Origin of the sequence: Marinomonas profundimaris, from assembly GCF_000508165.1 — a bacterium.
Lineage (GTDB): Bacteria > Pseudomonadota > Gammaproteobacteria > Pseudomonadales > Marinomonadaceae > Marinomonas > Marinomonas profundimaris.
Genome location: NZ_AYOZ01000007.1, coordinates 57,672 through 103,558, shown reverse-complemented (window position 1 = coordinate 103,558; position 45,887 = coordinate 57,672). Strand labels below are relative to the sequence as shown.

Genomic DNA, 45,887 nt, shown 5'->3' with positions numbered 1-45,887 from the left:
CCACCCCGTAGGTCAGATTAGCCGAGGAATGAGGCGTGATCTGACGTTTAAAAGGTGAAACTGACGCACACCGGCACATCACGCTTCGCTAATGATGCCCTACGAAACCCTCGAATCAAATCACCACCCCGTAGGTCAGATTAGCCGAGGAATGAGGCGTGATCTGACGTTTAAAGATGAAACTGACGCACACTGGTACATCACGCTTCGCAAATGCCCTACGGCACCACTACGTCACATTCTGGGTGATCTATTTCAATCATCTTTTTTAACGTCCGTTTGGCGCCATCATCCCCATGCACTAAATGCACTCTTTCGGGCTTCACTCGCATGCGCTTAATAAAATTCAATAAATCTCGTTGCCCTGCGTGGGCGGAATACCCACTGATCTGCTGTACTTTTGCGTTAATGTCGAAACGCTCCCCGTCAAACATCACAAAACCGTTGGGTTTATCGTGGTATCGTAAAATATCACGCCCTGGCGTTCCTGCGGCTTGATACCCTACAAACAAGATGTCATTGCGCTCGTCACCCAACAGTGCTTTCAAATAATTCACAATGCGTCCGCCAGCACACATACCAGACGCGGCAATGACAATCGCGGGGCGAGTTTGTCGCTGCAAATAAGACACTGTTTGCAAGTGCGTTTTATGAGAATCAATCGTGGTCACTTGCTCAAAGCTCAGCGGGTGTCGCCCCGAGCTCACACGGCGCTTTGCTTCGCTGTCCCAAAAATTCGCTAAAGAGTGATACACCTTAGTAAATCGGCTTGCCAACGGTGAATCGATAATAATATCGATGTCTTCCCAATGTAACGAAACCCCAGAGCGAGTCCGACTCACAGCTTTTTGCTTATTCTGATGAATAATATGTTCCAGCTCATACAGCAGTTCTTGAGTGCGGCCAATACTAAAAGCAGGAATTAACACCGTGCCAGAATCGCTCAAGGCGTGTTCTAAACTTTGCTGCAAATGCTCGCGCCTTGTTGCACGGTTTTCATGATTTCGATTGCCGTACGTGCTTTCTAAAACGAGTTGATCCGCCCGATAAGGCGACTGAGGCGCGGACAAAAGCGGAGAGTAGGGCGCCCCCAAGTCTCCAGAAAACACCACATCCCAATATTTCTTGTAAGGCGTGCCTTTGGGCCGACAAAAATCACCACCCTCAACCCGAAAAATCACATACGCCGAACCCAAAATATGCCCAGCTCGACAAAGTCGCACCTGTACTTTGGTGGCATTGTTTGAAGTTAAAGGAATATTCGCCCATTCTTTATAATCCAACGGGACTAACTGAGACGCCAATCTATCTAGACAGGCTTTAATAATACTGGCATTGCGAGTGACACCGACTTTAAGCGCGTCCTCAATAACCAGAGGCAACAGCGCTGCGCTCGGCTTCGAGCAATAAATCGGCCCCGTAAACCCAGCGGCCAACAAATAAGGCAAACGACCGACATGGTCGATATGAACGTGAGTAATCACCAATGCCTGAACAGCAGAAAGATCAAAGTCTATTTCCAATCGATTTGAATCTGCCCCAGATCCGGACGTCTCCGCTCCTTGAAACAACCCGCAATCCACCAACACAGACTGATCAGAATCAACAAACAACTCATGACAAGATCCAGTTACACCCTGCACCGCACCGTGATGCTTAATAGACAACATACAAATCCCTATGTATCGTTTTAAAGAAGAGCCAAGATTAAACTACAAACCTAACCAGCATCAACCTAACGGTTCCTTCCCCTTTTCAAGGGGAATACTAGGATGGGGTTTTGCACTTGTACTGTTCCTTCCCCTTTTCAAGGGGAAGGCTAGGATGGGGTAAATGTCTGTATTTTCCTTTCTTCCAAGGTCGCAGCCAAACTAAACATATCCTTATACTCCCAAGCGTTTTAAAAAACGCCCACCTTACAAACTCTTTTCAGACACATTCTTTGCATAATTACACATCATGAATTATCATCGTTCACTAATTGAACGCAGCATATATTTGTCCCTTCCCCCTTTTTTTGCATCAAGGGAAGGTGAATGACCGGACAGCTCTCGCACTGTTCCTTCCCTTTTCTTCAAGGGGAAGGCTAGGATGGGGTTAATAGTTCTTTTGTAAAAAAACGGATAGCATCAAACGAGGTAAATGCATGGAAAGCTTACTCACACCGTCATACACCACACCTTTCCACGCCGATTTTTTATCATTTTTACACACAACACTTAGTCATACATCTAAGGTGCCTAAATGTTAACCGACGAATACCGCTACAAAATATTAAAAGAACTACAACAAGACCCAAACATCAGCCAGCGCCAGTTAGCAAAGCGTCTAGGTATTAGCTTAGGCAAAGCCAACTTTTGCTTAAAAGCGCTAATAGAAAAAGGTTCCGTAAAAGCCGAAAACTTTAAAAACAGCACCAACAAAGTGGGTTATTTATACCTATTAACCCCAAAAGGCATAGAAGAAAAAGTAATCCTGACACAGTGTTTCTTACAACGAAAACTGAAAGAACACGAAGAACTAGAAAAAGAAATAGAGCAACTGCGCCAAGAAGTGAAATCATAACTTGTTGTAGGTCGCGCCTTATAGGCCGACAGAAGTTGTTCCACGGTAAAACACGGATTATGTAGGTCGCGCCTTTAGGCCGACAATGTAATTTGTTGGTCAGATGAGACGAGGAGCGAAGTCGTGATCTGACGTTTAATTGAATTGAAATATCAAATTAAAATGGAAATGAAAAAATGAAGAAAAAAGCCCTTATCACCGGTGTAACAGGCCAAGACGGCTCTTATCTAGCGGAATTCTTATTAGAAAAAGACTATGAAGTCCATGGTATTAAGCGTCGCGCTTCTTCTTTTAACACACAGCGAGTAGATCATATTTATCAAGACCCTCATGTAGATAACGCCAATTTTATTCTTCATTATGGTGATTTGACCGACTCTTCAAATTTGACTCGCATACTGCAAGAAGTGAAGCCAGATGAAGTATACAACTTAGGTGCTCAATCTCACGTGGCTGTGTCGTTTGAATCCCCTGAGTACACAGCCGATGTGGACGCGATGGGCACATTGCGTTTGCTGGAAGCTATTCGTCTACTAGGTTTGGAAAAAACCACTAAGTTTTATCAAGCGTCTACGTCTGAGCTTTATGGCCTTGTACAAGAAACGCCGCAAAAAGAAACCACGCCTTTTTACCCGCGCTCCCCATACGCTGTGGCGAAAATGTACGCTTACTGGATCGTGGTGAACTACCGCGAATCGTACGGCATGTATGCGTGTAACGGAATTTTATTTAACCATGAATCACCACGTCGTGGTGAAACCTTCGTTACTCGTAAGATTACCCGAGGTTTGGCAAACATTGCACAAGGTTTAGAGAAGTGCTTGCACATGGGCAACATGGACGCATTACGTGATTGGGGTCATGCCAAAGACTATGTGCGCATGCAGTGGATGATGTTACAACAAGATCAGCCAGAAGACTTTGTTATCGCAACAGGTGTGCAATATTCCGTACGCCAGTTCATCGAATGGTCTGCGAAAGAGCTAGGCATTAGTTTGACATTTGAAGGCCAAGGTGTAGATGAAAAAGCCATTGTAACGGCTATCGAAGGCGATAAAGCACCAGCCTTGAAAGTAGGTGATGTGGTGGTACAGATTGACCCACGTTATTTCCGCCCTGCGGAAGTGGAAACCTTGTTGGGTGATCCTAGTAAAGCGAAACAGAAGCTTGGCTGGACACCGGAGATCACAGTACAAGAAATGTGTGCTGAGATGGTATCGGAAGACTTAAAAGTAGCGCAACGACATGCCTTCTTGAAGTCGCACGGTCATGATGTCTCTGTATCGTTAGAGGAAGCGCGTTAATGGCTAAGCAACGTATTTTTGTTGCGGGTCACAATGGGATGGTAGGCAGCGCCTTAGTGCGCCAACTGTCTCAAGACCCTAATAACGAAATTATTACCGCCGCCCGCAATGAATTGGATTTGATAAATCAGCAAGCTGTGCAAGCCTTTTTTGCAGAGCAGTCGATTGATCAGGTGTATTTGGCGGCCGCTAAGGTGGGGGGGATTCATGCGAACAATACTTACCCAGCGGACTTTATTTATCAGAACCTGATGATTGAAGCGAACATTATACACGCCGCGCATTTGCATGATGTACAAAAACTGCTCTTTTTAGGGTCTTCCTGTATTTACCCTAAATTAGCTGAACAACCTATGCGTGAAGACGCTCTGTTAACGGCAACGTTAGAGCCCACCAATGAACCGTATGCCATTGCGAAGGTCGCGGGAATCAAGCTGTGTGAAAGTTATAACCGTCAATATGGTCGTGACTATCGTAGTGTGATGCCGACAAACCTTTATGGTCCTGGTGATAATTTTCATCCAGAAAACAGTCATGTGATTCCAGCCTTGATTCGTCGCTTTCATGAAGCAAAAGAAGCTAATGCACCTGTGGTAAATGCATGGGGTACAGGGTCACCTATGCGTGAGTTTTTGTATGTGGATGACATGGCTGCTGCATCTATTTTCGTGATGAATTTAGACGATGCCACTTATCAGAAAGAAACACAGCCGATGTTATCTCATATTAACGTGGGCAGTGGCATTGATTGCACGATCAAAGAACTGACCGAAACGGTTGCGACAGTAGTCGGCTACCAAGGGAAAATCGAATGGGACACCAGTAAGCCAGACGGTGCGCCTAGAAAGCTCATGGATGTATCTCGTTTGGAAAGGTTAGGTTGGAAATCGACGATTGGCTTGGAGCAAGGCTTAACCAAAAGCTATGCGTGGTTTTTGGCAAATCAAATGGGCTTTAGACACTAATGTTATCGACAGAAGACTTTAAACATCTGGTCAGATCGGCGCCACTGTTTTCAATGGATTTAGTGGTGCTGAACGAGCAGAAACAAATCTTGGTCGGAAAACGAAAAAATGCGCCTGCCAAGGGGTATTGGTTTGTGCCAGGTGGTAGAGTGTTCAAAGATGAATCTCTCGTAGAGGCTTTTTCACGTATTACACGTACTGAATTGGGGTTTGAGTTTGATTATTTATATGCCACGCAGCTAGGTTTATATGATCATTTTTACAGCGACAGTGTGTTTGGGGAAGATATTTCCACACATTACATTAATGCGTCATATTTAATTCAATTACCTGAAGAGACGGTTTTAGATTTACCTACTGCTCAGTACCAAGAGTATCGTTGGATTTCATTAGACGAACTGAATCAAGATGTGACTGTGCATGAATACAGTAAAGTGTTTGTTGATTGTATTCATAGTCAACTGTTAAATGATAGGTATCTAAGAAACAAAAATTTGGTAGATATAAAATGCTAATTCTCACAACTGAAGGCAAACAATTTGATGGGCTCGAAGAGCAGTCAATATTAGATGCTGCATTAAAATCCGATTTGGTGTTTGAATACAGCTGTAAAAATGGTCAATGTGGTGTGTGTAAGACAACTCTATTAACAGGTAAGGTTGTTGAATTGCAAGCGCAATTAGCACTTACTGATCAGGAACGAAGAGAGGATAAAATTCTTACCTGCTGTTGTGCTGCTGCTACCGATCTTGAGATAGACTCTGTTGATTTGAGTGCTCTGCACGGTATCGAAATAAAAACATTGCCGGCTCGTGTGAGTCATGTTGCTTATTTGAGTGATAACATCGTGGAAGTCAGACTTCGTTTGCCTCCAACGGCCAATTTTCAATTTATTGAAGGCCAGTATGCGGATGTTATTTGGAACTCGATTCGTCGCAGTTATTCTATTGCGAGCATAAGTTCAGAAAAAGAAATTACTTTGCTGATTAAGCGCTTTGAAAACGGTCAGATGAGTGACTATTGGTTTAATAAAATACAAGCCAATGACTTGCTAAGAATTGAAGGGCCAAAAGGCACTTTCTTTTTACGTGATGCTCATCAGCCCTTGGTTTTTTTGGCGACAGGTACAGGAATTGCACCGATAAAATCAATATTACAAAGTCTAGAGCAGGATGCGAATTATCAACAGGGCAATCCTATTACGGTTTACTGGGGCAATCGATTCCCAGAAGAGTTTGTTTGGCAAGCGGACTTTCATAAGTTAAAAGTGGATTTTTGTAACGTGTTGTCTCGACCTGTGGCTGATTGGGCAGGTGAAACGGGCTATGTGCAAGATATCGCGTTGACGAGACTCTCTAGTCTTGGAAATACCGTTGTGTACGCTTGTGGCTCAAATGCCATGATCCAATCAGCGAAACAACAATTTATAGCCTCAGGCTTGCCTGAAAATAGATTTCACTCTGATGCCTTTGTGCAAAGTTTTTAGACTAAAGGAAATTGTAAATGAAAGCAGTTATTTTAGCCGGTGGATTGGGTACTCGACTCAGTGAAGAAACCAGCACTCGTCCAAAGCCTATGGTGGAGATCGGTGGTAAGCCGATACTGTGGCACATCATGAAAATGTATTCTGCACATGGCATTAACGACTTCATCATATGTTGCGGGTATAAGGGGTATGTAATCAAAGAATATTTTGCTAACTATTTTCTTCATATGTCTGACGTGACTTTTAATATGAAAGACAACCGTATGGAAGTACATGAAAAACGTGCTGAACCATGGACTGTAACGCTTGTGGATACGGGCGATGAGTCGATGACAGGCGGTCGTCTAGGCCGAGTGGCAGAATATGTAAAAGACGAAGATGCCTTTTGTTTTACCTATGGCGATGGCGTGGGGGATATCGACATATCAGCGTCAATTGCTTTTCACAAACACCATGGAAAGCAAGCAACGTTAACGGCGACTTATCCACCGGGCCGTTTTGGCGCATTAGACATCAAACGGGGGCAAGTAAAAAGTTTTAAAGAAAAACCCAAGGGCGATGGGGCCATGATTAATGGGGGGTTCTTTGTATTGTCTCCTAAAGTGCTAGAACGCATTACTGGAGACGGTAGTGTCTGGGAGCAAGAGCCCTTGATTGGATTGGCCCAAGATGGACAATTGATGGCGTTTGAGCACGAAGGTTTTTGGCAACCAATGGATACGCTACGAGATAAAGTGCATCTTGAAGAATTATGGCAATCCGGAAAGGCCCCTTGGAAAAGTTGGGAATAACCATGGTGAATTCAGCGTTTTGGCAAGGTAAAAGAGTCTACCTTACTGGGCATACGGGATTTAAAGGCAGTTGGCTGTCTCTTTGGTTGGTCGATATGGGAGCGATTGTAAAGGGCTACGCTTTAGCCCCGCCAACCCAGCCCAGCTTATTTAATGTGGCGAATGTGGCTGATCTGATCGAATCAGAAATCGGTGATATTCGAGACCTTGCGCAAATGTCTGCTAGCATGATTGGTTTCAATCCAGACATTGTCATTCATATGGCTGCACAGCCCCTTGTGAGATTGTCTTATCATGAGCCGCTTGAGACTTATGACATTAACGTGATGGGGACCGCTAAGGTTTTAGAAGCGGCCAGAGCATGTGCCAATGTAAAAGCCATTGTCAGTGTGACAACCGACAAATGCTATGAGAATAAAGAATGGGTATGGGGTTATCGCGAAGATGAAGCCATGGGCGGTTATGACCCATACAGCAGTTCAAAAGGCTGTGCTGAGCTTGTGGCATCGGCTTATCGCCGTTCTTTTATGCAAGAAAAAGGTGTTGGGCTGGCGTCTGCTCGTGCGGGTAACGTGATTGGTGGAGGGGATTGGGCCGCAGATCGTCTGATTCCAGATATACTAAGAGCTTTTGAAAAAGAGATTCCTGTGGTTATCCGCAATCCAGCCTCTACTCGTCCTTGGCAGCACGTGCTTGAGCCATTGGCTGGGTATTTAGTGTTAGCAGAACACCTTTACAACAAGCCTGATGCATACGCCGAAGGATGGAATTTTGGGCCAGCCGAAGATGACGCCAAACCCGTGGATTGGATACTCAATCAGATGGTATCAAAATGGCCCAATGCTTCGTGGCAATTGGATAGCAACGCACATCCCCATGAAGCAGGTTACCTTAAACTGGATATTTCCAAAGCTAAATCTAGATTGCATTGGCAGCCAACATGGCACTTGGAACAAACCCTAAGCAAGATCATTACTTGGCACAAAGCTTGGTTAAATAACGACAATATGCAACAAGCTTGTCTGAACGAAATAAACGATTATATGAGAGATATGCACCATGCAAACCACTGAAACATTACGTACTGAAATCGCCTCACTAGTTGAGCAATATGCCAAGTTGCAATACCAAGAAAAACTCTTCGTGGCTGGCGAAACCGTCGTACCACCTTCCGGTAAGGTGATTGGTGCAACAGAATTGCAGTACATGGTTGAAGCCTCTTTAGATGGCTGGCTAACGACTGGCCGCTTTAATGAACAGTTTGAAAAAGAATTGGCTGAGTTCATTGGCATTAAACACCTTATTACAGTCAACTCTGGATCGTCTGCGAATCTTGTGGCTTTTAGTGCGCTGACATCGTCTAAGTTAGGCGAGCGCGCGATTAAAAAAGGCGATGAAGTCATCGGAGTCGCGGCGGGTTTTCCCACCACGGTTAACCCTATCGTACAGTTTGGTGCAGTGCCTGTTTTTGTTGATGTGGATTTAACCACTCACAACATCAATGCTGACTTGATTGAAGCCGCGATCACTCCAAAAACAAAAGCCATTATGCTGGCTCACACATTAGGCAACCCTTTTAATCTTGGTAAAGTCAAAGCCTTATGCGCAAAATACAATCTTTGGCTAGTGGAAGACTGCTGTGATGCATTAGGAGCTAAATTTGACGGCAAGATGGTAGGCACGTGGGGCGATATTGCGACACTTAGCTTTTATCCTGCGCATCACATGACGATGGGTGAAGGCGGTGCCGTTTTCACCAATAATAGCCAGCTTATCTCTATTGCTGAGTCGTTTCGAGATTGGGGGCGCGATTGTTACTGTAAGCCTGGGTGCGACAATACTTGTGGCACACGTTTCAACATGCAGTTAGGTTCTTTGCCACAAGGTTATGATCATAAATACACATATTCACACCTAGGCTACAACCTTAAAATTACTGACATGCAAGCCGCGTGTGGTTTAGCACAATTGAAACGTTTGCCTGAGTTTATTGAGAAACGTAACTCGAATTTTGATTACTTAAAAAATCGTCTTGCGTCGGTGACTGACTTCATTGAGCTAACAGAACCCACTGAAAACTCTACCCCTTCTTGGTTTGGTTTTCCGGTTACGCTTAAAGCGACAGCCGGCGTTAATCGCGTTGATCTGACTAAATACTTGGATCAATGTAAAATCGGTACACGCTTGTTGTTTGCTGGAAACCTGATTCGTCAGCCTTATTTTGAAGGCATGGATTATAGAATTGTGGGTGAACTGACCAACACTGATATCACGATGAATCAAACCCTTTGGTTGGGCATATACCCAGGATTAGGTGAAGAGCATTTGAACTATATCGCGGAAAAGCTAGAAGAATTTTTTGGTGTGAATTTCTAATGAAAGTGTCTGATGCCGTAGCAAAAATTTTAGCTGCTAATAATGTGACTTATGGTTTTGAACTCATTGGTGGCATGATTACTCATTTGGTCGATAGTATTAATCAATACGGTAAGACTAAGCTGATCTCTATGCACCATGAGCAAGGAGCTGCTTTTGCTGCTGGTGCGATAGCGAGAGCAAGTAATCATAAGCAGCTGGGTGTAGCGTTGGGAACGAGCGGCCCTGGTGCGACAAACTTAATTACAGGCATCGCTGATTGCTGGTTAGACAGTCATCCGTGTATTTTTTTGACTGGTCAGGTGAATACTCATGAATTGAAAGGTGAGCTAGGTATTCGTCAACAAGGCTTTCAAGAATTAGACAGTGTTGCACTCGTCGATAGCATTACAAAATACGCAGTACAAACACTAGATCCAAATCTTTTGCCTAAGCAGTTGCAGTTTGCAATTGATGTCGCTCTAGAGGGCAGGCCTGGCCCAGTATTGTTAGATATCCCCATGGATGTTCAGCGTGCTGAAATTGATGATTATCTTGTAGAAGAAGTGTTAAGTGCTATTGAGCAGAACAAGAAAAGTGCGATAGCCACACATCAACTTCAAAGATACGATAATTTAATTGAATACGTGAATCAGGCGAAAAAACCACTCTTTTTATTGGGGGGAGGTGCAGCTAATTCGAAGTTTCTTGAGGGTTTTCTTGATGATTTATCAAATGCCAACATCCCATATGTTTCAAGTCTAAAAGGATCTGAGAAAGTTATTGTTACGGATTCATATTTTGGGATGATTGGGGCTTACGGAACAAGAACAGCTAATTATGCACTGCAAAATTGTGATTTGCTTGTTGTCTTAGGCAGTCGTTTAGATGTCCGACAAACGGGCGCTAAAGTTGAAAAATTTGCTAAAAATGCCAAAATTATACAAGTAGACTTGGACAAATCTCAATTGAGTAATAGAGTAAAGTGCGAGTCGATACACGCAAATATTGATGATGTTTTAAGCTTCTTAAGTACTCAAGAACTCGCCCAAAAAACCGGCGCTTGGAACCTTGAGTTGAAAGAGAAAGAATCCTTCTTGGGTATCGACGAGTACAGTGATTGGTCCATAAGCCCATTTCAGTTGTTTAGCTGTCTAAACGAAAAGTTTAGAGATAAGTCTGTTCAGTATGTTGCCGATGTAGGTAATAACCAGATGTGGGCTGCGCATACGCTTAGAATTCATAAAAATCAAGCTTGTCACCATTCCGGTGGGTTAGGTGCAATGGGGTTTGCTCTACCAACTGGCATAGGCTTGCATTACGCCACTAATGACGCTGTTGTTGTGATAACAGGTGACGGTGGGATTCAGTTGAACATTCAAGAGCTTGACATCATAGCGCGCGAAGACTTGCCTGTCATGATCGTGCTCATGAATAACTACTCATTGGGTATGGTTCGCGGGTTTCAAGAACTGTACTTTGATGGCCGTAATTCTTCCACTTATTGGGGGGGATATGGCTGTGATTTTCAGAAAATATCGCAAGGTTATCAAACCCAGTCAGTCAGAGTCGCTTCGTTCCAAGAGTTTGAAGTCGCTGTGAGTCAATTTATAAAGAATCCTACGCCATTACTGGTTGAAGTTATCATGCAGGATGCGAGAGAGTGTCGGCCAAGATTGGAATATGGGAATACGTTAGATCAGCAGTCTCCCCAAATAGTTGAAAAAAAATGAACATTGGTATTCTCGGCGCTAGCAGCCAAATTGCGAAGGATTTGATTTTATCTTTTAACGAGGAAGATAATGATCATAATATCGTTATGTTTTCACGGTCTCCTGAAAAAGTAGCTAATCAATTTAAAAACCTAAATGTAAGTATTGGTTACCCCAATTTAGAGTATGCTGATTTTCCTTCTGCATACGACTTTGACGTTCTTATCAACTTTGTTGGTGTTGGCGACCCTGCTCAAGCTAAAGAGATGGGGGCTAAAATTTTCGAAGTTACGGAGCAGTACGATGACCTCGCGATGTGCTATTTACAAGCTCACTCTTTCTGTAAGTATATATTTATGAGTAGCGGTGCTGTTTATGGAGGTGACTTTGAAGAGGCGGTTGATAAAGACACGGTTGCTAAGGTTAATGTTAATAACCTTAAATCAACAGACTGGTATACCATTGCAAAACTGTATGCTGAAGCAAAACATCGCGCAATGAGTGATCGCTCTATTATAGATGTTCGAGTTTTTAATTATTTTAGTTGTACACAAGATATTAATGCACGTTTTTTAGTTACAGATATTGTTCGTGCTATAAAAAACAAAGGGGTTTTAAAAACAAGCGCAGTGAATATAGTGAGAGACTATATAACTCCGCCTGATTTTTATCGACTTATATTATCTATAATTTATTCATCAAAAAAAAATTATCCTATTGATTGTTATACGAAATCTCCTGTTGATAAGTTTTCTCTTTTGAGTTTCTTTCAAAAGGAACTTGGATTGACCTATGAAATAGTAGAGTGCGCAGGGATAAATAGCACGGGTTTTAAAGAAAACTATTTTTCTAATTTTCGAGTTCCTAACATAGACTTTAATCCTAGGTTTGAATCTTTATCTGGTTTGGTTAATGAAATTAGAAAAATAGAAGTTAATTGAGTTTTATAATGTTTTAAACTCTTGGCTTTACTTTTTTTATGAGAGCAGGGCAAGTAATTAAAATAATCTAATTAATTTTCACATGCAGGATGTAGTATGGAATTTAGTATAATGATTCCGGTATATAATGAAGAAAATAGAATTCGAATGATTTTAGATTCTATCGTAGGGCACTGCGATGATATTGTTATTATTGATAAATCATCAACTGACAATACTAGAAATATAATATTTGAATTTTATCCTTCAGCTAGGGTTATATCTTTCCCTTATTCTAATAAAGGAGAAGATGATTTTTTACTATATAATGAGTTTGCAAAGTATGATTGGGTTTTTGTATGTGTTGCTTCTGAAGTGGTTCCAGATAAGTTTTGGTTTAAGTTTGTAGAATTGATTGAATCTGGAAAAATGAATACCATAGATATTGTAATGGTGCCAAGGAAATATCATTGTTTCGGATCCAATGTGAAAAACTCACCGTGGGATGTGGCGTATTTCCCATTCTTTTTCAATAAAAATAGGATTGTTTATACAGGTGAACTACATGTTCCTTTCTCTATAAAAGATGAACGGAAAAGGTTATATTTACATTTAGAACGGAGTGAAATGATTATACACAATACTCATGCTACCTATGATTCTTTCATAAGAAGTAGTATTAATTATGGTGGTATTGAAGCTGGATTTTTAACTAGAGATAATGCATGTAATAAAATGCAGGAGTGTGTTGAGAAAATTTATGAAGGTAATAGAAAATTTAAGGATGTAGATTTTTGCATCGATGCAGTTTCACAATATGCAGCTTGGAACTTATATTGGTCAATGCATATGTTAATGTTTTCAGAGAGGTATAAAGAGTTAGGAGGAAGACCCAAAAAAAATTTTTTAACCTTGTCTTTTAGTAGAAGATTTAAGATTTACCTAAGGATTAAGTTAAGAAGATTTTTTTTGCGCTATGCACTCTTTCGTATTTTATATAACAAAATAAAAAATGAATGATTCTTACTTTTTTTACATAAATTCGGTTTACATATGAAGATTCAATTTTTTTTCAATTTTTTTGATAGGATTTTGAAACTAGGTGTCCCTTTTTTTCTGTCTGTGCTTGCAGCAAAGAGTATGGATAAAGACGTGTTTGGTGTTTATGCATATATAAGCATGCTTATAACTTCATCTATTGTTCTTATTGGTGGTGGTGTCGATACGGTTTTCGGAAAGAAAATAGCTGAAAATGGTAAGGTTATACTTCATGATTTTATATGCTATCTTTTTATACGCCTTTTTTTATCTATGATTCTTGCCTCAATCATACTCTATCATTTAATTAATAAGTTCTCTATTGGTAATGAACTGTTTTTTATTGTATTGGTATTGGTATTGATGTTGGTTTTTAATTTTTCTGAAGTTGTTTTTGCTTCTTTGATGGAAAATAAAAAACTATTTGTTATAACTTTCATGTCTGCGTTGCTTTTTTTTCCAATGAAAATTTATATTTTTTCTGTGATTGGTGAATATAAATATAAGTTTCTTATAGATGTGTTCGAGTATGTATTTATTCTTATTATCTCATGTTTTTTTGTTTTTAAATATGTTGATTTTTCTTTCGATTATGGTGGGATGATAAAAAGTATTAAAGATTTAGCGACTAAATCATTTCCATTATGGTTGAATTGTCTCTTGCTAATGATCTATTCAAGAGTGGACTTTATTTTTGTCGGGAATGTAGCTGATTCTGAAGGTATTGCAGATTATAGTATTGCACTTAATTTGAACTCTGTGGCTTTGATTTTACCAACTGTATTGCTTACAGTGTTTTTTCCTAAAATGGTGCGTTGGTATAATACAAACAAAATAGACTATGATCAGCGCATGGTTGTTCTAATTAGAGTTTTTATTTTTTACGGTGTGTTGTGGTGTTTTTTTTGTAATTTTTTAGGTTCTTATGTGGTTGGTTTTATTTATGGTGAAGAATATAAAACAAGCTCATACTATTTAAATGTGTTGTCGCTTTGTATTCCTTTTGTGATGTTGGGGCAGTTGCTTGGTCAGCATATGATAATCACATTGAGATATTGGGTTTCTATTAGAAGAAGTGTTTGTGGAATATGTTTTACTTTCTTATCTTATTTTTTATTTTATGATGGGATATCGATTAAGGTCATTGCTTTTATATCTGTTGCTAATGTTTTTTTTGTTAACTTTCTTCTGTATTTGTTAATGAAGGATACAAAAGATATAAGGTGTTTGATGTATAGGGTTTTTTTTAAAGGCTATTCTAATGAGTAAACGTATTGTTAATATATCTTCTGATTCTAGATATTTTTCTCGGCTATTAAACTTAATTGGTTCGATTAGGAAAACAAACGATAAGTTAATTTTTGTTGAAGTATGGGATTTGGGGTTAAGCAAAATCCAGAAAGAAATTTTAAATAAAATGGATGTTACAGTTAATCGAATAGATGACTTTTATGAAAAATGGTCTGATTGCTACGCTTGGAAAATATATGTATATAAACATTCAGCTGGTGATGTTTTTTTTCATTTAGATGCTGGAAATATTGTATTTTCAGATGTTCATCATATTTTTGATTTGATAGAAAAAGATGGATTTTTTCTTGTTGATCAAGGGCAGCGATTAGAAGACATTACACCAAAGGCTTATATGAATAAATATGGCGGTTCTAACCTAGATCCAGATTATGAAGTTTTTGCTGCAGGTAATATAGGCCTAAATAAAAAATGTCCAGAAATAAAAGCTGCAATTGATGATGCCTACTTAGCTGCAAGTAATGGTGCTTGCATGGGGTATTCTTTCAGTGAGAGAAATAGAGATAAAAAAGGAAGTAATATAATTCATGATTGTAAGTTATTTAGACATGATCAGACATTGTTTAACGTTATTCTTAGGAAACACTGTTCAAATTTATATATCCACCGGCATGAGAACTATGCGGCGTTAAAGCTTTCACCTGAGTCTTGTATTGTTAATAAAAGGACTTATGCATATAGGAATTTAATCGATGTGGATTTAGGGTTTTTACTTTTTCCTGTTATTTTTTATTGTTTTTTTTCTGATATAAAAATCCGGGCTGTAAATTATATCTCTAGGAGATTTAAATGAGGCCTGTTTCTTTATTTTATTCTATAATATTTTTTTTTCTACCAATACTGAATTCTTTTTTTGCTACAAGAATTATTGAGACCAATAAAACTGCAGATCTTGCTAAATATATATTAGGGTCTACTGAGTATGGTGTCTCCTACTATGAACCTTTGTCGTATATTTATTTCTATCTAGTAGAGATGTTGTATGGTTTTACAGGTTTTGTGTGGTTGTTAACTTTTTTTTCCACCTTAATTGTTCTCTCTTATATATTTTTTTCAGTTAGAAAAAAATTCTTGTTGAATGTTTTTTTTATTGTTACATTGGGGTTTGTTATTCCTCTTATTAATGTCAGATACGCACCAGCTTTGCTTATATTTTCCTTGGTTTCTCCAGCATTATCTAAATATATGGCACCATTCTGTCATTGGAATTTCTTAATTTTGATCTTTGTTCAACTCAGTAAAAGGTCAATCGTATTATATCCTTTAATTTCGTTGGTTTTTTTTGCTCTTTTTTTTGGGGGGGCGTTAGATTTTGTTTTATTAAAAATCTTTTATTATATAGAATATAGTGATTACGAATTTGGGTTTGGTCTTTTATTTGAATTGGTTTTGTTGTCCATGATTTATTATAGGTTGTGCCAATCAAATGGGGTTTCTTTTAAGTTTTTTTTTATATTGATTTTCTTTACATTTATTTTTATCATTTTAGGGAATCCTATTATTGCGACAAGAGTTTTGATTTTTAGCTTTATATATTTTTCAATGAAGTTTAGGGATGTTGAAGTTAAAGTTATAGATTTTAGTGTCTCTATTTGTATGGTTTTGGTTTGTTTATATGAAATTTATAGACTCTACTCTATGCTTTAAGAAAATTTATTTTAATGTGGGAGATTTTATGTCTATCTTGATTAGTATTGTTACAGTGGTGAGGAATGGTGAATCTCATATTGAAAAATGTATGCGAAATATATCTTTTTTGAAAGATAAAATTAATTATCAACATATAGTCGTTGATGGTAATTCAGTTGATGGAACTGTTGAGATTTGTAGGAATTTTGAGTGTGAGATTATATTTCAAGAAGGTGAGGGTATCTATAATGCAATGAATCTAGGTATAGAGAAAGCTAAAGGTGATTTTGTTTTGTTTTCAAATTCTGATGATTATATTGATGTAGATGGTGTAATTAATGCTTATGAAATTATAAAAAAAGATTGTAATAAAAATCATCTTTTTTCAGTTCGAGTGATTAAATCCGATGGTGGTTTTTTTATTTGGAATCCAAAAAACACTATAGATCGTGATTATTCTATGCCTTGTCCACATCCTGGAATGTTTGTCAAAAGAGAGTATTTGATGGGGGCGCTTGCTTTTAACGAGTCTTTCTCATCAAGTTCTGACTATTTGATGTGCTTATTGATGAAAGCGAAATTTGATTTTACATGCCATGATTTTATAGTGTCTAATTTTAATTTAGGGGGGGAGTCTTCTTCGTTTAAAGTTATTCTTCAGAATTCAAAAATTCGTAATATCTCTGGGCTTTCTGTCATCGTAAAAACAAAAGGTTTTATTTATGATTTATTTCAGTATATTCGCTCTCGATTGTAGTCGTTTTTATAATGGTTAGGTGTTCATTATGTTTGAAGTATGCTCTGTTTCGGTTATTATCCCTTTTTTTAATGCCTCTGATACTATAGCTTTATCATTAAGGTCTGTTTTAAAACAGTCCCTTATGCCACTAGAAATAATTATTGTGAATGATTCAAGTGAGCATGAAGAGTATATGAAGTTAAATGCTATTGTAGATGGACTTGATGGTTCATTTTTACCTATTTCTGTATATTCTATTCCTGAAAATAAAGGTGCAGCATATTGTCGAAATTTAGCTATCAAACATGCGAAAGGGAAATATTTAGCTTTTTTAGATTCTGATGATGTTTGGCATTGTTCAAAAATAAAGCTGCAATATAATTTTATGGAGAAAAATAACTGCTTTCTTTCTGGGCATGGTTATATCCACAACTTGAAAAATAAAAGCTTTGTCGAATTTGATGATGTTCCTGTTAGGCTTGTTAAAAAGTATGTTTTTTCTTATCGAAATCCTTTTTTTACACCTACGGTTATGGTTGTTAAAAATGGTTTTAAGGGATTTGATGAGTCATTCAGGAGAGTTGATGATTACAAATGTTGGCTGGAAAATTTTAAAGAAAAAAGATTTTTTTACTTAAATGAGAAGTTAGCAGGCGGATTCAAATCACCGATAGGTGAAAGTGGATTGACTGGGTCAATTGTTGAAATGCATAAATCATACATGTTGGTACTTTTTTCGCTTTATAAGGAAGGCTATATTTCAAGAAGGTTTATTTTTTTATCGGTTTCCTTAGAATATATTAAATATCCGTTGCGTTTATTGTTGAATATTAAGCAATAAAATTATTTAATAAATGATTTTATTATTTACGGTTTGTTAATTTATTTTATATAAGGTTTTTGAGGTGTATGGTGAAGTTTCTAATAACCGGTGGTGCAGGTTTTATAGGTAGTGCTGTAGTGCGGCGGCTGCTATCTAGTGCTAAGGATTTTGTAATAAACGTCGATAAACTGACTTATGCAGGAAATTTAGAATCAATCCCTACATTTTTACAAAATGAAAGTTATGCTTTTGAGCAGGTGGATATTTGTGATGCGTCTGAGTTAGATCGAGTGTTTGATATTTATCAACCGGATGTTGTGATGCATTTAGCTGCTGAAAGCCATGTAGATCGATCCATTGATGGACCTGGTGAATTTATTCAGACCAATATAGTGGGTACTTATACTTTGCTAGAAGCGAGTCGTAAGTATTGGATGGGGTTAGGTGCCGAAAAAAAAGCGGCATTTCGTTTTCATCATATTTCGACCGATGAGGTTTATGGTGATTTACCTCATCCAGATGAAGTTGATGGTGAGTTACCTCTATTTACCGAAGCCACGCCTTATGCGCCTAGTTCGCCTTATTCTGCAAGCAAAGCCAGTTCAGACCATTTAGTCCGTACTTGGTTGCGTACTTATGGTTTACCGACGGTTGTGACCAATTGTTCGAATAATTATGGCCCTTATCACTTTCCCGAGAAGCTTATCCCTCATGTGATTTTGAATGCCTTGTCCGGTAAAGCCTTGCCTGTGTATGGTGATGGTTCGCAAATTCGTGATTGGTTGTATGTGGAAGATCACGCACGTGCCTTGGTGAAAGTGGCGATCGAGGGCAAAGTTGGTGAAACCTACAATATTGGTGGTCATAACGAAAAACGTAATATTGATGTGGTGAAAACGATCTGTGCTTTGTTGGAAGAGCTTGTTCCAACTAAACCAAATGGCGTTGCTGCTTACCAAGATTTGATCACTTACGTAAAAGATCGTCCTGGTCATGATGTTCGGTATGCCATTGATGCTAGCAAAATGGCCAATGATCTTGGGTGGCAGCCAGAGGAAACTTTTGAGACCGGGATGCGCAAGACGGTACAATGGTATTTAGACAATCAAGATTGGTGGCAGCGTGTATTAAGTGGTGACTATCAATTACATCGTATCGGTGGCAACGGGTAAAGGTTTGGCTATGACAAAACGTAAAGGCATTATTCTTGCTGGCGGTAGTGGTACTCGTTTGCATCCGTTAACTTTGGCAACGTCGAAGCAGCTGATGCCGATCTATGATAAGCCGATGATTTATTATCCTTTGTCTGTTTTGATGTTGGCAGGGATCAATGAGGTGTTGATTATAACGACACTGGAAGATCAAGCAAGTTTTCAGCATTTGCTTGGTGATGGTAGTCAGTTTGGTGTTGAGTTGACTTATGCAGTGCAGCCAACTCCTGATGGTTTGGCACAAGCGTTTCTAATAGGTGAAGACTTTATTGGCGATGACAATGTCGCGCTGGTGTTGGGGGATAATATTTTCTTCGGACAACATTTTTCTGAAAAATTAAAGCAAGCATCGTCTCTTGAAAAAGGGGCGACAGTTTTTGGTTATCATGTTTCTGACCCTGAACGTTTTGGTGTCGTTGCATTTGATGATGTTGGTAAAGCCATTAGTATTGAAGAGAAGCCTGCTAATCCAAAATCTTCTTATGCTGTGACTGGCTTGTATTTTTATGATAATGATGTGATTGAAATTGCTAAGCAAATTAAGCCTTCAGTGCGTGACGAGCTAGAGATTACCGATGTGAACTTAGCGTATCTTAACCGTGGAGATTTGCATGTTTCCTTGCTCGGGCGTGGCTTTGCTTGGCTAGATACGGGGACACATGATTCCTTGTTAGAAGCTGGGCAGTTTGTGCAAACCGTTGAGCACCGCCAAGGTTTGAAGGTCGCTTGTTTAGAAGAGATTGCTTATCGTCAGCAATGGATTGGCTCTGATCAATTGCGAGCTTCTGGTGAAGCATTGAAAAAAACAGGTTATGGTCAATATTTGCTTAAAGTCGCTGATGGTTATCAATAAAAAAACTATCTGTAAAAGGTAAGTGTGATGAATGTGATTAAAACCAATATTGATGATGTGGTTATTATTGAGCCTAAAGTATTTGGCGATGAGCGCGGCTTTTTCTTAGAAACGTTTCAGGCCGAACGCTATAAAGAGCTAGCCGGTATTGATTTGCCATTTGTGCAGGATAATCACTCTCGTTCAGGAAAAAACGTATTACGTGGTTTGCATTTCCAAAAGACCAAACTTCAGGGCAAGCTAGTGCGTGTGGTGCGCGGTGAAGTCTTTGATGTAGCGGTTGATATCCGTAAAGACTCGCCCACATATGGTTTGTGGGCTGGGGTTATTTTATCGGAAGAAAACAAACGTCAGTTTTGGGTGCCACCTGGACTGGCACATGGTTTTGTTGTGTTGTCTGACACAGCTGATTTTGAGTACAAATGTACTGATTATTATGATCCCACTGATGAGGGCTGTCTGATGTGGAATGATCCAGCCGTCGATATAGAATGGCCTGAAGGCATTGAGCCGATTTTGTCGGCAAAGGACCAAGACGGTCTAGCATTGGGTGATCTGAATTAAATGCGTATTTTACTCACGGGTAAGAATGGTCAGCTTGGTCGCTGTTTTCAAGATGCATTAAAGGGTACGAATCATGAGTTATTTGCTTATGGCTCAGATGCCTTAGATATTGCAGATGAAAAGCGGGTTGTTGATGTCGTTCAAAGTGTGAAGCCTGACATTATTGTTAATGCGGCTGCTTATACAGCAGTAGATCAGGCCGAAGTAGATTCAGAAAACGCCTATTTAGTAAATGCAACTGGACCTGAATTATTAGCAAAGCAAGCCACAAAGTTAAACATTCCCTTGATTCATATTTCCACCGATTACGTTTTTGATGGTGCGGCGGTTGAGCCTTATTTACCTTCTGACAAGACGAATCCACAAGGTGTTTATGGCTCTTCCAAATTAGCGGGTGAGCGTGTTGTTGCTGAGGTGTGCGAAAAATTTATTATTTTGCGTACGGCTTGGGTGTTTAGCGAGTACGGCAATAATTTTGTCAAAACTATGGTGCGTTTTGCGAAAGAGCGAAGTGAGCTGAGTATAGTGGCTGATCAATACGGTTGCCCAACTTACGCGGGTGATCTTGCTAAAGCTATTCTAGAAATTTGCGAACAACATGATCAGGGGAAAATGCAGGCTTGGGGGCTTTATCATTACTGTGGTGATACACCGACCAGCTGGCATGGTTTTGCTCGGGCTATTTTTACCAAAGCCGAGGCGTTAGGTGTGATTGAAAAGCGTCCGCAGCTGAAAGCGATAAGCTCGGATCAGTACCCGACTCCGGCGAAGCGCCCTGAGTATTCGGTGATGTCGACTAAGTCGCTTAGTGCCATTGGTGTCTCACCTTCAGACTGGTCAGCAGCTTTAAATAAAAGCCTCATTAATAGTAAAGGACTTGTTTGAATGGAAGGAAAAAATAAACCCAAAATTGCCGTGCTATTGGCTGCATATAATGGGATGGAATGGATTGAAGAACAGATAATCAGTATTTTTGCTCAAAAAAATGTGGATATTACTTTATTTGTTAGTGTTGATTTGTCTACTGATGGTACGGAATTATGGGTTGAAAATTTAGCGAAAACGACAACGAATGTTGTGTTTCTTCCCTACGGTGAGCGATTTGGTGGTGCTGGTGCTAATTTTTATCGTCTTATCCGAGACGTTGATTTTACTAAATTTGACTGTATTGCTTTTTCAGATCAGGATGATATTTGGCTAAATGGGAAACTTGATAGGGCTTGTTCTTTAATATCGTCTCAAAAGTGTGATGTTTACTCTTCTGATGTTATTGCTTTTTGGTCGGATGGAAAGCGGCAATTAATTAAAAAATCTTACCCTCAAAAAAAATACGATTATTTCTTTGAGGCAGCTGGTCCAGGTTGCACTTATGTATTTAATATCCACTCAGCTTTAGCGTTTCAAAAATTTGTTAAGAAAGTAGCGAATTTAGCTGAAAGTGTTAGCTTACATGACTGGCTTGCTTATGCTTTTTGTCGACAAAATGGTTTTAATTGGGTGATTGATGATCAGCCTTTGATGTTATACAGACAGCATGACAATAATCAAGTTGGCATTAATGATGGCATTAAAGCCTATAAGAAAAGGCTTGATTTAATTAAGCGGCACTGGTATAGGGATCAAGTTAACACTATTTCTGGGTTGGTTTTTCCTTCTTTTTCATTAAAACTGAATAGTTATTTTTTTAGAATGGCTAACTCATTTCTTTTTCGTCGACGCCTAAGGGACAGGGTGATCCTTATGATCCTTATTTTTATTGCTTTTTATTAAGCTTCTTTATGTTTATTTAGCTGTAATTTTATACTTTTTGATAATGATATTTTGATACAGCCGCGTAGATGCTAAGATCTTATCTACAGCGTTATCGTTTCATTTAATGGATTTAAAGTGGGTTCCTTGTGACAGAAAAAGACATTCCTCGTTACCAGTCTATGCGTGTATTGTGGACATATCGCTTCATTGATTTATGCACTCCGTTCTTGATGCTAATGTTTGTACATTTTTTACTAAGCAATCAATCTTGGAAAGAGCCTTATACGTGGTTGGGTGGTATGGCTGGATTGCTATTTTTTGTGTTTACTCAGCTATTAGGGGGCTATAGTCGCTTTGTAGAGCGTTCCATCGCAAAAAAAATTGAAATCGTGTTTAAAACATGGGCATTTAATGTGTTGTTGTTGATGTTCATTGCCTATCTCAATTCCGCCGTGCTTGGTCTCGCTCGTTCCGTTATATTGGTTTGGGTTGTTTCAACGCCTTTCGCTATTTTGTTCATTAAAGTGCTTATCAATTACAAAAGTCGTTCTACCCGTAAGGGCCGGACTGAAATTTTAGTGTTAGGTGATGGCTATTCCTTTAATGAGTTTGAGCTTGCACAGTTGAGTCGCCATAACATCCAATTGCACGCTATCGAAGACTATGATGAAACGGTATTACGTGACAAAGTTGACTTATTATCTCCTGATTTTTTAGTTATTAATTTGGATAAGACAGCCGAGCCTAAGTTGGTAAAGCAACTTACGCATCTTGATTTAAAAGGTATGCAATTACTGGCCTTGCACCATTTTATGGAAAGCTTTTTGCGCAAGTGTTACATACCTTACGATTCTACAGAGTTAAGCTATTTAGAGCGGATACGTTCTTATGATCGTATTAGTTACTTAATTAAACGTATCGTTGATATTTTAGTTTGCGTGAGTCTGACGCTGTTTACTTGGCCTGTGATGTTTTATGCAGTCTACAAAATAAAACAGCAATCGCCTGGGGCTATTTTTTTCAAACAGTCCCGGGTTGGCTTGAGTGGTAAAAATTTTCAGGCGATTAAATTCCGCAGTATGCACGAAAATTCTGTTTTTAACCCTTATACGCAAGAAGAAGACCCTCGTATTTTTCCATTTGGCAATATAATGCGCCGCACTAGGATTGATGAGCTTCCGCAATTGTGGAATGTATTTGTTGGTGATATGCATTTGTTCGGCCCACGTACAGAATGGGATATATTGGTAGAAGGTTATGAGAAAGAAATACCCTATTATCATGAGCGTCACTTAGTTCGTCCTGGTATTTCTGGTTGGGCACAAGTGCTTTATCCGTATGGTGCTAATACCGAAGATGCCCGCCAGAAGCTGATGTATGACTTGTACTACATTAAGCATTGGAGTATCTGGCTGGAAATTGAAACGCTTATTCGTACTGTTTTGGTTGTGTTGGGACGGAAGGGATTGTAGCGCAAATATTAATACCAGAGAAAATTCTAACCCCATCCTAGCCTTCCCCTTGGAAGTAATAAGGGGAAGGGAAAGAGCATTCAAGATAATATCTCGTGCTTCGGTTCATCTGGTGTGTTGTAGGGAGTCATTAGCGTAGCGTGATGTTCCGATGTTGCAGTCCATCGAGTCCATCGTTAATTGTCAGATCACGCCTCGTGCCTCGACTAATCTGACTTACGGATGATTGAGTGTTCATTCTGCCAAAGGGTAGCGGGTGTTGGGCAGTGCGCTATTGGGAAGTAGCCGATGTTGCTGTGGATTCGCTGTGTGACGATATGGTGCCAGTGGGGTGATAGTGTATGGTTGGGTTGGTCGTGTTCTAAGACACAGCAGTGTCTTGGTGCGAGGGTTAGGTGGCGCCACGCGTTTAAACCCCGTTTCTGATAGTGTATTTTTCCTAGGTGTTTTGGTTCGATGGTAAGCAGTGGTTGCCAATGGGGAGGCTGAATGACGGTTTGTCTTGCTACGCGATAGCAGGGTTGTTTGGTTTGTCGTTCGATCCAGTGTGTTAATGTTCGCAATGCAATGTCTCCTATGCCATCTCTGCGGTAGCCACCGCCAATATCCGAATGCACTCCAGATAGCCAGATTTCAAGCGCTCGACCATCATGGTTGATTAATGTTGGCCGAAAGGCGAGGCGTTGCTCATCTAATGCGACTAGGTGCAAGGCTCGATGAACGCCTTCAGGCAGGGTATTTCCATGTTCAAATACGACGTCGGTTTGCGGGCGTTTTGCGATATCTAGGTTTGGCAAACCAATGGACGCCACGGTATCGATGACCGCTTCAATAATAATGGGGCGATCAATGAGCGGGGTGATTAACGCGGCAAAACGCCTTGCTAAAGCGGCGCCTCGACTGAAGCCTATCAAGACAATGTATCGAATCGATGGGTTGTAGTGGTGTTTAAAGTCGTTTACTGCGCGATGTAAAATGTTGGCAATGTGACCGGATTCGATGGCAAAAGCCGCGTTGACTTTTTGTTCTAGCCAGCTGCCATAGGTACCAATGCCTGCGTAGTAAAAACTGCGATGAGGTAAATTTGTCGGCATGGTGTCTGTGCGGTTTATAATACGTCCACCTAATAAGAGGTGGGATTTTAATACATTGGTGATACTGGACGTGTTGTGTTCTGGTGCGTAAGCGTCGTTTGGGCTATTGTCGGTCCCATCGAAATGAAAAAATAACATCGACATATCGTGTCTCCTTGTTGTTTTAAAAGCCCTCTTCCTGGGGGCTGCAGTTAGAATAGCACGGTTTTTGTTTTTGTAGGTCGAGCTTTAGTTTTGTGCCATTCGTTTATTGACGGCCTAAAGGCCGACCTACAGGTGATTTGGTTTAATGGATTTTTGTTTTTTTATTTTTAGGGGGAAGGATGTTTGTCTTGGTAACAGGCGGTGCGGGTTATATTGGTTCACATACTTGTGTCGAGTTGATTAAGGCGGGTTTTGAGCCGGTTATTATTGATAATCTCTCGAACAGTAAAGAAGTGGTTTTAGACCGTATTGAGACGATTTCAGGGAAGCGCCCGGTATTCATTGAGGGCGATGTATTGGATTCCGCCTTTCTGAATGCTGTGTTTGAGAAATATACCTTTGCGGCGGTGATGCACTTTGCGGGTCTGAAAGCAGTGGGTGAGTCGGTTCAAAAGCCTTTTTTGTATTACGAAAACAATGTTGCTGGGACTTTGAACCTTATCAAGGCCATGGAGTTAGCGGGTCTACGAAATTTGATTTTTAGTTCGTCTGCGACGGTTTATGGTATGCCTGAATCTGTGCCGATTCGTGAAGATTTTCCCACGTCAACACACAACCCTTATGGTGCCAGTAAGCTGATGGTTGAAGGTATGTTGAGTGATCTTGCCAAGGCCAATAGTGAATGGAACATTGCGACGTTACGCTACTTTAATCCGATTGGTGCCCATGAGTCGGGTTTGATTGGGGAAGACCCGAAAGGCATTCCAAACAATCTATTGCCTTTTATCAGTCAAGTTGCTGTGGGGAAATTGGCTTGTCTGAGCGTGTTTGGTGACAATTACGATACGCCAGATGGTACGGGTGTTCGTGATTATATTCATGTGGTGGATTTGGCTCGTGGCCATGTTTGCGCTTTGGAAAAAGTACTTGGTCAGTCCGGTCATTTTGTTGTTAATTTAGGCACTGGTAACGGCTACTCTGTGCTGGAAATGGTCAAAGCCTTTGAAGTGGTTTCTAATAAACCTATTAACTATAAGATTGTGGATCGTCGTCCTGGTGATATCGCGACTTGTTATGCCGACCCTGAATTTGCTAAGGCTTTTCTTGGTTGGCAAGCAGAGTTTGATCTTGCTCGTATGTGCGAAGATTCTTGGCGCTGGCAGTCGAATAATCCAAATGGGTTTGATTTGTAGGAATAGGGTAGAAGTGTTAGATCCGTTTAGGTTGGTTTTTTTATAGGTCGTGCTTTAGCGCGTCAAGGAAGTTTTGTAAAGTTAGGATGGTTGTTGACGGCCTGAAGGCCGACCTACAGATGATTTTGCGTGTACTGGTTCTTCTCCTTCATTTCTGCGTTTTTATATTTCTTATTCCTGAGTTTTGATAGACTAGCCGGATTATTTTTTGTCATATACGAAGGACCCGGTGTGAAAATTATTCCTGTTATTTTATCTGGTGGTGTTGGTAGTCGTCTTTGGCCGTTGTCTCGTGAACATTTTCCTAAACAATGTTTGCCGCTAACAGATAAAGAATACAGTCTTCTTCAGCAGACCATGCAACGCACTGTGTCTTTGGAAGTGGCAGACCCTATTGTAGTTTGTAATGAAGACCACCGTTTTTTAATTGCGCAACAGTTGCAGTCTATCGGTGTTAAAAAATCCAGTATTGTTCTAGAGCCTAAAGGCCGTAACACGGCGCCTGCCATCGCTTTGGCAGCGTTGGAAGCGATACGAAGCCAGTCAAATGATGCACTAATATTGGTGTTGCCAGCAGATCATGTCATTCGTGACATTGCGGCATTTGAAGCAACGATCAAACAAGCGGTTGAATTAGCCAAACAAGATGCGTTAGTGACTTTTGGAGTGCAGCCAACGCGACCAGAAACGGGTTATGGATATATTCGCTCCGGTGAAAATTTCTCTGTCGTCGAGTTTGTTGAAAAGCCTAATCTTGAAAAAGCGCAAGGTTATTTAGACTCTGGCGAATACCTGTGGAACAGCGGTATGTTTTTGTTCCGTGCAAAGGCGTTCTTGGATGAATTAGCGGTTCACCGTGAGGATATTTTTCAAGCAGTTAGTAAAGCCTTTGAGCAGCGTAACGAAGATTTGGATTTTGTGCGTATAGATGCTGAGCTGTTTTCACAATGTCCTGAAGAGTCGATTGATTTTGCGGTGATGGAGCCAACTAAGAAAGCGAAAGTGGTTCCTTATGCCGGAGACTGGAGCGACATTGGTGCTTGGGATGCCTTGTATGACTACGCAGATAAAGACGTAGATAATAATGTGTTACTTGGTGATGTAATGGCAGAAGGCACTAGTAACTGCTTTGTTCGTTCAGAATCTCGTTTAGTGGCTGTCGTGGGCGTAAGTGATCTCGTTATTGTTGAAACAGCGGATGCGGTGTTGGTGATGGACAAAAACAATGCGCAGGATGTGAAGAAAATCGTGAAGCGCATTCAAGCCGAAGGCCGTGAAGAGCATATGTATCACACTACGGTGCATCGTCCTTGGGGTACTTACCAGACGGTAGACCTTGGTGGTCGCCATCAAGTGAAACGCATTATGGTGAAACCTGGCGAGAAGTTAAGCGTACAAATGCATCATCACCGTGCTGAACATTGGGTGGTCGTGTCTGGTACTGCGAAGGTGCAAAACGGTGATCGTGAAATCCTGCTAACCGAAAACGAGTCTACTTACATTCCTGTCGGTGTTGTTCATGCATTGGAAAATCCAGGCAAAATTCCTTTAGAGCTAGTGGAAGTGCAGTCCGGTAGTTATTTGGGCGAAGACGATATCGTGCGTTTTAGTGATCGCTATGGTCGTTAAGTTGAGATGGATAGAATGAGTAGTAATGTTGTACAGGTAAAGCAACTTAGCGGTGAATTGGGTGTGGCGTTTGGTACGAGCGGAGTGCGCGGTTTGGTCAAGGATCTAACCCCAGCTCTTTGCTTTGCTTTTGTTCGCTCCTTCCTTCAGACGGTTTGTCCTTCTGCGTCTAGCGTCGCTATTGGTATCGACCTACGCCCGAGTAGCCCCAATATTGCCAAAGCCTGTTTGCTGGCGGCTGAATCTGTTGGTACGAAAGTCGTATTTTGTGGTGCTTTGCCAACTCCTGCGTTGGCGTTTTATTCTATGCAAAATACCATGCCAGCTGTGATGATAACAGGCAGTCATATTCCGTTTGACCGTAATGGCATTAAGTTTTATCGCCCAGACGGTGAGATTAGCAAAGCGGATGAAACCTCTATTATGAATGGTTTGGTTGAAGTGCCTAAGTCCATTGCTGATCAAACAGCACAGTTGGTTTTACCTGTCATTGATTATTCCGCCATTGAGTGCTTCAAACAAAGATATACCTCTCTTTTTGCATCGCAAATGCTGCAAGGCAAACGTATCGGCGTGTATGAACACTCCAGTGTGGCACGTGATGTGATTAAAGAGTTATTAGCGCATTTTGGCGCCGACGTTATTTCGTTAGAGCGTACCGAAACCTTTGTTCCGATAGATACAGAAGCGGTATCAGAAGAAGATGTTCAGAAAGGTTTGAATTGGTCGAAAGAATATAAGCTGGATGCCATTATATCCACTGACGGTGATGGCGACCGTCCGCTTATTGCTAATGAAAAAGGCGAGTGGCTACGGGGCGATATTTTAGGTGTGTTGTGTGCTGATTATTTAGCTGCAACCCATGTGGCGGCACCTGTAAATGTGAATACGGTTCTTGAGTTGAGAGGTACATTGCAAAACCCGGAACGGATCTCGCTGAGAACTAGAATTGGCTCGCCTTATGTCATCGCCGGTATGGAAGGTCTACTGCAACAATCACCAAATGCCAGAATCGTTGGTTATGAAGCCAATGGTGGTTTTTTGGTGGGAGCCGACTTTGTTGTTAATAATCAAGTATTACACGCTTTACCAACACGAGACTCTGTCTTGCCAGCCTTGATTGTATTGGCCATGTCGTTTGAGCAAGATCGCACAATTAGCCAACTGACGGCCGAGTTTCCCGCACGATTTACTGCCAGTGATCGGATTAAAGACATTCCAACAGACGCCAGTAAGCAGCTTATTGAACATATTAAAGCTAGCAAGGCCAAACAAACCGAGCTTTTATCTGCAATGGCGCAAGACATGGAAGTACTAGAAGTTGTTTCTATCGATGAAACAGATGGGCTTCGTTTGACACTCAATAGTGGTGATATTATCCACTTAAGGCCGTCTGGTAATGCACCGGAACTGAGGTGTTATGTGGAATGTGGAAACTATAATCGCTCTAAAAATATGATTGAACTATTTTTAACCTTGCCTATAAAACCCTAGTCAGACTTTTAGGTAAGTGTTCAGGTAGCGGATTTTAGGGTTAAGTAACATACTCCTTTTTTCAAACTAAGCCTCAATTTTGAGGCTTAGTTCTATTGTCACTGTTTAGCCTTCCTCTCCAGATTTTTGCTAAAATCCCCGTCATGAACACAATAAAATAAAATACACCCGTCCAGAAGTTTTGGTAGGATTCGAAGCAATTCATCACACTCCAAAAGCAGAAAATAGTCATAAATAGATAGCCAATCTCTTTCTCTATTTTTCCAGATCGTATTTCTTTAAACAGCATTTTACCGATGATAATCCAAATGGAAAAATAGAAAAATAAGCCAACAACACCGTAATTCACTAGAGTTTCAATATAAAAATTATGAAGGTGCCCAAATTCTATTTTTATATTTTCTGGTAACCATTCGGTATGATCCATGACTAAAGATTTTCCATTACTTCCCCAACCGAAAATAGGTTTTTCTTTTATAAATTTGGTCGCGGCCACCCAGCTATGCAGCCGAATCCCAAAGCTCGAATAAGGAACATTATCAAAATTTAGCGACGTCACAGCGGAAATGGCTTCTTTCTCGACCATTACGCGACTGGTGATTTTTTCATTTGTTAATATGAAACTGCTGAATAAGGCCAAACCAATCAAAAAGCTTCCTACGATAATAATTTTTTTATTTCTGGAGGATTTTTTAATCTGCTTGATTACTAAATACATTGAAGTGAGCAGTAAGGTGACAATAAGGCCTAGCCAAGCTTGTCGTGATTCATTGACATAAATAACCAATAAGCAGTAGGCAATAAGTAGCGAAACAGGAATGAGTGATATTGTATATTTTTGGTAGAGTGGTTTGGCGAAGCAACACAGGCCGATTAGCACGCTGCCAAAATACAGCGCGGTGTGTTGTGCGTTACGGATACCGAAATCAATGCGATGTCCATTGATGCCCGCTATTATTTCACTAAAGCCTTCTCCAGTTACCCAAGGTGATACAAGAATGCCTGCTGCTGCACTCCCCCAAACTAACCAAATGGCATTTTTACGTTGAGCAACCCACCAAGCTAATGGAATAAATACAAACCAACGGGTTACTTTGTCTAATTTTGGTATGCTTTCTGCCCATTCTGGAGTGACATACTGCGACAGCCCCCAGGAAATAAATTGAAAAATGATAGCGACCCACACAAAGCGAAATAATATGTGGCTGTTAACCTTGCTGCCATATTTATAAAGCCCCCAGAACCCCGTTAATACCGCTATGGTCGATGCAATGCTTGCGGCTTCAGGAAATCCGGTACGTGAAAACGCATAGATAGTTATGCAGATAATTCCTAGGTAAGCAAGCCAAATAGGCTGTTCTTCTGGCGTTCGACGTTTAAAGTATTCAGTAATGTGTGAGGAAGGGAAAGTCATTTTATGCCCAAGGTTATAGGTGGAAACTTTAAAAGGAAAAACTGTGATTATTTCCTAGTATACAAAGACTTAGTCGGTTAGGTATATAAGATATGCAAGATATGAATGGTTTTCTTGAAATATTAAAAAAGGCCATTACTGGAATGGCCTTTTTATTCAGTACGCTGATTTACTTATCTGTACTGGTATCAGGCGCATCCGCTTGTTTGATGCTGTGTAATTCCACAACAAATTTAAGCGCTGCGTTCGCTGGAATAGGACCTGTTCCACCTGGGCCGTAGGCTAGGTCGGATGGGATGTACAGTTCGTATTTAGAGCCAACCGGCATAAGCTGTAGACCTTCGGTCCAACCTGGGATGACGCCGTTAAGTGGGAAGGTAATGGCTTCGCCGCGTTTGTAGGAGCTGTCGAATACGGTGCCGTCGGTTAGGCTGCCTTCGTAGTCAACTTCCACTGTGTCTGTTGCGCTTGGTTTTTCACCTTCGCCCAATGTGATGACTTTATACAGTAAACCAGACTCTGTTTTTTTCACGCCATCTTCGGCTTCTTTTTCCTTTAACCAGGTTGCCGCTGCAGCTTTCGCTTCTTCGGATGCTTTTTCTTCTTCAAGCTGAGCCGCTTTCATTTGTTCTTGTTGGTATGCTTGGATGGTTTGAGTTACTTCATCCATGGTCATTTTGCCTTCTTTTCCAGCAAATGAATCCTGAAAGCCTGCCATGAAGGTGGTCATGTCCAGTTCAGAGAAGTCTTGTGACATACGCGAACCAAACATGGTGCCAATGCTGTAACCAAGGCGTTGTTCTTTAGAGTCCAGTTTAATTGCACTGTCATCTGCGTACGCAAAAGAAACGGAAGATATAACCAGCGCCGCAATAAGCGTTTTTTTCATAACTATTTTTTTCATAAGGAAAGATGTTCCATTATTTGTGGGTTTATCACTGAGTGATCTAAAGCGTTAAGACGGAGTTCGATTCGCATCGTATTTTGATCAGCATTTCATGGGGCGAAAACAAAGCAGGAACAATGATATACGCCTTGTGCTTTGCAAAATCAGATCCGTTGTACCTTTGTAACATAAGTGTTCTAACATAAGGTAGGCTGTTTATGCCAATTTATATGTTTACACGTTACCAAAGCGACCCCTTCACCTGCACACTTTGTTTGAGTTCCAAAAAATAGATTGGTTCCACAAAGCACAAGACGTAGAGCGAGATTAATCTGCGGTGCTCGCGTCAGACAATCGATTTTACAAAAGCATGACAGTGTTTGCTAAAGCGAGTTTTATTGTCTGGCAGTCTTGACGGTTTATTGACTGTCGGCTTATAAGGCCGACCTACAGGTAATTTGTTTTGTGTAGGTCGTGCTTTAGCGCGTCAAGGTTTTTGGTTTGGTGTCATCGGCTTTTTGACGGCCTAAAGGCCGACCTACAAACGCGAAAAGGACGTGTTTTTTTAACTTATTCCCATAAACAACGGAATCAGAATGGGCACCAGTATGCTCATAATAAAACCGCTGGCGATGCAAACAGGAATGATCTGCGCGCCATGGAATTTCCCCAGTATGGGTAAGGTGAAGTCCATCGCCGTGGCGCCAGAATAACCAACGGACATATGGCTGTTCAACCTTGCAAGAAAGGGGATAAGAATAAGGGCGAGAATTTCACGCGCTAGGTCGAGTAAGAACGCGGTGGTGCCCAGTACCGGATCGCCCAAGCCAGTAATCAGAATGCCGGACAAACTGTACCAACCGAAGCCAGAGACAACGGCAAGCCCTTGGTTCCAGTTGAGGCCAAGTATAAGGCTGCCAAGCCAACCGGCGAATAACGTGGTGAAAATCGTCACCAGAGCAATGATAACGCCTTGGGTATTCAAAAAAAGTTTGCGTAGACGATGGTTGCCTTGACGAAGCTGGCAGCCGATTAAAAAGAGCAAAACATACAGCAACCCTGTGACGAGCTCGTCGACGCCAGTGAGCCAATCTTTTGCAAAAAAACCAACGACCACACCACCAATCACCCAAGCCATCGTTTTCACCGCATCCATCAAAGCGTGGTATTTATTGCTGGTGCGGGTTGTTGCTAATGGCTCTGAATGAGTACCACCAAAGCGCAAACCGCTGAAATACAATCCGGCCAGGCTGAGTACACTGATCAATACAAAGAAGACGATGGCTTGATACCCTGCGATTAACATTTTTTCGGCTAAATTATCCAACGCACCCAGGCTGAAACCAATTAAACCTAGAATAAGGTAAACCAATTGTTCTAAGCCTTTCGCAACGCGTGTTGGTGTGAATAATTTGATATTGACCCAGTAACCAAAGAGTAAAGCGATTAATAGTGGGCCGAGAGTCGATAAAATCGTCATGTGTGAATCGTCTTCCTAGACTGTGGATCAATAGTGGTGCGGCATTTTCTCGGTATTTTCCTTTAAATACAAGGTTGGTTTTTTTTAGGTCGCGCCTTTAGGCCGACAAGACGTGATTTGTTGTGAGGAGGTTTGTTGTCGGCATAAATACCGACCTACAGGTGATGGAGTGCAATGTTTTATGATCGGTGGTAAATTGCTCGGCTGTTTCTGAGTGTTTTCTATGGATAGTCGGCGGTGATGCGTGGTTAAGCGTTTTGTAGTATTAAAAGAAGTTCTGCATTTGTTATTTCCTATGGTGTTGACGATGACGTTGGAGTTATCCATTAGCGTGGTCGATACCATTATGCTGGGTCATTACAGTGCGCTGCATCTTGCGGCGGTGGGTTTGGCATCGAGTTTATGGCTGCCCGTTGGTTGCTTTCTGATTGGTGTCACGTTTGGCATTACCCCTTTGGTGACTCGCCATCTACATGGTCGACAACCGAAGTTGGTCAATCTTTATATGTCTCAAGCGATTGGTTTGTCCGTCGTGCTCGGTTTATTGGCGAGCTTGCTGGTGGTTTTCTTATTGCCTTACTTTGCGGGTTTGATGGCCACAGAAGAGGAAACCAGACGCGTTTCTATTTCCTATTTGTACATCTTCGCTCCCGCGCTGCCTATGCTCGCATTGATGACGGCGTACAAAAATTTGTTTGAAGCCGCTGGCCGTCCGGGCTTTCCGTTGTTTGTAGCGAGCTTTGGTTTGGTGCTGAATATCTTGTTTAACTATGTGCTGATTTTCGGCAAGTTTGGCTTTCCGGAAATGGGCGCAAAAGGCGCGGCGTTGGCGTCGTCCTTGTCCTTGTATTTGGCGGTTTCGTTATTTTTCATTTACGATCGATTTTTTAATAAAGCGCCGCTGTTCACGCGCTTGGTCTGGCGTTATACCCGTAAATTTTCGATTCTATTGAATGTCGGCGCGCCAGCCGGGTTTGCCTTCGCGTTTGAGGTGGGGTTGTTTTCCTCCATGACGTGGCTTATTTCGTCGTTTGGCGATTTAGCGCTAGGCGGTGGTCAAATCGTCATGTCTTACACTTCTTTCTTGTTCACGCCAATGATGGCGATGAGTGCCGTGACGGCCATTGTGGTCGCCAAAGCCATGTCGAAAGAAGGGGTAGAAGGCGTTCGAAAACGCATACGCGTCATCGTCATGTTAGGGCTGGGTTATGTGTGTGTATGTTTTACCCTTACTCAACTGTTTCATGATCAAATTCCTTACATTTACAGCAGTAACGAGCAAGTCGTGGCGTTGGCGGCGAGTATCTTATTAATCTCCTCCTGTTACCAGTTGCCCGATATGCTGCAAACCGTGTTTACCGGTGCATTACGAGGCTTTCGTGATACGCGCTCTTCGATGATCGCCTTTGGCGTGTCTTTGTTTGGCCTCAGTATTCCACTCGGTTTCTGGTTGTCCCATTACAGCCCGTGGTCTGAAAGCTTGTCTTTGCGCGGTTTTTACATCGGCTTGGGAGCAGGGTTAAGTTTGCTGGCGCTGATTCTAATACTGCGTTTCCGCGCCGTCGTGCGTCGATACGAAGGCAAGCGAATTGCCTCGCCAAGGGAAGTGGCGTAGGTTTAATGGTTCTAGAGCGTTTTAACTGTCGAGCATTTTCTCGCCAGTAAAAAAGCTCTTTAAACCTACTGCCTAAACTGCCATTGTGGTAAGCCGAGCTCTGGATGAGGTAAGCGGATCAAATCCGCTCGATAAGTGGTTTCAATGCGTTCGCTTTGCTCAAGCGCTTCTGGTTTACCATTAAAGACCACTTTACCTTGCTCTAAAAGAACCAAGTTATCGCCGTAAAGCGAGGCGAGGTTGATGTCGTGCAAGATACAGAAAACCCCCAGCCCTTGTTCAGCCAGTTTTTTCAGTAACCTCAAGACTCGCTGTTGCTGATGCAAGTCTAAGGCTGATATTGGTTCATCCAATAATAAATATTTCCCCTCTTTTGATGCTTTGTCCGCGAACAGTTGTACCAAGACTCTGGCCAATTGAATGCGTTGTTGTTCGCCACCGGAAAGGCTCGCGTAATGGCGTTCTTGAGTATTCCCCATTCCGACATCGTCCAATGTGTCAGAAATCAACTTCATGGCTTCTGCTTCTCTGAGCTTCCACGGAGCAAGACCGAGAGAGACTACTTCGCTGACGGTTAAGGCAAAAGGCATGTGAATTTGTTGAGTCAGCACCGCGCGCTTTTTAGCGAGATCGGCCAGCGACCAATCTGCCAATGGTTTTTGATCCAGTTCAATGTGACCTGAGTTGGGCTGAAGCGCCCCCGAACAGCATTTTAATAAGGTGGATTTCCCCGCGCCATTCGGGCCCAGAATAATCGTTAATTCTCCTGGCTTTATGTTCAAAGAGACCTTGTCTAGTAAGTGTTTTCCAGACCGGATAAGCGTAACTTCACAGACATTTAACATTAGCTGGTTTCTCGAATATTTTTCAGAAGTAGCCACAAAAAGAATGGCCCGCCAAGCAAGCTTGTGACTAAGCCGACCGGCAATTCAGCGGGTATGACCAAGAGTCGAGCGAAGGTATCGGCGCCGGTTAATAAACTCGCACCAAGTAACGCAGAGCACGGAATGACGATTCGATTGTCTGCACCAAAGAGCATTCGAACCAAATGAGGCACCATAAGCCCAATAAAGCCAATCAGTCCTGTAAACGCCACCGTCACGCCAACACATAACGCGACAACGGCGATCAATTTCACCTTAAACTTTTCCACATCCAAGCCAAGGTAGCGCGCTTCTTCTTCGCCTAATAAAAGCAAGTTGAGGTTTTTCGATTGTCGCCAAGCATAACAAAGTAAAGGCAATAAAATGCTGGCGACAACCGCGACTTGCTCCCATCTTGCACCACCCAAATTGCCCATGGCCCAAAAGGTTAAAGCTCTGAGTTGTTCGTCATTGCTCACATACGTCAGCAATCCCGTTGCGGAGCCTGATAACGCATTGATCGCAATCCCAGCCAGCAGCAAATGCAATACCGACACTTGGCCTTTGTGCTTTGATAATTGGAAAATCAACCAGCAGGTTAATACGGCGCCGAAAAAGGCCGCCGCGCTTTGCATATAGGATTGAGCCCAAAGTGGCAGATTCCCCGCTATGGGATTAAGAACAATCAAGATGCCAACAAAAACGGACGCGCCAGAAGACACCCCAAGCAAGCCAGGGTCCGCCAAAGGATTTCGAAATAACGCCTGCATCAAGGCACCAGACACCGCCAACGCGGCGCCAACCAAGATCGCCATGAGCAATCTTGGCAGACGAACCGTCATGAGTATTTGTCGGTCAATATCGTTGATGGAAGACAGCAGTACCTTTTGCCACGAAATCGAATACGCACCTTGGGTCAAAGCAAACAGAGCGATGATCAATAAAAAAACGGTGAGAATCGGATACGGAATACGAGCGTAAAAGGTGTGTTTCATGGCGCCCAGCTTTCCAGTTTTTTATGCAGAGTCTGGATGGCTTGAGGTGTTCTTGGTCCTAACCCCAATGCCAACAACGCATCCAATGGCACAAGGCGATGGTTTTTCCCTGCTGGTGTCGTGGCGATGCCAGGTAAACTCCAAATCGACTTGTCTCCCGCACGATCCAGTCCTTGCTGCGTGACGACAATTGCATCGGGCTGCGCCAGTAACAGCGCTTCTGGCGTGAGGGCCTTGTAGCCATTAATGGCTTCAACGGCATTGACGGCGCCAGCCATTTTGAACAGCGCATCGGGCGCTGTGCCTTTGCCCGCTACCATAGGCGCGCCGCCCATTTGCAAGACAAAAAGTAAGCGTGGTGGGCGTTGAGCCCAAGTACTCGGCGTTTTCAGTTGGCGAAAGGCTTGCTCAATGTCCTGAGTAATTTGGCGACCTTTTTCCTCTTGATGTAAGGCGCTGGCCACTTGAGTCACCTTGTCCAAAATACCTTGTTTGGAATCCGGAGCCGCAATGGTCACCAGTTCTATTCCCGCATCTTTCAATTGTTGCAACACTTTGGCTGGTCCAGCCGCTGGTGTAATCAGTAGCGTTTCTGGGTGAACACTTAGAACGCCTTCTGACGACAATGTGCGTTGATAACCCACTTTAGGCGTATTCAGTGCCGCGTCTGGGTAAATACTACTGGTATCGCTGGCAACGATTTGTTGTTCTGCACCCAATAAATACACAATTTCTGTGACGGTGCCGCCAATGCTCACAACGCGTTGAGCCAGACTTTGTCCACTTATTGTCAGACTAAGCGCGATCAGCGTTGATACTGCAAGAGAATGATATCGCATGTTATTTCTGCTCCTTCGACGCGTTTGAATTCAAAGCTGATTGAGTCTCTGGTATTTGCTTGTTGATGACTCGTTCTACAATATCGGACCATAGTGGCAGTTCCGGATTGCCCGGCTTACGCTTACCAAATAAAGTCAGAATGGATTCGCCTTTGCTGTTAAACGCTTCAATCGAGGTAATAATGCCATCGTTGCTCGGGCGTTTAATGGCCCAAACGTCTGCAATCAAATCCACGCGTAAATGCAAATTGAACGCAGGGTCGAGCACATTAAACCAAGGCCCTTTTATCAAGAGACGATTGACTTCGCCGCTGAATATTTGAATACAACCTTTGTTGCCAACAAACACCATGATGTTGCAATGGCACTCTTTCGCAAAAGTAATGGCGTTGGCCACACTGTCTTTATCCAGCTTTGTGGCCCATTGTTCACCAATTTGAGTCAAGGCTTGCGTACGAGAAAGTCCGTGTCTTTTTAGCATGCCGTGATATTGATGAACGTCTTTTAAATCGGCCCATTCTTGAGAAAAAAGCGCATGATCAAAGCCTTCAGGCGTGGTGTCTGCAGAGGGGGACTGTTCGTCTAGTGGTAAAAAATTAGGAATGGCGGGCGTCGTGTCCCGAAACGTAGAAATTAACGCGTCCCATTTTTCAGCGGTTGTGTTTTCTGTGCGATACACCTTGTGGACGGCTAATCCATTCGCGTTGAAAAATTGGATACTGTGGCGACCATTTTCAATCACATGGTACGCACTGTGCCATTGCGCAATAAAAAGGCGTAGGTCAATGTCGTCGGACAACACAAGTCCGGTGCCGCTTTTTTCCATGAAACTGAATGTTTGGTATGTGCCCGTGGTTTCGTGAACGGCTTCATCGTTGCGGGTAATGGTCATGACTTCCCCAACGGTTTCTAGCTGAGCCAACACGTCTTGAAAAGGCGGCTTGATCGCCCACGTATCGACGCCTTGTCGGCAAGCGACTAAATCGCCTTCGGTTATATTAAGTTGCTTGGCGAGCTCGCGGGCTCTTGGAATTTCGCCCGATGACAGCGCGTCTAGGTAACGAGAATAATCGGCATGCGGCGTTGGGTAGGTAATAGTTGAAAATTGAGTCATGTGGGTTCTCCATAAGCAAAGCAAGAAAAGACAATGTGCTTTTCTTGCTTTGTGGTTAGTATTCTTAAAAAATTAAAATCGATTAAAAGGCAAGCGTGACATCCACACCATAATTGCGACCTGTGCGTGTGTAACGATTCAGGTTTGTGCTGGTGTTGGTGATGTTTCGAATATCATTCCAATTCGAGTACTTTTCATCGGTTAGATTAAAGAGACCTGCATTGATCGTGAGGTTGTCTGTTGGCTTGTAGTACGCCGTTAAGTCGACAAGGTTGTAGTCTGACGTTGAAAGCCAATGGTTGCTGCTTGTTATGTCTTTTTCGTCTTTTCCTGCCGCCCAAATAAAGTTGAGCTTTCCGCCCCATTGCATGGATGGCGCATCATAGCCAAGTCCGACAACGGCGCTCAGCGGAGAAATACTGTCTAATGGCTCGTCATCTTCTAAATTGTCTCCTTCCGTGTAGGCGACCGCGCCATTTAATACCCAACCATCACCAAGCGCATGAATGCTTTTAGATAAATCGATATTTCCTTTAAATTCCACCCCTTTAATAACGACATGGTTTAAGTTCTCATTGGTAAATTCACCAGAGTTATAGGTCGCGGAAGCCCCCAGTGAAACTTGTTCTATAAAGTTTTTATAGTCGTTATAAAACGCAACTAATTCGGCCGAGCCATAGGCATTTTGCGTTCGTATTCCTGTTTCAATAAATTTACTGGTTTCTGGATCTAGGTCTGGGTTTGGTTTGATTCTATAAGCGTAACCTGTGCCTGAGTTCTCAAAGTAGTAATACAGTTCATCTAGATTGGGTGCTCTAAAGCCAGTCCCGAATTTACCGAACAGTGTGTAGTTTGCTGATAAATCAAAATCAAATCCAAGCTGTGCCGTTATAGCTTCGTTTTGGTTATTCCCCCACGATTCGATGTATTCATCGCCCTTTGTTGTGTATTTATAATTGTCGTAACGTATCGCCGGAACGAGGGTTAGGTCATCGCTAACGGCCCAGTTGTCTTCGACATACAGGCCGAGAATATTGGCGTCTGCCACCGGTGAAAAACGAGATGCGCTGGTCACGCCTGCGACCGTATTCTTATTTAAGTTTTCTAATGATTTCTCGTCGTAATTGAAGCCGTAGCGAATTTGATGCGCGTTAACTTGTTTGACTAAGTCTGCTTTTAAGCTGGTGGCTTCTTCGTCATAGAATCGATCAACGATACGGTTAGTGGCTGAGCGATATGTTTTATTGGTGGTTTTAGTGTCTTGGTAATCAAGCTGCCATTTTAGGCGGTCATATAGCGCATTCGCTTGGGTGTTTTCATGGAAAAAGCCGATACGACGACGGACACTTTCGTCATCGGAGCTGTGTTCGTCAGTGGAGGAGCTTTCTGAGAATAAAACGGATTCAGACGTGCTGTGGAAGTATTCACCAACCAATCCAATTTTGTTGGTGTCGTTTACTTGCACCTGAACTTTGGCCAGTACATTGTTTGAACCGTTATCTGAAGGATCAACGGATCCTCTTGTTGCCCCAACGGTGGTATCGGAACCGGCATCGCCGCTGTGGTTTTCTGTTTCGTGACTGTCGCGGTTTGTGAGCACCAATAAGGATTCGACTTTATCGGTACGGTTAGCCGCCGTTATTGTTTCACTGTATTCGTCTGATGCACTTTTATAACCTGCTTTTAGAGAGACATATGTGTCGTTGCCAGTTGGTTCTAAAAATGAACTGGGTTCTTTGGTTTTGTATTTGACAACGCCACCGAGCGCGCCGCTTCCTTCAATGACATCGCCACCTTTTATAATATCGACAGATTCTAGAGAGTCCATGTCGACGGCGTTGCGGCCTGTTCTTAAGTAGGTAGACGTTGGGCCATAAGCATCTGCTTGGGTGACGCCGTCGACCGTAATTCTGACTCTGTCTCCGTCTAGTCCTCGTATATTAATACTACTGATGCCAAAGCGTGAATCCTGACTTGCTTCAACACCGGGTTCATAGCGTAATAAATCATCTAAATTCTTCGTTAAATTCTTTTCTATGTCCTCATTATTAATGCGTGAAGAGACACTGCCAATTTTTTGTATGTCTGTTACGACTGCATTGGCTTCAATTGTCACCGTATCGAGTTGGTGTTCTTCTTCAGTCGTTTCTTCTGCGAAGACTGGAGCGGCCGCCATTAGAATTGAGGCAGCAATGAAAGTGAGAGGGACATTTAGAGATGCTTTCTTCATGATTGGTTCTCATCGAGTTATTAAGTAAATCCTGACTTTTAAAAGCCATCCTTGATGAGAACGATTATCACAATTACTTATATATTAACGCAAATGAGATTCATTAACATTTGTTAATGTTACTTCATCTTTCTTAAGGTTTCCGTTAAATCAAACTATTGCCACTTATATGGAATATTAATGTCTGGGAAGTCCAGTCGCCGGTGAGGAAGTTTGTTTTGCGTTTTTCGAGGTGTTCGATAGCAGAAAGGTTGAGCGCTGAGTGAAGAGGGCGTTGGCACCCAGCGGGGGATTTTTTATTTGCTCCGAAATCGTTCGCATTGCTCAATTAAAGCGTCGATGTTCATGTGCTGTTCTGTGCTGTCGGCGAGCCGGTCTATCTCACGGTTGCGGTGTTGGTCGTAATCGAAGTGGTCACCTTGTGTTACGCCCGCCCAGTTTAGTAAGGTGTTTAGTGCTTCTGGGTGATCAAATACGCCGTGCAGATACGTGCCAATGATGTTGTTGTCTGGTGAGATGAAGCCTTCTTTTTCACCGTTTTCTAACGTGGCGAAATGGCTTTCAGGCGAGAAGAACCTAGAAACGCCGGAGTGGATTTCGTAGCCTGTTAGTTTGGCTGTTTCTCCGTTAAAGTCCAGTTGGCCTTGGCGCTGTTTGAGCTGTTTGTCTTTTTCTAATACGGTTTCCATCGGAATAAAGCCAAAGCCAGACGATTGCGTGTTGGCGTGCTGGTTTTCCAATCCTAATGGATCGAGTAATTGCTCACCCAACATTTGAAAGCCACCGCAAATTCCGATGATTTTCCCGCCGTATCGCAAGTGTTTGTTTAAGTAGTCTTCCCAGCCTTCTTGACGCAAAAACGCGAGGTCACTTTGCACACTTTTGCTGCCTGGTAAAATCACCAAGTCGGCGGGTGGAATGGTTTCGTTCGCGCCAACCAACGTGACTTGTACATTTGGGTGAAGGCGTAAAGCGTCCCAATCGGTGTGATTACTGGTGCGCGGCATGATGGGAATGACAACATTGAGTTGCGTGTCGGCGCTGTTTTTCTGTGGACTTTTTGCCACGGCGTCTTCGGATTCAAGGTGAAAGCCTTTTAGATAAGGCAACACCCCAAGAACGGGTTTTCCTGTGCGCTCTTCTAGCCAATCTAAGCCAGATTGCAGCAAGCTAATCTCGCCACGAAAGCGATTAATTACAAAGCCAATCACGCGATCTTGTTCGCTCTGACTGAGCAAATCCAACGTACCGACAAGGTGAGCGAACACACCGCCTTTGTCGATGTCAGCGATGATAATAACAGGGCAATCGATGCTTTCGGCAAACCCCATATTGGCAATGTCACGAGCACGTAAATTGATTTCGGCTGGGCTGCCAGCGCCTTCAATAAGAACGGCGTTGTATTGTTCGGCAAGGCGATGATACGAATCCAACGCGGCCAGTTTGGCGACACTTTTGTATTCGTGATAACCGACAGCGTTCATGTTGCCAATGGCTTTGCCTTGAATAATGACTTGCGCGCCCGTGTCCGTATTCGGCTTCAATAAAATCGGGTTCATGTCGACATGCGGTTCCAACCCTGCGGCATAGGCTTGAACGGCTTGCGCGCGACCGATCTCGTTGCCGTCGTTTGTGACGGCGCTGTTTAAGGCCATGTTTTGTGGCTTAAAAGGCGCGACCTGAATGCCTCGTCGGACAAATAAACGGCACAAAGCCGTGACTAAGGTACTTTTTCCTGCGTCCGAGGTAGTGCCTTGGACCATTAAACTAAAAGCTGGCATTCAGGTTCATCACGCTTTAAATCAATAAGATGCTAGAATTCTACCTCATTGCCCACTTAGTGAAAAACGACCTATATTCATGATCACTTCAATTTTTGACTTTTTATCGTCGACGAGTCTTATGTTATTCGCGGCGTTACTGTTGGACCGCGTATTGGGCGAGCCGAAAAGCTGGCATCCGCTGATTTGGTTTGGCCGCTGGGTGGATCTTTGTCGCCACTATATTCAGTTGCCTGTGACGGCAGATCCATCACGTCAGCGTTTTGTTGGCCTGCTGGCGTGGCTGGTGGCTGTCGTGCCTTGGTTGCTGACTCTATTGGCGTTGTTATGGTTGTTGCCAAATTGGCTTGGGACAGTCGTGTCTGTCATCGTGCTGTATTTTGCGATTGGTTGGCAGAGTTTACGAGAGCATGCTTTGGCGATTTATACGCCTTTATCGGAGGCGCCACTCACGCCAGAAAAACTCGACGAAGCGCGTCTCGCGGTGAGTTATATCGTCAGTCGTGATACGCAAAATCTAGACGAATCGGCGGTGGCAAAAGCGGGCATTGAGTCCGTGTTAGAAAACGGCAGTGACGCGATTTTTGCGCCGATTTTTTGGTTCCTCATTCTTGGTGCGCCGGGTGCGCTTTTGTATCGATTGGCGAATACTTTGGACGCCATGTGGGGCTACAAAACCGAGTCGTTGTTGCATTTTGGCTGGTTTGCTGCGCGGTTTGACGATGCGCTGAATTACCTTCCTGCGCGATTGGTGGTCTATACGTATGCGATTTGTGGACGCTGGCACGCGGCCATTCGCAGCGCTCGACACCCTTCTGCGCGCTGGAAAAGCCCAAATGCCGGCCCTGTGATGGCGGCTGGTGCTGGCGCATTAGGGGTGAAATTAGGTGGCGAAGCACCGTATTTTGGAAAAATAGAAACCAGACCCATTCTTGGTGAAGAAGAGGGCGAAACGCCGCTGCCTCATCATTTGAAAAAGGCGATCGTGCTGGTGGATAAAAGTGTGTATTTATGGGGATTGGTCATATGTCTGTTGGTTTAATACCTTCCGAACGAACGTCTAGATTAGTGTTAGAACCGCCCAAGCACGGTGGTGATTTGGCGTACTGGCAACGCAAAGTGGGTAACGATGCATTGAGTTGGTTGGATTTATCCTCCGCGTGCAATCGTGAACCTTGGCCGGTTCCTACTATGGCAGCGTCTTTGTGGATGGACTTGCCGGATCAAGTCGCGTTACTTGATATGGCAGAACAGTATTATGCCTGCCGTCCTAGTGTGATTGGTGCGGGTTCACAGCATATTATTGAGTCGTTACCCATTCTGCTTCGTGAGTTGAAGACACTAAGCGATTCTCGTGTTTTTGTGCCTCGCATTGGTTATCAAGAACACGCGTTTGCTTGGCAGAAGTGGGGTTTTGAGCTGTTTTTTTATGACGCCGTGGAAGAACTGCTTGAGCAGAATTTTGCGGTCGCCGTGGTCATTCACCCTAATAATCCAACGGGAGAGTGGGCGTCAGCGTCTACCTTGTCGGCGTTGATTGACCACGCGGAAAAACAAGGCGCGAGCTTGGTGATTGACGAAGCCTTTATTGATCCTTGCCCTGAGCGAAGTGTATTAACGGGCGTAACGCCATCTCATTGGCCTGAGTCTCTGTTTGTCCTTCGGTCGGTAGGGAAATTTTTTGGTTTGGCGGGCGCGCGTGTTGGTTTCGCTTTTTGTGCGGCGAAATGGCAACACGCATTAAGCAATTTATTAGGGCCTTGGCCTGTGGCAACGCCAAGTTTGCATCTTGTGAGTTTGGCCTTTGCGGATAAAGCATGGCAAGTGCAAGCCATGCAGTCTTTACAGCAGCGACAAGCTGCGTTTGTCGAGCGCGTGATGCCAAAATTCAACACCATTTTTGATTCCCAAGACAGCGTGCTGAATCCTTTGTTTGTGACTTGGACGCTAGACAGTGACGAATACGCTGCGCAAGTGTTTGAAATGTTGCATCAAGTGGGCATTCATACTCGCTTGGGCGAAGGGTGGATTCGAGTCGCGCTACCCGCGATGGCGGAAATGGATGCGCTAAACAGCGCGCTGATTCGCTTGTTGAAAAGCGCAGGCGGCCAAACTCAAGGTGGTTATTCACGAGGAGAGCTCGCATGAAGCATCTCGTATTAGGCGGCGTTCGCAGTGGTAAAAGTGCCTTTGCCCAAGAGCAAGTCGCCGCCTCTGGCAAACCGGTTTGTTATATCGCGACATCTCAAGTGTGGGATGACGAGATGGAAAAACGCGTGCAACAGCACAAAGACAATCGCCCTCAAGAATGGCAACTAATAGAAGAACCCTTGGCGTTGGCGGCTGTGCTAAATGGTGTAAACTCGCCTAATCAAGCCGTGATCGTAGAGTGTTTTACCTTGTGGCTAACCAACCTGCTTTGCCTAGAAGATGAAGCGCGATTGCAGCAGGAAAAAGCCGCATTATTGCTGGCGGTTGAGCAGTTTCAAGGCGACTTGGTCTTGGTTTCCAGCGAAGTTGGGTTGGGTATTATGCCGATGAACGCGCTGGCTCGACGCTTTGGCGACGAAGCTGGGGCAATGAATCAAGCGCTGGCTAAATTGACCGATCGGGTAACTTTTGTTGCGGCGGGACTGCCTATGCCGTTAAAATCCTAACCCTTCTAGTGTCATTCACTGTATTTGATAATAATCTGCTTCTGATTAAAGGCAGAATGGTCTTAAATTGAAACAGAATTGAAATACGAAAACGAACCGCTTATAGAAAAGCGTAGGAGCCTTGATGATCCCTTATTCAAAAGATTTTCCAGTGTCATGGGAAGAGTTGCATAGAAATGCGCGTGTTTTGTCTTGGCGATTGCTTGAGCAAGGTCCTTGGAAAGGCATTATTGCGATTACTCGTGGTGGTTTGGTTCCAGCGGCGATTCTGTGTCGTGAAATGGACATTCGATTGATCGACACCATTTGTATTGTGAGCTACGGCGCCGATGAAAAAGGCGATGCTGCGATGAAACAAGGTGAGCTGAGTGTGCTGAAAGGTGTGGAAGGCGACGGCGAAGGTTTTATTTTGGTCGATGATCTTGTGGATACAGGTCGAACTGCGGCAAAAGTGCGTGAAATGCTGCCAAAGGCACACTTCGCGACGATTTATGCAAAGCCAGCCGGTAAACCACTCGTGGATACTTTTATCACGGAAGTGAGCCAAGATACGTGGATTCGCTTCCCTTGGGACATGGAATACACTTTCTCGACACCACTTGCGGATCGTCAGGGAAAATAAGTTTTACTGTCAGCGTATCTCAAGTCACACCCTTACAGAAAAAAACGAGAGGAATTGCAAATTTTCACAAAACTCTCGTTTTTTTTACGCCTTTTTAAGCTAACTTTATCCTCATATTCGTCATAACAAAAACGTTAATAAAAGCGTTACCTTATGATCCACCGTGTCAAAGAAAATAGGATGTTACTATGTGGCAAACGCTAACCCGAATCGCGCTAGTTGGTCTAATGTCGTTTTCAACGATATTACCCGCTTGGGCTGAAAGCACCGTTGCTCGAGCTCAGTTTTCGACCGACGTTATTGATCGGGAACCCATTGATAATATTGGCCCGGTCGTCAAAGTAGAA

42 protein-coding genes (1 of these 42 only partly in view) are annotated in these 45,887 nt (G+C 42.7%); 31 read left to right on the top strand and 11 right to left on the bottom strand.

Annotated features, from left to right (window positions below):
- Positions 1 to 218: 218 nt before the first annotated feature.
- Entirely contained in the window at positions 219 to 1,670 is a 1,452-nt protein-coding gene (locus tag D104_RS24710; RefSeq protein ID WP_024023329.1) for an MBL fold metallo-hydrolase RNA specificity domain-containing protein, read from the bottom strand.
- A 574-nt stretch (positions 1,671 to 2,244) separates the two neighbouring features.
- Here D104_RS24710 and D104_RS24705 point away from each other — a divergent pair.
- The 22 genes from D104_RS24705 (at position 2,245) to D104_RS0118700 (ending at position 23,490) form a co-directional block, all read left to right on the top strand.
- Positions 2,245 to 2,565: a MarR family EPS-associated transcriptional regulator gene (locus D104_RS24705; protein ID WP_024023328.1), complete on the top strand. Its 321-nt coding sequence runs from the start codon at positions 2,245 to 2,247 to the stop codon at positions 2,563 to 2,565.
- A gap of 176 nt (positions 2,566 to 2,741) precedes the next feature.
- The gene (gene gmd, locus D104_RS24700) at positions 2,742 to 3,869 is read left to right on the top strand and encodes a GDP-mannose 4,6-dehydratase (protein WP_024023327.1); all 1,128 of its coding nucleotides are present in this window, start codon (positions 2,742 to 2,744) and stop codon (positions 3,867 to 3,869) included.
- Positions 3,869 to 4,834, top strand: a complete 966-nt coding sequence (gene fcl, locus D104_RS24695; RefSeq protein ID WP_024023326.1) for a GDP-L-fucose synthase — start codon at positions 3,869 to 3,871, stop codon at positions 4,832 to 4,834. The genes gmd and fcl overlap by 1 nt, the downstream gene beginning before the upstream one ends.
- Positions 4,834 to 5,349, top strand: a complete 516-nt coding sequence (locus tag D104_RS24690) for a GDP-mannose mannosyl hydrolase (protein WP_024023325.1) — start codon at positions 4,834 to 4,836, stop codon at positions 5,347 to 5,349. The genes fcl and D104_RS24690 overlap by 1 nt, the downstream gene beginning before the upstream one ends.
- The gene (locus tag D104_RS24685; protein ID WP_024023324.1) at positions 5,343 to 6,320 is read left to right on the top strand and encodes an FAD-binding oxidoreductase; all 978 of its coding nucleotides are present in this window, start codon (positions 5,343 to 5,345) and stop codon (positions 6,318 to 6,320) included. The genes D104_RS24690 and D104_RS24685 overlap by 7 nt, the downstream gene beginning before the upstream one ends.
- 17 nt (positions 6,321 to 6,337) lie before the next feature.
- Positions 6,338 to 7,111 carry a glucose-1-phosphate cytidylyltransferase gene (gene rfbF / locus D104_RS24680; protein ID WP_024023323.1) on the top strand — a complete coding sequence of 258 codons (774 nt, stop codon included), beginning with the start codon at positions 6,338 to 6,340 and terminating at the stop codon, positions 7,109 to 7,111.
- 2 nt (positions 7,112 to 7,113) lie between these two features.
- The gene (rfbG, locus tag D104_RS24675; protein WP_024023322.1) at positions 7,114 to 8,184 is read left to right on the top strand and encodes a CDP-glucose 4,6-dehydratase; all 1,071 of its coding nucleotides are present in this window, start codon (positions 7,114 to 7,116) and stop codon (positions 8,182 to 8,184) included.
- Positions 8,171 to 9,487 carry a lipopolysaccharide biosynthesis protein RfbH gene (rfbH, locus tag D104_RS24670; RefSeq protein ID WP_024023321.1) on the top strand — a complete coding sequence of 439 codons (1,317 nt, stop codon included), beginning with the start codon at positions 8,171 to 8,173 and terminating at the stop codon, positions 9,485 to 9,487. The genes rfbG and rfbH overlap by 14 nt, the downstream gene beginning before the upstream one ends.
- Positions 9,487 to 11,199: a thiamine pyrophosphate-binding protein gene (locus D104_RS24665; protein WP_024023320.1), complete on the top strand. Its 1,713-nt coding sequence runs from the start codon at positions 9,487 to 9,489 to the stop codon at positions 11,197 to 11,199. Before rfbH ends, D104_RS24665 begins: the two co-directional genes overlap by 1 nt.
- Positions 11,196 to 12,119 carry an NAD-dependent epimerase/dehydratase family protein gene (locus tag D104_RS24660; RefSeq protein ID WP_024023319.1) on the top strand — a complete coding sequence of 308 codons (924 nt, stop codon included), beginning with the start codon at positions 11,196 to 11,198 and terminating at the stop codon, positions 12,117 to 12,119. The genes D104_RS24665 and D104_RS24660 overlap by 4 nt, the downstream gene beginning before the upstream one ends.
- Before the next feature lie 96 nt (positions 12,120 to 12,215).
- A complete protein-coding gene (locus D104_RS24655; RefSeq protein WP_024023318.1) occupies positions 12,216 to 13,118 on the top strand; it encodes a glycosyltransferase in 903 nt (300 codons plus the stop codon).
- 33 nt (positions 13,119 to 13,151) lie between these two features.
- Positions 13,152 to 14,405: an oligosaccharide flippase family protein gene (locus D104_RS24650; RefSeq protein ID WP_024023317.1), complete on the top strand. Its 1,254-nt coding sequence runs from the start codon at positions 13,152 to 13,154 to the stop codon at positions 14,403 to 14,405.
- On the top strand, positions 14,398 to 15,240 hold the full coding sequence (locus D104_RS24645) for a hypothetical protein (RefSeq protein WP_024023316.1): 843 nt from the start codon (positions 14,398 to 14,400) through the stop codon (positions 15,238 to 15,240). Before D104_RS24650 ends, D104_RS24645 begins: the two co-directional genes overlap by 8 nt.
- Positions 15,237 to 16,094, top strand: a complete 858-nt coding sequence (locus tag D104_RS24640) for a hypothetical protein (protein ID WP_024023315.1) — start codon at positions 15,237 to 15,239, stop codon at positions 16,092 to 16,094. Before D104_RS24645 ends, D104_RS24640 begins: the two co-directional genes overlap by 4 nt.
- 28 nt (positions 16,095 to 16,122) lie before the next feature.
- Complete coding sequence (locus D104_RS24635; RefSeq protein WP_024023314.1) at positions 16,123 to 16,833, top strand: glycosyltransferase; 711 nt, start codon at positions 16,123 to 16,125, stop codon at positions 16,831 to 16,833.
- Positions 16,834 to 16,861: 28 nt separating this feature from the next.
- Positions 16,862 to 17,656 carry a glycosyltransferase family 2 protein gene (locus tag D104_RS24630; protein ID WP_024023313.1) on the top strand — a complete coding sequence of 265 codons (795 nt, stop codon included), beginning with the start codon at positions 16,862 to 16,864 and terminating at the stop codon, positions 17,654 to 17,656.
- Positions 17,657 to 17,727: 71 nt separating this feature from the next.
- Positions 17,728 to 18,810: a dTDP-glucose 4,6-dehydratase gene (rfbB, locus tag D104_RS24625; RefSeq protein WP_036200678.1), complete on the top strand. Its 1,083-nt coding sequence runs from the start codon at positions 17,728 to 17,730 to the stop codon at positions 18,808 to 18,810.
- A gap of 10 nt (positions 18,811 to 18,820) precedes the next feature.
- A complete protein-coding gene (gene rfbA / locus D104_RS24620; protein WP_024023311.1) occupies positions 18,821 to 19,702 on the top strand; it encodes a glucose-1-phosphate thymidylyltransferase RfbA in 882 nt (293 codons plus the stop codon).
- 27 nt (positions 19,703 to 19,729) lie between these two features.
- Positions 19,730 to 20,266, top strand: coding sequence for a dTDP-4-dehydrorhamnose 3,5-epimerase (gene rfbC / locus D104_RS24615; RefSeq protein ID WP_024023310.1), 537 nt, complete (start codon positions 19,730 to 19,732; stop codon positions 20,264 to 20,266).
- A complete protein-coding gene (gene rfbD / locus D104_RS24610) occupies positions 20,267 to 21,151 on the top strand; it encodes a dTDP-4-dehydrorhamnose reductase (protein WP_024023309.1) in 885 nt (294 codons plus the stop codon). It abuts the gene before it with no gap.
- Positions 21,152 to 22,036 (top strand): glycosyltransferase, encoded by an 885-nt coding sequence (locus D104_RS24605; RefSeq protein WP_024023308.1) that lies wholly within the window; start codon positions 21,152 to 21,154, stop codon positions 22,034 to 22,036.
- A gap of 128 nt (positions 22,037 to 22,164) precedes the next feature.
- On the top strand, positions 22,165 to 23,490 hold the full coding sequence (locus tag D104_RS0118700) for an exopolysaccharide biosynthesis polyprenyl glycosylphosphotransferase (protein ID WP_024023307.1): 1,326 nt from the start codon (positions 22,165 to 22,167) through the stop codon (positions 23,488 to 23,490).
- Between the two features lie 206 nt (positions 23,491 to 23,696).
- Here the strand turns inward: D104_RS0118700 and D104_RS24600 are convergent, their stop codons facing one another.
- Entirely contained in the window at positions 23,697 to 24,728 is a 1,032-nt protein-coding gene (locus D104_RS24600; RefSeq protein WP_024023306.1) for a T6SS phospholipase effector Tle1-like catalytic domain-containing protein, read from the bottom strand.
- Positions 24,729 to 24,907: 179 nt separating this feature from the next.
- Between D104_RS24600 and galE the strand changes: the two genes are divergently transcribed.
- The 3 genes from galE to D104_RS24585 all read left to right on the top strand — a co-directional run bounded on the left by galE (position 24,908) and on the right by D104_RS24585 (position 29,044).
- A complete protein-coding gene (galE, locus tag D104_RS24595) occupies positions 24,908 to 25,921 on the top strand; it encodes a UDP-glucose 4-epimerase GalE (RefSeq protein ID WP_024023305.1) in 1,014 nt (337 codons plus the stop codon).
- 231 nt (positions 25,922 to 26,152) lie between these two features.
- Positions 26,153 to 27,550 carry a mannose-1-phosphate guanylyltransferase/mannose-6-phosphate isomerase gene (locus tag D104_RS24590; RefSeq protein WP_024023304.1) on the top strand — a complete coding sequence of 466 codons (1,398 nt, stop codon included), beginning with the start codon at positions 26,153 to 26,155 and terminating at the stop codon, positions 27,548 to 27,550.
- Positions 27,551 to 27,565: 15 nt separating this feature from the next.
- A complete protein-coding gene (locus D104_RS24585) occupies positions 27,566 to 29,044 on the top strand; it encodes a phosphomannomutase (protein WP_024023303.1) in 1,479 nt (492 codons plus the stop codon).
- Positions 29,045 to 29,117: 73 nt separating this feature from the next.
- On the opposite strand, the gene D104_RS24580 is transcribed toward D104_RS24585, so the two are convergent.
- The 3 genes from D104_RS24580 to D104_RS24570 all read right to left on the bottom strand — a co-directional run bounded on the left by D104_RS24580 (position 29,118) and on the right by D104_RS24570 (position 32,824).
- Positions 29,118 to 30,458: an O-antigen ligase family protein gene (locus D104_RS24580; protein WP_024023302.1), complete on the bottom strand. Its 1,341-nt coding sequence runs from the start codon at positions 30,456 to 30,458 to the stop codon at positions 29,118 to 29,120.
- 169 nt (positions 30,459 to 30,627) lie between these two features.
- A complete protein-coding gene (locus tag D104_RS24575) occupies positions 30,628 to 31,362 on the bottom strand; it encodes an FKBP-type peptidyl-prolyl cis-trans isomerase (protein ID WP_024023301.1) in 735 nt (244 codons plus the stop codon).
- 547 nt (positions 31,363 to 31,909) lie between these two features.
- Positions 31,910 to 32,824, bottom strand: a complete 915-nt coding sequence (locus D104_RS24570; RefSeq protein WP_024023300.1) for a lysine exporter LysO family protein — start codon at positions 32,822 to 32,824, stop codon at positions 31,910 to 31,912.
- 244 nt (positions 32,825 to 33,068) lie between these two features.
- On the opposite strand from D104_RS24570, the gene D104_RS24565 reads away from it, so the two are divergent.
- Positions 33,069 to 34,439, top strand: coding sequence for an MATE family efflux transporter (locus tag D104_RS24565; RefSeq protein WP_024023299.1), 1,371 nt, complete (start codon positions 33,069 to 33,071; stop codon positions 34,437 to 34,439).
- A gap of 65 nt (positions 34,440 to 34,504) precedes the next feature.
- Here the strand turns inward: D104_RS24565 and D104_RS24560 are convergent, their stop codons facing one another.
- The 6 genes from D104_RS24560 to D104_RS24535 form a co-directional block, all read right to left on the bottom strand.
- On the bottom strand, positions 34,505 to 35,284 hold the full coding sequence (locus tag D104_RS24560; protein WP_024023298.1) for a heme ABC transporter ATP-binding protein: 780 nt from the start codon (positions 35,282 to 35,284) through the stop codon (positions 34,505 to 34,507).
- Entirely contained in the window at positions 35,284 to 36,297 is a 1,014-nt protein-coding gene (locus D104_RS24555; protein ID WP_024023297.1) for a FecCD family ABC transporter permease, read from the bottom strand. Before D104_RS24555 ends, D104_RS24560 begins: the two co-directional genes overlap by 1 nt.
- On the bottom strand, positions 36,294 to 37,136 hold the full coding sequence (locus D104_RS24550) for a heme/hemin ABC transporter substrate-binding protein (protein ID WP_024023296.1): 843 nt from the start codon (positions 37,134 to 37,136) through the stop codon (positions 36,294 to 36,296). Before D104_RS24550 ends, D104_RS24555 begins: the two co-directional genes overlap by 4 nt.
- Before the next feature lies 1 nt (position 37,137).
- Complete coding sequence (locus tag D104_RS24545) at positions 37,138 to 38,250, bottom strand: hemin-degrading factor (protein WP_024023295.1); 1,113 nt, start codon at positions 38,248 to 38,250, stop codon at positions 37,138 to 37,140.
- Between the two features lie 82 nt (positions 38,251 to 38,332).
- Entirely contained in the window at positions 38,333 to 40,480 is a 2,148-nt protein-coding gene (locus tag D104_RS24540) for a TonB-dependent hemoglobin/transferrin/lactoferrin family receptor (protein WP_024023294.1), read from the bottom strand.
- Positions 40,481 to 40,776: 296 nt separating this feature from the next.
- Positions 40,777 to 42,261 (bottom strand): cobyric acid synthase, encoded by a 1,485-nt coding sequence (locus D104_RS24535; RefSeq protein WP_024023293.1) that lies wholly within the window; start codon positions 42,259 to 42,261, stop codon positions 40,777 to 40,779.
- A gap of 79 nt (positions 42,262 to 42,340) precedes the next feature.
- Here D104_RS24535 and cbiB point away from each other — a divergent pair, with 79 nt between their 5' ends.
- The 5 genes from cbiB to D104_RS24510 all read left to right on the top strand — a co-directional run.
- Positions 42,341 to 43,303: an adenosylcobinamide-phosphate synthase CbiB gene (cbiB, locus tag D104_RS24530; protein WP_024023292.1), complete on the top strand. Its 963-nt coding sequence runs from the start codon at positions 42,341 to 42,343 to the stop codon at positions 43,301 to 43,303.
- Positions 43,288 to 44,409: an aminotransferase class I/II-fold pyridoxal phosphate-dependent enzyme gene (locus D104_RS24525; protein WP_024023291.1), complete on the top strand. Its 1,122-nt coding sequence runs from the start codon at positions 43,288 to 43,290 to the stop codon at positions 44,407 to 44,409. Before cbiB ends, D104_RS24525 begins: the two co-directional genes overlap by 16 nt.
- Positions 44,406 to 44,918: a bifunctional adenosylcobinamide kinase/adenosylcobinamide-phosphate guanylyltransferase gene (gene cobU / locus D104_RS24520; protein WP_024023290.1), complete on the top strand. Its 513-nt coding sequence runs from the start codon at positions 44,406 to 44,408 to the stop codon at positions 44,916 to 44,918. The genes D104_RS24525 and cobU overlap by 4 nt, the downstream gene beginning before the upstream one ends.
- 124 nt (positions 44,919 to 45,042) lie before the next feature.
- A complete protein-coding gene (gene gpt, locus D104_RS24515) occupies positions 45,043 to 45,540 on the top strand; it encodes a xanthine phosphoribosyltransferase (RefSeq protein ID WP_024023289.1) in 498 nt (165 codons plus the stop codon).
- A gap of 188 nt (positions 45,541 to 45,728) precedes the next feature.
- On the top strand, positions 45,729 to 45,887 hold the beginning of the coding sequence (locus tag D104_RS24510) for a DUF2914 domain-containing protein (protein WP_024023288.1). Its footprint extends 249 nt past the window's final position; 159 of the gene's 408 nt are visible here — the first part of the coding sequence; the start codon lies at positions 45,729 to 45,731; the stop codon falls past the right edge of the window.

Coding starts and splice junctions, on each gene's coding strand:
- D104_RS24570 (WP_024023300.1), bottom strand. CDS start 32,824: ATGACGATTTTATCGACTCTCGGCCCACTATTAATCGCTTTACTCTTT.
- D104_RS24685 (WP_024023324.1), top strand. CDS start 5,343: ATGCTAATTCTCACAACTGAAGGCAAACAATTTGATGGGCTCGAAGAG.
- rfbC (WP_024023310.1), top strand. CDS start 19,730: ATGAATGTGATTAAAACCAATATTGATGATGTGGTTATTATTGAGCCT.
- D104_RS24705 (WP_024023328.1), top strand. CDS start 2,245: ATGTTAACCGACGAATACCGCTACAAAATATTAAAAGAACTACAACAA.
- rfbF (WP_024023323.1), top strand. CDS start 6,338: ATGAAAGCAGTTATTTTAGCCGGTGGATTGGGTACTCGACTCAGTGAA.
- galE (WP_024023305.1), top strand. CDS start 24,908: ATGTTTGTCTTGGTAACAGGCGGTGCGGGTTATATTGGTTCACATACT.
- D104_RS24580 (WP_024023302.1), bottom strand. CDS start 30,458: ATGACTTTCCCTTCCTCACACATTACTGAATACTTTAAACGTCGAACG.
- D104_RS24635 (WP_024023314.1), top strand. CDS start 16,123: ATGTCTATCTTGATTAGTATTGTTACAGTGGTGAGGAATGGTGAATCT.
- D104_RS24525 (WP_024023291.1), top strand. CDS start 43,288: ATGTCTGTTGGTTTAATACCTTCCGAACGAACGTCTAGATTAGTGTTA.
- D104_RS24655 (WP_024023318.1), top strand. CDS start 12,216: ATGGAATTTAGTATAATGATTCCGGTATATAATGAAGAAAATAGAATT.
- rfbD (WP_024023309.1), top strand. CDS start 20,267: ATGCGTATTTTACTCACGGGTAAGAATGGTCAGCTTGGTCGCTGTTTT.
- D104_RS24540 (WP_024023294.1), bottom strand. CDS start 40,480: ATGAAGAAAGCATCTCTAAATGTCCCTCTCACTTTCATTGCTGCCTCA.
- D104_RS24600 (WP_024023306.1), bottom strand. CDS start 24,728: ATGTCGATGTTATTTTTTCATTTCGATGGGACCGACAATAGCCCAAAC.
- D104_RS24710 (WP_024023329.1), bottom strand. CDS start 1,670: ATGTTGTCTATTAAGCATCACGGTGCGGTGCAGGGTGTAACTGGATCT.
- D104_RS24690 (WP_024023325.1), top strand. CDS start 4,834: ATGTTATCGACAGAAGACTTTAAACATCTGGTCAGATCGGCGCCACTG.
- D104_RS24560 (WP_024023298.1), bottom strand. CDS start 35,284: ATGTTAAATGTCTGTGAAGTTACGCTTATCCGGTCTGGAAAACACTTA.
- D104_RS24660 (WP_024023319.1), top strand. CDS start 11,196: ATGAACATTGGTATTCTCGGCGCTAGCAGCCAAATTGCGAAGGATTTG.
- fcl (WP_024023326.1), top strand. CDS start 3,869: ATGGCTAAGCAACGTATTTTTGTTGCGGGTCACAATGGGATGGTAGGC.
- D104_RS24555 (WP_024023297.1), bottom strand. CDS start 36,297: ATGAAACACACCTTTTACGCTCGTATTCCGTATCCGATTCTCACCGTT.
- D104_RS24650 (WP_024023317.1), top strand. CDS start 13,152: ATGAAGATTCAATTTTTTTTCAATTTTTTTGATAGGATTTTGAAACTA.
- gpt (WP_024023289.1), top strand. CDS start 45,043: ATGATCCCTTATTCAAAAGATTTTCCAGTGTCATGGGAAGAGTTGCAT.
- cbiB (WP_024023292.1), top strand. CDS start 42,341: ATGATCACTTCAATTTTTGACTTTTTATCGTCGACGAGTCTTATGTTA.
- D104_RS24535 (WP_024023293.1), bottom strand. CDS start 42,261: ATGCCAGCTTTTAGTTTAATGGTCCAAGGCACTACCTCGGACGCAGGA.
- gmd (WP_024023327.1), top strand. CDS start 2,742: ATGAAGAAAAAAGCCCTTATCACCGGTGTAACAGGCCAAGACGGCTCT.
- D104_RS24605 (WP_024023308.1), top strand. CDS start 21,152: ATGGAAGGAAAAAATAAACCCAAAATTGCCGTGCTATTGGCTGCATAT.
- D104_RS24640 (WP_024023315.1), top strand. CDS start 15,237: ATGAGGCCTGTTTCTTTATTTTATTCTATAATATTTTTTTTTCTACCA.
- D104_RS24645 (WP_024023316.1), top strand. CDS start 14,398: ATGAGTAAACGTATTGTTAATATATCTTCTGATTCTAGATATTTTTCT.
- D104_RS24585 (WP_024023303.1), top strand. CDS start 27,566: ATGAGTAGTAATGTTGTACAGGTAAAGCAACTTAGCGGTGAATTGGGT.
- D104_RS24575 (WP_024023301.1), bottom strand. CDS start 31,362: ATGAAAAAAATAGTTATGAAAAAAACGCTTATTGCGGCGCTGGTTATA.
- rfbA (WP_024023311.1), top strand. CDS start 18,821: ATGACAAAACGTAAAGGCATTATTCTTGCTGGCGGTAGTGGTACTCGT.
- cobU (WP_024023290.1), top strand. CDS start 44,406: ATGAAGCATCTCGTATTAGGCGGCGTTCGCAGTGGTAAAAGTGCCTTT.
- rfbG (WP_024023322.1), top strand. CDS start 7,114: ATGGTGAATTCAGCGTTTTGGCAAGGTAAAAGAGTCTACCTTACTGGG.
- D104_RS24665 (WP_024023320.1), top strand. CDS start 9,487: ATGAAAGTGTCTGATGCCGTAGCAAAAATTTTAGCTGCTAATAATGTG.
- D104_RS24630 (WP_024023313.1), top strand. CDS start 16,862: ATGTTTGAAGTATGCTCTGTTTCGGTTATTATCCCTTTTTTTAATGCC.
- rfbH (WP_024023321.1), top strand. CDS start 8,171: ATGCAAACCACTGAAACATTACGTACTGAAATCGCCTCACTAGTTGAG.
- D104_RS24545 (WP_024023295.1), bottom strand. CDS start 38,250: ATGACTCAATTTTCAACTATTACCTACCCAACGCCGCATGCCGATTAT.
- D104_RS24550 (WP_024023296.1), bottom strand. CDS start 37,136: ATGCGATATCATTCTCTTGCAGTATCAACGCTGATCGCGCTTAGTCTG.